Origin of the sequence: Anaerobacillus alkalilacustris (genome assembly GCF_001866005.1) — a bacterium.
Classification (GTDB): Bacteria; Bacillota; Bacilli; order Bacillales; family Anaerobacillaceae; genus Anaerobacillus; species Anaerobacillus alkalilacustris.
Window position 1 is genome coordinate 1 of sequence record NZ_MLQR01000027.1, and the last position, 57,671, is coordinate 57,671.

General features: G+C 36.6%; 63 protein-coding genes and 1 pseudogene (1 of these 64 running past the window's edge). 11 read left to right on the forward strand and 53 right to left on the reverse strand.

What is annotated here, in order from left to right:
* From BKP37_RS20320 to BKP37_RS20080, 23 genes are all read right to left on the reverse strand, one after another.
* The coding region (locus BKP37_RS20320) for a hypothetical protein (protein WP_211271438.1) at positions 1-255 on the reverse strand (255 nt) is incomplete at its 3' end.
* 283 nt (positions 256-538) lie between these two features.
* Complete coding sequence (locus tag BKP37_RS09530; RefSeq protein ID WP_071309383.1) at positions 539-775, reverse strand: hypothetical protein; 237 nt, start codon at positions 773-775, stop codon at positions 539-541.
* Complete coding sequence (locus BKP37_RS09535; protein WP_071309384.1) at positions 768-1,529, reverse strand: hypothetical protein; 762 nt, start codon at positions 1,527-1,529, stop codon at positions 768-770. Before BKP37_RS09535 ends, BKP37_RS09530 begins: the two co-directional genes overlap by 8 nt.
* A 126-nt stretch (positions 1,530-1,655) precedes the next feature.
* On the reverse strand, positions 1,656-1,970 hold the full coding sequence (locus tag BKP37_RS09540) for a hypothetical protein (RefSeq protein WP_071309385.1): 315 nt from the start codon (positions 1,968-1,970) through the stop codon (positions 1,656-1,658).
* A gap of 7 nt (positions 1,971-1,977) precedes the next feature.
* Positions 1,978-2,175 carry a hypothetical protein gene (locus BKP37_RS09545; RefSeq protein ID WP_071309386.1) on the reverse strand — a complete coding sequence of 66 codons (198 nt, stop codon included), beginning with the start codon at positions 2,173-2,175 and terminating at the stop codon, positions 1,978-1,980.
* A gap of 75 nt (positions 2,176-2,250) precedes the next feature.
* On the reverse strand, positions 2,251-3,507 hold the full coding sequence (locus BKP37_RS09550) for a site-specific DNA-methyltransferase (RefSeq protein WP_071309387.1): 1,257 nt from the start codon (positions 3,505-3,507) through the stop codon (positions 2,251-2,253).
* A complete protein-coding gene (locus tag BKP37_RS09555; RefSeq protein WP_071309388.1) occupies positions 3,497-3,934 on the reverse strand; it encodes a helix-turn-helix domain-containing protein in 438 nt (145 codons plus the stop codon). The genes BKP37_RS09550 and BKP37_RS09555 overlap by 11 nt, the downstream gene beginning before the upstream one ends.
* A gap of 349 nt (positions 3,935-4,283) precedes the next feature.
* On the reverse strand, positions 4,284-4,637 hold the full coding sequence (locus tag BKP37_RS09560) for an HNH endonuclease (protein ID WP_071309389.1): 354 nt from the start codon (positions 4,635-4,637) through the stop codon (positions 4,284-4,286).
* A gap of 199 nt (positions 4,638-4,836) precedes the next feature.
* Entirely contained in the window at positions 4,837-5,610 is a 774-nt protein-coding gene (locus BKP37_RS09565) for a hypothetical protein (RefSeq protein ID WP_071309390.1), read from the reverse strand.
* 223 nt (positions 5,611-5,833) lie between these two features.
* On the reverse strand, positions 5,834-6,304 hold the full coding sequence (locus tag BKP37_RS09570; protein ID WP_211271439.1) for a DUF1492 domain-containing protein: 471 nt from the start codon (positions 6,302-6,304) through the stop codon (positions 5,834-5,836).
* Positions 6,294-6,545 carry a hypothetical protein gene (locus BKP37_RS09575; RefSeq protein WP_139193101.1) on the reverse strand — a complete coding sequence of 84 codons (252 nt, stop codon included), beginning with the start codon at positions 6,543-6,545 and terminating at the stop codon, positions 6,294-6,296. The genes BKP37_RS09570 and BKP37_RS09575 overlap by 11 nt, the downstream gene beginning before the upstream one ends.
* Positions 6,538-7,809: a DEAD/DEAH box helicase gene (locus tag BKP37_RS09580; protein ID WP_071309392.1), complete on the reverse strand. Its 1,272-nt coding sequence runs from the start codon at positions 7,807-7,809 to the stop codon at positions 6,538-6,540. Before BKP37_RS09580 ends, BKP37_RS09575 begins: the two co-directional genes overlap by 8 nt.
* A gap of 101 nt (positions 7,810-7,910) precedes the next feature.
* A complete protein-coding gene (locus BKP37_RS09585; RefSeq protein ID WP_071309393.1) occupies positions 7,911-8,201 on the reverse strand; it encodes a VRR-NUC domain-containing protein in 291 nt (96 codons plus the stop codon).
* 146 nt (positions 8,202-8,347) lie between these two features.
* Positions 8,348-10,603, reverse strand: a complete 2,256-nt coding sequence (locus BKP37_RS09590) for a phage/plasmid primase, P4 family (RefSeq protein ID WP_071309394.1) — start codon at positions 10,601-10,603, stop codon at positions 8,348-8,350.
* Positions 10,604-10,605: 2 nt separating this feature from the next.
* Positions 10,606-11,442 carry a phage antirepressor gene (locus BKP37_RS09595; RefSeq protein ID WP_071309395.1) on the reverse strand — a complete coding sequence of 279 codons (837 nt, stop codon included), beginning with the start codon at positions 11,440-11,442 and terminating at the stop codon, positions 10,606-10,608.
* Between the two features lie 88 nt (positions 11,443-11,530).
* Complete coding sequence (locus BKP37_RS09600; protein WP_084034647.1) at positions 11,531-13,465, reverse strand: DNA polymerase; 1,935 nt, start codon at positions 13,463-13,465, stop codon at positions 11,531-11,533.
* A gap of 72 nt (positions 13,466-13,537) precedes the next feature.
* Positions 13,538-13,735, reverse strand: coding sequence for a hypothetical protein (locus tag BKP37_RS19660; protein WP_139193102.1), 198 nt, complete (start codon positions 13,733-13,735; stop codon positions 13,538-13,540).
* Positions 13,686-14,246 (reverse strand): DUF2815 family protein, encoded by a 561-nt coding sequence (locus tag BKP37_RS09605; protein ID WP_071309397.1) that lies wholly within the window; start codon positions 14,244-14,246, stop codon positions 13,686-13,688. The genes BKP37_RS19660 and BKP37_RS09605 overlap by 50 nt, the downstream gene beginning before the upstream one ends.
* A gap of 2 nt (positions 14,247-14,248) precedes the next feature.
* The gene (locus BKP37_RS09610) at positions 14,249-15,376 is read right to left on the reverse strand and encodes a DUF2800 domain-containing protein (RefSeq protein ID WP_071309398.1); all 1,128 of its coding nucleotides are present in this window, start codon (positions 15,374-15,376) and stop codon (positions 14,249-14,251) included.
* Positions 15,373-15,690 carry an rRNA biogenesis protein rrp5 gene (locus tag BKP37_RS09615; protein WP_071309399.1) on the reverse strand — a complete coding sequence of 106 codons (318 nt, stop codon included), beginning with the start codon at positions 15,688-15,690 and terminating at the stop codon, positions 15,373-15,375. Before BKP37_RS09615 ends, BKP37_RS09610 begins: the two co-directional genes overlap by 4 nt.
* The gene (locus BKP37_RS09620) at positions 15,665-15,892 is read right to left on the reverse strand and encodes a hypothetical protein (RefSeq protein ID WP_071309400.1); all 228 of its coding nucleotides are present in this window, start codon (positions 15,890-15,892) and stop codon (positions 15,665-15,667) included. The genes BKP37_RS09615 and BKP37_RS09620 overlap by 26 nt, the downstream gene beginning before the upstream one ends.
* A 75-nt stretch (positions 15,893-15,967) precedes the next feature.
* Entirely contained in the window at positions 15,968-16,462 is a 495-nt protein-coding gene (locus BKP37_RS09625) for an RNA polymerase sigma factor (RefSeq protein ID WP_071309401.1), read from the reverse strand.
* Positions 16,463-16,614: 152 nt separating this feature from the next.
* Positions 16,615-16,770, reverse strand: a complete 156-nt coding sequence (locus BKP37_RS20080; protein ID WP_169823121.1) for a hypothetical protein — start codon at positions 16,768-16,770, stop codon at positions 16,615-16,617.
* A gap of 264 nt (positions 16,771-17,034) precedes the next feature.
* On the opposite strand from BKP37_RS20080, the gene BKP37_RS09630 reads away from it, so the two are divergent.
* The 4 genes from BKP37_RS09630 to BKP37_RS09645 are packed head-to-tail and all read left to right on the forward strand — an operon-like array spanning position 17,035 to position 21,679.
* Positions 17,035-17,865 carry an NBR1-Ig-like domain-containing protein gene (locus BKP37_RS09630; protein WP_071309402.1) on the forward strand — a complete coding sequence of 277 codons (831 nt, stop codon included), beginning with the start codon at positions 17,035-17,037 and terminating at the stop codon, positions 17,863-17,865.
* A 2-nt stretch (positions 17,866-17,867) separates the two neighbouring features.
* Positions 17,868-18,089, forward strand: a complete 222-nt coding sequence (locus tag BKP37_RS09635) for an excisionase family DNA-binding protein (RefSeq protein ID WP_071309403.1) — start codon at positions 17,868-17,870, stop codon at positions 18,087-18,089.
* A gap of 34 nt (positions 18,090-18,123) precedes the next feature.
* A complete protein-coding gene (locus BKP37_RS09640) occupies positions 18,124-19,047 on the forward strand; it encodes a HamA C-terminal domain-containing protein (protein WP_169823122.1) in 924 nt (307 codons plus the stop codon).
* 1 nt (position 19,048) lies between these two features.
* Positions 19,049-21,679, forward strand: coding sequence for a DEAD/DEAH box helicase (locus BKP37_RS09645; RefSeq protein ID WP_071309405.1), 2,631 nt, complete (start codon positions 19,049-19,051; stop codon positions 21,677-21,679).
* Positions 21,680-21,965: 286 nt separating this feature from the next.
* Here BKP37_RS09645 and BKP37_RS09650 read toward each other — a convergent pair whose 3' ends face one another.
* The 6 genes from BKP37_RS09650 to BKP37_RS09675 all read right to left on the reverse strand — a co-directional run bounded on the left by BKP37_RS09650 (position 21,966) and on the right by BKP37_RS09675 (position 31,306).
* On the reverse strand, positions 21,966-22,181 hold the full coding sequence (locus BKP37_RS09650) for a YdbC family protein (protein ID WP_071309406.1): 216 nt from the start codon (positions 22,179-22,181) through the stop codon (positions 21,966-21,968).
* 26 nt (positions 22,182-22,207) lie between these two features.
* Positions 22,208-25,177, reverse strand: coding sequence for a type I restriction endonuclease subunit R (locus BKP37_RS09655; RefSeq protein WP_071309407.1), 2,970 nt, complete (start codon positions 25,175-25,177; stop codon positions 22,208-22,210).
* Positions 25,177-26,541: a restriction endonuclease subunit S gene (locus tag BKP37_RS09660; protein ID WP_071309408.1), complete on the reverse strand. Its 1,365-nt coding sequence runs from the start codon at positions 26,539-26,541 to the stop codon at positions 25,177-25,179. Before BKP37_RS09660 ends, BKP37_RS09655 begins: the two co-directional genes overlap by 1 nt.
* Position 26,542: 1 nt before the next feature.
* Entirely contained in the window at positions 26,543-28,672 is a 2,130-nt protein-coding gene (locus tag BKP37_RS09665; RefSeq protein WP_071309409.1) for a type I restriction-modification system subunit M, read from the reverse strand.
* Positions 28,673-29,043: 371 nt separating this feature from the next.
* Positions 29,044-30,432 (reverse strand): 23S rRNA (uracil(1939)-C(5))-methyltransferase RlmD, encoded by a 1,389-nt coding sequence (gene rlmD / locus BKP37_RS09670; RefSeq protein ID WP_139193103.1) that lies wholly within the window; start codon positions 30,430-30,432, stop codon positions 29,044-29,046.
* A 1-nt stretch (position 30,433) separates the two neighbouring features.
* On the reverse strand, positions 30,434-31,306 hold the full coding sequence (locus BKP37_RS09675; RefSeq protein ID WP_071309410.1) for a DNA-3-methyladenine glycosylase family protein: 873 nt from the start codon (positions 31,304-31,306) through the stop codon (positions 30,434-30,436).
* A 110-nt stretch (positions 31,307-31,416) separates the two neighbouring features.
* On the opposite strand from BKP37_RS09675, the gene BKP37_RS09680 reads away from it, so the two are divergent.
* Positions 31,417-31,803 carry a GAF domain-containing protein gene (locus tag BKP37_RS09680; protein WP_342707779.1) on the forward strand — a complete coding sequence of 129 codons (387 nt, stop codon included), beginning with the start codon at positions 31,417-31,419 and terminating at the stop codon, positions 31,801-31,803.
* Between the two features lie 76 nt (positions 31,804-31,879).
* Here BKP37_RS09680 and pdaA read toward each other — a convergent pair whose 3' ends face one another.
* The 6 genes from pdaA to BKP37_RS20085 all read right to left on the reverse strand — a co-directional run bounded on the left by pdaA (position 31,880) and on the right by BKP37_RS20085 (position 38,207).
* Positions 31,880-32,668: a delta-lactam-biosynthetic de-N-acetylase gene (gene pdaA / locus BKP37_RS09685; protein ID WP_071309411.1), complete on the reverse strand. Its 789-nt coding sequence runs from the start codon at positions 32,666-32,668 to the stop codon at positions 31,880-31,882.
* A gap of 394 nt (positions 32,669-33,062) precedes the next feature.
* A complete protein-coding gene (locus tag BKP37_RS09690; RefSeq protein ID WP_071309412.1) occupies positions 33,063-35,036 on the reverse strand; it encodes a methyl-accepting chemotaxis protein in 1,974 nt (657 codons plus the stop codon).
* Positions 35,037-35,175: 139 nt separating this feature from the next.
* On the reverse strand, positions 35,176-36,690 hold the full coding sequence (locus BKP37_RS09695) for a fumarate hydratase (RefSeq protein ID WP_425424984.1): 1,515 nt from the start codon (positions 36,688-36,690) through the stop codon (positions 35,176-35,178).
* 256 nt (positions 36,691-36,946) lie between these two features.
* A complete protein-coding gene (locus BKP37_RS09700; RefSeq protein ID WP_071309414.1) occupies positions 36,947-37,585 on the reverse strand; it encodes a histidine phosphatase family protein in 639 nt (212 codons plus the stop codon).
* 122 nt (positions 37,586-37,707) lie between these two features.
* Positions 37,708-37,899 (reverse strand): SE1561 family protein, encoded by a 192-nt coding sequence (locus tag BKP37_RS09705; protein WP_071309415.1) that lies wholly within the window; start codon positions 37,897-37,899, stop codon positions 37,708-37,710.
* A gap of 137 nt (positions 37,900-38,036) precedes the next feature.
* A complete protein-coding gene (locus tag BKP37_RS20085) occupies positions 38,037-38,207 on the reverse strand; it encodes a hypothetical protein (RefSeq protein ID WP_169823123.1) in 171 nt (56 codons plus the stop codon).
* A 202-nt stretch (positions 38,208-38,409) separates the two neighbouring features.
* Here BKP37_RS20085 and BKP37_RS09710 point away from each other — a divergent pair, with 202 nt between their 5' ends.
* Positions 38,410-38,892, forward strand: a complete 483-nt coding sequence (locus BKP37_RS09710; protein ID WP_071309416.1) for a Z-ring associated ZapG family protein — start codon at positions 38,410-38,412, stop codon at positions 38,890-38,892.
* A gap of 44 nt (positions 38,893-38,936) precedes the next feature.
* Here the strand turns inward: BKP37_RS09710 and BKP37_RS20090 are convergent, their stop codons facing one another.
* The 4 genes from BKP37_RS20090 to BKP37_RS09720 form a co-directional block, all read right to left on the reverse strand.
* Positions 38,937-39,083: a hypothetical protein gene (locus BKP37_RS20090; RefSeq protein WP_169823124.1), complete on the reverse strand. Its 147-nt coding sequence runs from the start codon at positions 39,081-39,083 to the stop codon at positions 38,937-38,939.
* Position 39,084: 1 nt separating this feature from the next.
* Positions 39,085-39,198 (reverse strand): helix-turn-helix domain-containing protein, encoded by a 114-nt coding sequence (locus BKP37_RS21015; protein ID WP_084034636.1) that lies wholly within the window; start codon positions 39,196-39,198, stop codon positions 39,085-39,087.
* An 81-nt stretch (positions 39,199-39,279) separates the two neighbouring features.
* Positions 39,280-39,600: a recombinase family protein gene (locus BKP37_RS20485; protein WP_281243040.1), complete on the reverse strand. Its 321-nt coding sequence runs from the start codon at positions 39,598-39,600 to the stop codon at positions 39,280-39,282.
* A gap of 109 nt (positions 39,601-39,709) precedes the next feature.
* Entirely contained in the window at positions 39,710-41,251 is a 1,542-nt protein-coding gene (locus BKP37_RS09720; RefSeq protein WP_071309535.1) for a recombinase family protein, read from the reverse strand.
* 182 nt (positions 41,252-41,433) lie between these two features.
* Between BKP37_RS09720 and yfkAB the strand changes: the two genes are divergently transcribed.
* Positions 41,434-42,630: a radical SAM/CxCxxxxC motif protein YfkAB gene (gene yfkAB, locus BKP37_RS09725; RefSeq protein WP_071309417.1), complete on the forward strand. Its 1,197-nt coding sequence runs from the start codon at positions 41,434-41,436 to the stop codon at positions 42,628-42,630.
* A gap of 56 nt (positions 42,631-42,686) precedes the next feature.
* On the opposite strand, the gene BKP37_RS09730 is transcribed toward yfkAB, so the two are convergent.
* Together BKP37_RS09730 and BKP37_RS09735 are read right to left on the reverse strand one after the other, a co-directional pair.
* Positions 42,687-43,490, reverse strand: coding sequence for a YfkD famly protein (locus BKP37_RS09730; RefSeq protein WP_071309418.1), 804 nt, complete (start codon positions 43,488-43,490; stop codon positions 42,687-42,689).
* A gap of 79 nt (positions 43,491-43,569) precedes the next feature.
* Complete coding sequence (locus BKP37_RS09735; protein WP_071309419.1) at positions 43,570-44,178, reverse strand: YczE/YyaS/YitT family protein; 609 nt, start codon at positions 44,176-44,178, stop codon at positions 43,570-43,572.
* Between the two features lie 131 nt (positions 44,179-44,309).
* On the opposite strand from BKP37_RS09735, the gene BKP37_RS09740 reads away from it, so the two are divergent.
* Together BKP37_RS09740 and BKP37_RS09745 are read left to right on the forward strand one after the other, a co-directional pair.
* Positions 44,310-44,927, forward strand: a complete 618-nt coding sequence (locus BKP37_RS09740) for a DUF421 domain-containing protein (RefSeq protein WP_071309420.1) — start codon at positions 44,310-44,312, stop codon at positions 44,925-44,927.
* Between the two features lie 109 nt (positions 44,928-45,036).
* Positions 45,037-45,444 carry a pyridoxamine 5'-phosphate oxidase family protein gene (locus BKP37_RS09745; protein WP_071309421.1) on the forward strand — a complete coding sequence of 136 codons (408 nt, stop codon included), beginning with the start codon at positions 45,037-45,039 and terminating at the stop codon, positions 45,442-45,444.
* A 175-nt stretch (positions 45,445-45,619) separates the two neighbouring features.
* Here the strand turns inward: BKP37_RS09745 and BKP37_RS09750 are convergent, their stop codons facing one another.
* From BKP37_RS09750 to BKP37_RS09765, 5 genes are all read right to left on the reverse strand, one after another.
* Positions 45,620-46,006: an OsmC family protein gene (locus BKP37_RS09750; protein ID WP_071309422.1), complete on the reverse strand. Its 387-nt coding sequence runs from the start codon at positions 46,004-46,006 to the stop codon at positions 45,620-45,622.
* Between the two features lie 401 nt (positions 46,007-46,407).
* Positions 46,408-46,608: a cold-shock protein CspD gene (gene cspD / locus BKP37_RS09755; protein WP_071309423.1), complete on the reverse strand. Its 201-nt coding sequence runs from the start codon at positions 46,606-46,608 to the stop codon at positions 46,408-46,410.
* 734 nt (positions 46,609-47,342) lie between these two features.
* Complete coding sequence (locus tag BKP37_RS09760) at positions 47,343-47,744, reverse strand: hypothetical protein (RefSeq protein ID WP_071309424.1); 402 nt, start codon at positions 47,742-47,744, stop codon at positions 47,343-47,345.
* 172 nt (positions 47,745-47,916) lie between these two features.
* Positions 47,917-48,066, reverse strand: coding sequence for a hypothetical protein (locus tag BKP37_RS20095; protein WP_169823125.1), 150 nt, complete (start codon positions 48,064-48,066; stop codon positions 47,917-47,919).
* 373 nt (positions 48,067-48,439) lie between these two features.
* On the reverse strand, positions 48,440-48,943 hold the full coding sequence (locus tag BKP37_RS09765) for a ferritin-like domain-containing protein (RefSeq protein WP_071309425.1): 504 nt from the start codon (positions 48,941-48,943) through the stop codon (positions 48,440-48,442).
* A gap of 458 nt (positions 48,944-49,401) precedes the next feature.
* Here BKP37_RS09765 and BKP37_RS09770 point away from each other — a divergent pair, with 458 nt between their 5' ends.
* Positions 49,402-49,548: an FbpB family small basic protein gene (locus tag BKP37_RS09770; RefSeq protein WP_071309426.1), complete on the forward strand. Its 147-nt coding sequence runs from the start codon at positions 49,402-49,404 to the stop codon at positions 49,546-49,548.
* 76 nt (positions 49,549-49,624) lie between these two features.
* On the opposite strand, the pseudogene ltrA reads toward BKP37_RS09770, so the two are convergent.
* Together ltrA and BKP37_RS09780 are read right to left on the reverse strand one after the other, a co-directional pair.
* Positions 49,625-51,047, reverse strand: a pseudogene (gene ltrA / locus BKP37_RS09775) (group II intron reverse transcriptase/maturase).
* An 852-nt stretch (positions 51,048-51,899) separates the two neighbouring features.
* Entirely contained in the window at positions 51,900-52,619 is a 720-nt protein-coding gene (locus BKP37_RS09780; protein ID WP_071309427.1) for a lysophospholipid acyltransferase family protein, read from the reverse strand.
* A 133-nt stretch (positions 52,620-52,752) separates the two neighbouring features.
* On the opposite strand from BKP37_RS09780, the gene BKP37_RS09785 reads away from it, so the two are divergent.
* On the forward strand, positions 52,753-53,025 hold the full coding sequence (locus BKP37_RS09785) for an acylphosphatase (protein WP_071309428.1): 273 nt from the start codon (positions 52,753-52,755) through the stop codon (positions 53,023-53,025).
* Between the two features lie 64 nt (positions 53,026-53,089).
* Here BKP37_RS09785 and BKP37_RS19665 read toward each other — a convergent pair whose 3' ends face one another.
* From BKP37_RS19665 to BKP37_RS09810, 5 genes are all read right to left on the reverse strand, one after another.
* Entirely contained in the window at positions 53,090-53,245 is a 156-nt protein-coding gene (locus BKP37_RS19665) for a small, acid-soluble spore protein L (protein WP_245712492.1), read from the reverse strand.
* A 411-nt stretch (positions 53,246-53,656) separates the two neighbouring features.
* Positions 53,657-56,260, reverse strand: a complete 2,604-nt coding sequence (gene adhE / locus BKP37_RS09795; protein ID WP_071309430.1) for a bifunctional acetaldehyde-CoA/alcohol dehydrogenase — start codon at positions 56,258-56,260, stop codon at positions 53,657-53,659.
* Positions 56,261-56,380: 120 nt separating this feature from the next.
* The gene (locus tag BKP37_RS09800) at positions 56,381-56,608 is read right to left on the reverse strand and encodes a hypothetical protein (protein WP_071309431.1); all 228 of its coding nucleotides are present in this window, start codon (positions 56,606-56,608) and stop codon (positions 56,381-56,383) included.
* Positions 56,609-57,124: 516 nt separating this feature from the next.
* Positions 57,125-57,547: a spore coat protein GerQ gene (gerQ, locus tag BKP37_RS19280; protein ID WP_084034638.1), complete on the reverse strand. Its 423-nt coding sequence runs from the start codon at positions 57,545-57,547 to the stop codon at positions 57,125-57,127.
* A 21-nt stretch (positions 57,548-57,568) separates the two neighbouring features.
* Positions 57,569-57,671, reverse strand: partial view of a cell wall hydrolase gene (locus BKP37_RS09810; RefSeq protein ID WP_071309432.1) — the 3' portion only. 329 nt of this gene lie beyond the right edge of the window; only the last 103 of its 432 coding nucleotides appear in the window; the start codon falls outside the window, past its right edge — the gene reads right to left on this strand; the stop codon is at positions 57,569-57,571.

A 57,671-nucleotide genomic window follows, 5' to 3' on the forward strand; every position in this document is an offset into this window, starting at 1 on the left:
GGGACTTTGATAGTAGCTCATTACAAAAAAAGAAAAGCAGAAAGTAACACGGACTGCTGAAAAAGTCCAAATTTTTTTATCTGAAAAATAATATTCAAAAAACGAGCCTCTAGAATCGCTTCTAAGGCTCGTTTGAGGGTTAGGGCGACATTTTTGCCCCCCTATAATCATTCGTTTTTCAAAAACATTCACTTTTTCAGTGGCCTCAAAGTAACATTCCAATATTTGTATCCTTAGCCTGATGACATTGGCCACAGGCTCCACCTCCTTTCTGTTAGAACAAAATAAAGAGCCTACCTTGTGATAGACTCCAAAAACCCGAACCATAATTTTAAGTTATTGACCCTTTATCCCTTTATAATTGTAATTACCTTTCTTTATTTCCTCATGGTCGGCTTTAACCGCCTCATCATAATCAGGCCTTTGCGACTCTTTGTCTTTGCAAGTCATGCATAGGCATTCCGTCGAATACATGGACGTGATTCGCCCACCCTTCAAGCTACTGCCACATCGGTCACAGTGTGATTGAGTAAAAAATTTATCCATCAGTACCTCCCAATGTGTACTTTTCTCTAGTCCTATCGATGAAATGCTGAAGGTGTTCGGCATTCTCTTCGAATTCCATGTCGCTGTTCCAGAAAAGGTCCAAGTCCTCAAGCAAATACAGAATGGTTAGTACACTTTCCTTTGCATCAGATTCACCAAGCACTACCTCTTTTTCAATGATGGTAGCAATCAACCCTCGTATCATTGCCCGATAGGTTTCTCTATTCATTTGGCTCACCTGCTTTTCTAAAGGCTCCGCTTCCTTCGAGGTTGGCAAGTAGCACCTTCCTTGTTGTTTTATACTCGCTCCCGTTCATCCCAAGGCGAATGAGCCAAGTTCGCAAGGCATATTTCGGATTGTCATCCTGTGCTTGCTTAAACGATGCTCGCTTTTGCTTTAGGGCACTTTTGTTGATGAATGCAATTAAATCTTGAAAGGCTGCAATCTGATCAGGGTTTAGGTTCGTTGCTTTTAGTTTGATCGTGAAAGTTTCTTCTTCAAAATCAAAGGCTATGCCTGAGATCCTTTCTGTTCCGAGTTCATCGAGCGCTTTCTGAAACTCTTCAAAGGTACTTATCTCTTTGAAGCTTAAGTCCTCTGCAAAAGTGCCATCCATCAGCGGTTCGGTTAGCTTGAAGGCTTTCATGATCAAGTGTTGCTTGCTAAAAAGCATGTTTACTAGATTGCGGAGGGTTGCTCCGGTGTGTTCTTCAAGCGGAAGCTTAACTTCTAAACTGTCTATGTTTAAAGGATCCTGCTCTTCTTCAGGCATCTGCTCCGGTTCATCATTTAGAACCGTTGGACTTATCAACTCTTCAAAAGTCTTTACTTCTCCAGCTGAAGTTGTGATTGTTCCTTGCCTGTCGATTGTGTAGGTTTCTTCAGGCATTTCAATTTCGTAGGCAAAGGTTGGAGCATTCAGATACTTCGGCTTTACTCCGAAAAACTCGCCTAGTTTCTTTACCATTTCTTTTCGGTTCATTTTACTTCCCTCCTGTGTTTTGGTGTAGTACATATATCACTCTAAACACAGGTAATAGCAAGTCATTCCGGACAGATATCCGCATTTATTTTTAACGTAAAAAGCAAGCCCCTCAAGGCCTGCCCTTTAATCATTTTCAATCCCAACATACCTTGCATAAGTATATCCCTCGTTATTAACAAGAATCTTTTCACCGGTATCTTGGTTAATCACTCGAATGCAACGAACCTCTCTGTTTTCATTCACTCCACCATCTTCCTCGGTGATCCAAGGCTGGTCGTTGAAAAAGTCATTTGCAAAGGAATGAAATTGGTCGTCCTCCAATAACACCTCTTTTATCACACAGTAACTTTGACCCTGCTGCCTACTCTTTATCGCTTGTTCAGTCAATACCTCCAACTCGGTCAGGTCGCCTATTTTTCTACCGAAGATTGCTCTCAAGTACTAATCACTCCACTTCAACGTATTCCATCATAATTTGCAGGGCCTCATCATAGGAACCGGATAGCATCACTTGCTCAATTACTTCCTTCGCTTCATCGGCTTTCCCGTTTTCTTTTAAGGCTCTACTTACCCGACCGAGGATTGAAAAGATATTTCCATCTTCACCCACTAGTTTGCAAGTTGGCTTGATTTGTTCTTCCATCGCTACACCTCCATTCTATTAAGGTAGTAGCATATTGCCATACACATTGAAGCATAGCAACTAGATTCATAGCTATTACTGTAATAATTCCACTTCTTCTACCGACTCTGGTTTTGGTACATCAGCAAAGGCAATCTCTTCGCCATTTCTCAGTAAAAATACACCTTTATCAGTCCCAACCTGCTCAATGTACCTTTTCACAATCACATCAGAATACTTTTCATCCAGTTCAACCGTGTAGCAAATGCGATTGGTCTGTTCACAGGCAATAAGTGTAGATCCACTCCCACCAAACGGATCGAGCACGATGCAATTGCTCATGCTGCTGTTCTGGATTGGGTAAGCACAAAGGCCAACAGGCTTCATGGTTGGATGAAGGGCATTCTTTGAAGGTCTATCAAAATTCCAGATGGTACTTTGTTTTCTATCTCCGTACCAGTTGTGCTTTCCATCCTTTAACCAACCAAATAAAATGGGTTCGTGCTTCCACTGGTAAGGGCTACGGCCAAGAACCAGGCTTTGCTTTGCCCAAATACAAACACCAGACAAGTAAAATCCTGCATCTTTAAATGCCTTTCTGAAGTTGTATCCTTCCGTATCTGCGTGGAAAACATAAATGGATGCATCCTTCTCCATGCTTGCAGCCATGTTGCTAAACGCTTTGAACAAAAAGCTATAAAACTCTTGGTCTTTCATATTATCGTTTTTGATACTACCTGCTTGAGAAGAGTAATTTACATTGTATGGCGGGTCCGTTATCACTAGATTCGCCTTTTGCCCATTCATGAGTTCCTGGTATACATCAGGGTCTGTACTATCACCGCAGATTAACCTATGCCTTCCAAGCAACCACACATCGCCCTTATGTGTAATTGTAGGTTCAGCCAGCTCCTTTTCTACATCAAAATCATCTTCGTTAATATCTTTGTCATGGACTTCGTTAAATAGCTGATCAATTTCAGGTGGATCGAAACCTGTAAATCCGATATCGTAGTCCATTGATTGCAAATCCTGAATCAAATCTGCTAATAACTCTTTGTTCCATTCACCACTGATTTTATTAAGAGCAATATTTAAAGCTTTTTCCTTTGTCTTATCAATATCGATAACTACACAATCAATCTCGGTATAGCCCAATGTCTTTAAAACAGAAGCTCGTTGATGCCCACCGATAACCGTCAAATCCTTATTCACGATAATTGGGTCTACATATCCGAACTCACTGATACTATTTTTTATTTTTTCAAATTCACTGTCTCCCGGTTTGAGCTTCTTCCTTGGGTTATAACTAGCTGGAACCAAGTCGTCTATTCTTAATTTTTTAAAGTTCATCTTCTTCACTCCAAAATCTTGATTTTATGTAACAGTCATGGCTACAAAACTTTCGTTTCTTGTTCCCGTAAGTGCTAAACTCTTTTCCACAATGTGGACATGTATAGTGGTAGATCGCAGTTTCACTTTTGTTTCTCGCTTGCGGGTTTTCTTTCCACCATTTCCGGCGACATTCTTCAGAACAAAACTTCCTAGCTCGGCCACGCCCTTTTTGTTTGATAGGTTTACCACAGCAAGTGCAGAGAAGATTATTCTTGATCTGTTCTTTCACATTTAAAGCAACCACACTCGAATCACCGGTTAGGCCATTCCTTCTACAAAAGCCACGTATGCTGTCTCGTGATTTTCCCAACACCGCTGCGATTGCTTTATAGCCAACCCCTTTTAACCGAAGGTCATAAATAAGCTGCTTTTCTGCTTCCGTCATCTCTCATGCTCCTTTCTGCGTAAACAGTATTAAAAAGAGCAATAAAAAAACGCCTGAATTAGCCATTTACTAAACTAATACGGACGTTTCATTGCCATTTCTTATTTAAGTGTTAAATGTTCCTCAAAACCAATAGCACCAAGGCTTTATTAGGATTTTTATAACTTTTCCATTTGTACTATTTCGCAAATTATAAAATAGCTAAAACCCTTATTTTAACTAATGATTTTCACTATTCGATATCCTCTATGGATACCCCCCTTATTTAATTACGCGAAAATTCACGTGAAGGGGGCACGCGGTCACCAGCCAATGGGTTGTAGGGATTTGACCTCCCCTAGGGGGGCTATCAAAAGGTGTACACTGGATGCTGGTCTTCTGTTCTCGTCTTTCTGTCATGGCACTTCTTACATAAAGGCTGCCAATTGGTTTCATCCCAGAACAAACGCTGATCTCCACGGTGAGGAGTAATATGGTCCACAACCGTTGCTGGTGTTACCTTCCCTTTCTTTTCACAATGTTTACATAGAGGATGGGCGTTTAAGAATTGTTTCCGTGCTTTTCGCCATCGACTATCATAACCACGCTCCCTTGCACCAGCTCGTTCGTCTGCATAAAGCTTCGCATGAAACTCACAATACGATTGGTCCGTTAACAATGGACACCCCGGATGCTTGCATGGTTTCTTTGGTTTCATAGGCATTTATCTCAACTCCGTAGTTCACTTTATAAATTAAAGAAAGCCCAAGAAGATATTCCTTCAAGGGCTGTTGTTATGCTATTTCTACATCTTATACTTTAGCACACTTACTACATGGCTTATAATGGCTTTTCATGGCCTGTTTACACAAAGTTATATAGGTTCGATGCAAAAAGCTGCCTTTGTTGAACATCATTTTCACTTATATATTAGAAAGTACTTCGTGTAAATCAGTCACCGAGGGATCAATAAAATTAGTGATGTTAGGATGGGCTTTATTTTTACTAACTATTTCAAAGGAAATAGGGTTTGGATGAACATCTTTTGCAAGAAAAAATACTTGTTGCTCTGGATTTGGAAGATGCGGAATGTTAGCAACATATTTTTTTAGAAAGTTTTCAAATAATATTTTATGTTTATTTGAAAGAAGCTCCGAATTATCAGGAATACCTTTCTGTTGTAGTACATCTTGAATATAAGCATTATCTAAACTATTAATCATACTACCAACCATAATAAACACTCGGTCAGAGTTTACCCCAATGGATGCTGCTTCATTAACAACATCCTGAATATGGTCATACCATACATCACCACGGGTGTAACCTAAGTCAGTTTGAAATCGAAGTAAAGCTACTGGTTGATTATCTTTTTGAAATAGGACATATTGATTATGACTAGATACTTGTAAATTCGGCAATATTTTAGCAAAGAAGTTAACAAGCACTTGTGTGAGATTTTTGGATACACGCTGACCAGACTTTCTCTTGAGACTTTTTGCTTGCTTCAGAATTTCCTCATCTACATAGACGTCCGTAATTTTCTCAAAAAGTTCTTGTTCTAAATTTTGACCAGAATGAGAGGCTACAGGGGGGTGTTGATTAATTGTATTCCCACCCTTCACCAGTGATACAAGTTCATCCAACAAACTAACTGCCTTCGCTAAGTTTTCACTATCCGTTTCGCTCCACGTCATAACTAAAACCTCCTATTTTGTTTGCTCGCTTGCTCACGTAAATAAGTATACATTTGAAACTAATTAATTGTCAATAGCGTATTTGCGTGAGCAATCGCGTAAACAAAATAAAAAAAGACATTACATTTTATTTATCTGTTGTTCAATTTAAAAAAGCCCGAATAAACAAGTTCTCTTAAAAATGCTTGTTTTCGAGCTTTCATTACTAATTATTCAAAATTGTTCATGTACATCTTTTTTCAGGAGATGATAAAATTCGGTTTGCATCTTTCAACGCTTTACTATGCAATCGATAAATCCAACGCAAATCGTATCCCAAAATTGCTGCTACTTCTTCCCATGTGCTGCCATTCAGATAGCGAAGTTCAAGAAGTAGTTTATAGAGTGGGTTATCAATTCCCGCAACAAAGTCTTTCAACTCCTGCTTTAAAGCTACCAACCTATCAATATCTGCATCAATTTCTTGTTCAAGATTCATCAACTTTACAAGTGTATTTTCCATCGGAGATCGCTGCTTTGATCCTTGAACGAGGTCTGAGTGAATAACCGACGTCACTTTAAGAGCTTGATTTCTTAACACAGCTACCTGTTCTAATTTACAGTTAATTAGCTGATCAAGGTTAAAGGCTTGAGATAAATACTCCTTTGCATTCACAACCATTCCCTCCTGCCTAATTTTCAATTTAGTTACCATAGCTCATCCCTTCTTTCAGATAGTTTGAGTTATCCAAATTGTACATATCAATAATTTCATTACGGATTTTGACATCCAGAGATTGTATATGTTCAAAAGCTTTTAGTCTATCCATCTGCAATTGAGTTGATGTTTTAAAAAAGCTACACCCAACCCCTTCACACTGTTTCACTCTTAGAACCTTACACTTTCCATTCATGTAAGCAAAACAGTTCTGTTCCTGTTTCATTACTTCATCCATGAGAATTGACCTCCTTGTGCTTATTCATTTTCGCCTTCACTGCTTCGATAAGCGCAGCTTGGCTCACATCTTTATCTTTCAAAGCTTTCATCACCCGTTCATCGATCGTGTCTTTGGCAATCAAATGGTGAATGATTACGGTCTCCTTCTGGCCTTGACGCCACAATCTCGCATTCGTTTGTTGGTAGAGTTCAAGACTCCACGTTAATCCAAACCAGACAAGGGTTGAACCCCCAGATTGTAAGTTCAAACCATGTCCTGCTGAAGCGGGGTGAATGGCCGCAACTGGAATTTTCCCATTGTTCCATCTCTTTATAGAACCCGTACTTGATAGTACTTCAACTTTAAATCGCTTTTGTATCCGGATCAGATCGTGCTTAAACCAGTAGGCAATTAAGACAGGTTTCCCATTGGCTCCTTCGATTACGTCTTCTAGCGCATCTAGCTTTCGGTCGTGTATAGGCGTTACCGCACCATGATCATCGTAGACTGCACCATTTGCCATCTGCAAAAGTTTGTTTGATAACGTTGCAGCATTGGCTGCAGTAATTTCCTCGTCGTTAACGGTCGTTATCAAATCTCGTTTCAGACGATCAAGGGTTTCCATTTCTTTGTCAGAAATCCTGACTGCTACTTCATTCATCACTAGCTTTGGTAGTTTCAGATAATCAGAACCTTTCATACTAATCGTGATATCTGAAATCTGTTGATGAATAGCTTCTTCTGCTCCTGGCTTAGGTTTGTAAGAGAATATGACTTGTTGATTGCGTTTATCAGGTACAAAGTAAGTTTCTCTGTATCTACCAATAAACCGTCCTAGTCTTTGTCCCATATCCAAAAGACGATACTCTGCCCATAAGTCCATGAGTCCGTTCGATGATGGTGTTCCGGTAAGGCCGACAAACCTTTTCACTTGAGGTCTGACTTTAAGTAGACTTTTGAACCGCTTTGTCTGATGAGATTTAAACGAGGAAAGCTCATCTATTACCACCATGTCAAAATCAAAGGGGATTCCACTTTTAGAAATCAGCCATTCCACATTTTCACGATTAATGATGTACACCTGAGCTTTTCTCATCAGTGCTGTTTTTCTTTCCGTTTCAGTACCAATTGCAACGGTGTATTGCAGCCCTATAAGATGATCCCATTTTTCAATCTCTGCTGGCCATGTATCTCTAGCTACTCGAAGTGGTGCAATGACCAGCACTTTTCGAACGAGAAAGCTATCTAAGGTTAGATCGAAAATGGAGGAAAGAGTAATCACTGTCTTGCCTTAACCTAAGCCCATATCGAGAATGAGGCTTGCAATCTGGTTGTCCTTAACAAACTCCATTGCAAATCGCTGATAATCATGCGGTATGAACTTCATTTGGCATCACCTCCCATAATTTCAGCGAGTAAAGGTTCTATCTGCTTTACGTTATCCAAGCAAAAAAACAAAAACCCTAGAGACTCTAACTGTCTTTTTCGCTTTTCCTGTAAAGGCCTTAATCTTTTTCCTGGTGCTTTGACTTCCACAAAGGCCATTTTTCCATGTGATAATAAAACCAATCGGTCTGGCACTCCATCAAATCCGGGGGATATCAATTTTAGTGCCAACCCTCCCATCTTTTTTACTTCTGTTACTAGTTTTCGTTCGAGATGTTTTTCAAGCATGTCTGCCTCCTTAACATCAGTGATAGGGGGAGTGTGCAGGTCCGTGCATGGTATATATATAACTTTATATATATACTATTTTTTTTAACCCTATAGAAAAGTCTATAATATGACCTTCATAGACCTGCACACTTTAGGAAAACCATCTATTCTAAGAACTCTGACTTCAGTCGTAAACCATTGATGATGATGCCAGCTCTCGTCTTTTTTCTTGTAAATTCCGCCGATTCTAAGGCAGTATAAAAGTCAGCAGTACTTCGGGTATACTCTCCTGTGCGAATACAAAAAGCACGATACTCGTTATACACCTCACCAGACTTTGCTGTGAAAGTATCATCAAGCTCACAACACTCTGTGAGAAAATGTGAGAGCCAGTCATTATTTTCCTTATAAGCCTGCATCGCATCCTTCACTTTCTGTGGGAGTTCGATTCTGTATTCATCTTTGATTACTTTTTTTGCCCCTTCAATAATCCAAGCAAGTATCGCACCCCCAGCATGCTCAAAAAGATAATCTGTATAATTCTTAATGTCTTGGCTCCCTTCAATCTTTGCTGCAAAAGGAATAACAATCAACCTTCGCCATGTGCCTTTATCGATCGCCCCGACCTTTGGAAGGTGATTGGTATACAGGACAAGTGTGTGACTGGGAATATAGCTAAATGGATCTTTATACTTCTTTTCCGCATAAATCTCATCCGTAGAACAGAGCTGTTTCACATTAGAGGTATTAAGGCGCATCCCTTCTTCCATTTCTGCTGCAATCAATAGCCTTTTTCCCTTTGCCTCAGCAAGTTCCGGTTTAACATTTCTGCGGCAACCGACTGTCAGCATATCTGCAGAAATATTTCCACTATAAGAGCCGAGAACCCTTGACACCACATTCCAAAAGGTTGATTTTCCGTTACGCCCTTCACCATAGGCAATAATTAAAGCTTCCACATAAACTTTCCCAATCGCAGAAAGCCCTACGATTTTTTGCACATAATCAATAAGCTCTGTGTCATTTAAGAAAAATGTATTTAGAGCCTCCTCCCATTTCCTTGCACCCACATCATTTGGATCTACTGCTGTCTGCTTTGTAATAAAATGTGAATAATCATGTGCTATATGAGTGTTCGTACCTTCACGTAAATCATAGGTAGCTGAAGGAGTATTCAGCAGAAATTCATCTGCATCCAGCGTCTTTTGTTCAATTTCTAGCATGGGTCGAGCCTCTCTTAATGCGGATGCAATATATTTTGAATCCCTGCGTTTGATGGCATACTTCTTGTATTCATGAGCAGCTTCATATTTTTCATAAGCATGAGATTGCTGTTTATTAAAATGGTTGACGGCTTTCTTTGGACCCAATGATGCCAATATTTCTACAGCACCGTTTTTAACCATTTCAGACATCGCCTTTTTCATTTCCGTCTCAGCTTCTTCCAGTTGTCTAGTGGTAAGCTCCTGAGCGACTGCCTGTGACCTTGACTTTGATTCCTCCCAAAAGCTACCGTTGTAAACGATATAATCAGTGGCCGGAGAATATCTAAGTTGTCCTGTATATTCTCTTGCAAGCACAATGGCTTGTCCAACGTCTGAGAAATCATCAGGTTTCAATAAAGTGTCTGAGTTGTACTCTTCCGGAGAGATATATCCTTCTTGTGATGCCACGCGTTTCCCAAAATGAACTGCGCTCTTCCATATCAGTTGTAATTCGCTTTCTTCAAGAGGTGGATTGCACTTTTCTGCCTGTTTTATAAACAAAGCATAGGCCTCATCCGAATTCCCATAGCGCTTAATGATCTTCCCAGCAAAATGAGACATGGTGCTGTTACGCTTTCCCTCTGGCACCTCTTCCTGTCCGTTATCCCAATCCATAAATGCCGCATCATCTAAAAATTCCGCAAGATCTTTATTACCGTCATAGACTTCTACATCCGTATTCTCGGTTCCAAAAATCAGTCTTGCACTGTCAAGCGCATTGGTATCAAAGTAAGGAAACACTGAGACAATCTGTTGTTTTAACATGACATATTCATTCTGGTCTGTGGTTGTTGGAATCATGAAATATACATGAAATCTTGGTCGAGCTGACTTGTTCCCTTTTTGTTTCATATGATTTCTGCTGTAAGAAACCACAAAAGGAACACCTGAAAAAACATGTGCAACATCAGCTGAAGTAACCCAGTCTTTCGGATCATCCGAGTGGTCGTTATCACAGTCAAGTACAACATTATCTGCCTGAATATAATTAGAACTACTGCGGTAGTTGTCTTTATATTCCGCTGAAACATGATCGTATTTGATCGCTTTAAGGAAAGATGTTTTATCCGTAATGACCGCCTTTTGAGGATAAATACAGTTTGATAGATTTCCTGTGCAGTCAGCCGTATATAAAGTAAAAGAAACCTTGTCCATAACTACTCCACCTCATTGTCAGGCCCTTGTTCAATAAGTGGCAGCATTCCATCATCTTTCAGTAGCTCGTAAATGAACAGTCGCCCCTTCTGCGTCCAATAGGTGTGAACTTTGGAGTGCATGGATCCATCTTTTCCTGGATACGTATGAGTTTTGGTTGTCGTGTATCCATGATGAGCATATTTTTGATATAAAAGCCAAATCTTCCCTTGACGAAACTGAACCCCGAGATCACGAAGGTATTCATTGAGCCAGCGACCGGACTTTCCATAATCTTTAGCAATAGTCGTAATAGCCACCGCATCCTTGCAATTAAGCACCACATCGTAGTAACTGGCTTTGGGTTGCATTTCTGCAATCTGTTGTTCTTGAATACCGATCGTCGTAGTAAGCTCAATATTTTTTTCGCGTTCTGCTTTGAGTTCTTGTAACGCCTTAATCCAAAGATCAGGATTTGCTAACAATTCATCTACTGCATATAACCCATGCTTGCGAATAGAAGGGAGAACCTCGTGAGTTACCCAACGTTTAAATTTCTTCAACTTTCGCTTTCTTTTGGAAATGTAATCTTCACTAATACCTCTAGCTTTTGATGGATGCATAGAGAATAATAAAGAATAAAGTCCCGGCTCATTCACAACCGCTACCTGTTGCACGCCGCCAGGAGTAGTCATTTGCGTATACCCCTTTTCATCTTCATCAAGGGACTGCATAGCGCGATTTCGATTTGTTTCACCAAACACATCGCACACGTCTTTTGCCACCCACCAAGTTTCACCGTTTTTCTGAACGGTACGCACTTCACTGCCTTCAAAATTAAAAATCGTTAGTCCTTTCATATTGAACCTCCCGCATATAGTAGTGATAGGACGATAAAAGTTGTCCTCAGCTATAAGCGAAAAAAGAGGAGGTCTCGAACCCCCCAAACTAATCTTTTTTATAAAAATTACATTCGAATCCGTCGGCAGGTAAGACGAGACCCTGCGCCCAAGTCGGTGTTTGGCTCATAAGAGCACAAACGTCCTGAACAGAAACTTGGTGAGGAACCTCCAAAACCACCTCGTCGTGGACATGCATCACAATCTTATAACCTGCTTCATCTAGATTTCTCATGGCATAACAAAGAAGGTCTCTTGAGATGGCTTGGACGATGTTTTCGACAAATTTGGGACCATAGCTATCAATACGCTCCCACTTTTTTGTGGCTCCTACACCTTCATAAGTCACCGATTCGTTGCCAAAACTATTAAGGTCCATTCTTGGTTTTACATAGGTAAGCTGTCTACCAGATGGAAGTTCAATCAAAAGCATTCCACTACGGTACCCAAACTGGATCTGATGTGTTTCTGTCCTGCTTCTCTCTTTTACCGTTGCTTTTACTGACCGATCGACTTCCCACCACAGTCTGACAATATTAGGATTGGCATTACGCCAGGTGTAGACTAGTGGTTTCAGTTCTGCTTCGGTAAGTCCCATCTCCAAAGCTCCCATTGCTTTTAAAGCACCCACTGACCCTCCATAGCCAAGGGCCAGTTCAGCAATCTTACCTTTTTGTCTTAACGGGCTTCCTTTTGTTACTTCTTCCAAGGGAACTTTAAACATTTGGGAAGCAGATGCTTCATATATTTTTCCATGGGTGGAAAACACTTCATTTCTCCATGTTTCGCCTGAAAGCCAAGCAATGACTCTCGCTTCAATGGCACTGAAATCCGCAACGATGAACTTGTGACCTTCTTTTGGAACAAAAGCAGTACGGATTAATTCTGAGAGGACACCAGGAACAGATTCGTACAATACTTCCAGTGCATCAAAGTGACCGCCTACTACCAATTTTCGTGCCTGTTCCAAATCTAGCAGATGATTTTGTGGAAGATTTTGAACTTGAATAAGCCTTCCTGCAAATCTACCAGTTCGATTGGCACCATAAAATTGCAACAGCCCACGAGCCCTTCTATCAGCACAAACTGCATTTTCCATGGCATTGTATTTTTTCACACTGGACTTGGCTAATAATTGACGAAGTTCTAATACTTCTCTTAAATGTGCAGGTGCTGTCTCTAGCAGTACTTTGACGGATGCTTTATCAAGGCTCTCTGTTTCCAAGCCATTCTTAGAAAGCCAGCTTCTCATCTGTGCGACGGAGTTAGGGTTATCAAGTTTCGTGAGTTCTTTCAATCGACTTGTAAGTTCTTCTTTGGATTGTTCATCACATCGGATAGCGTTACGCACTAATTCTAAATCTAGCTGAATACCTCGATCGTTGATTTGCTGATCTAGAATATAGTTTTGCCACTCCTGATCTGGCATAGGGAAATTCTGGAGTTTTGATTGAATTGAAAGCTCCGCTTCAACATCGCGAATGTTATATGCTTTATATCGATTCCACCTATCCCGATCATGTTCTGGTAAATTACGTGTACGACCACCATTGGATTGTGTCGGCTTACAAGGAACCGAAAAATACCGGATAAGCTCTTTACCTTCCGTCAGCTTTTTCTTATCCGCCCCTGTTACAATTGCAGCTCCCTCTAAGGAAAGAGGAAGACCAAGATAAGCGGACCACACCATCGTACAGCGCCACGAATCAGGCTCTAACCATACTCCAAAGTAACGGGATAAACAGATACGTTCAAACTGTGCATTAAAGGCCCATTTGATCACCCGGTCATCTAAAATGGCATCCAGCACTTCTTGTGGAATATCTTCACCATTTACTAAATCAACAACTTTCACTGGTCCACCATCTACACTGTAGCCAAAAAGTAAGATTTCAAAATCCGGTGCTTCTGCATATTTATAAACTCCTGATTTCCCAAGTTCTACGGATGAAAAGGTTTCAATGTCACATGATAATTGCTTTATTTTAGTCATTTGAATGTCCTCCCGCTCTTTATGCTGCTGCTAGTTTTTCGGGAAACCACATAGGGTGTTATGCTAAACTTTCGGTTTAAGTCTTCTAATCCTACCGAAACTAATAGATTGATATTGACCTTCATATCCAAAAATCCCCTTCCAAACTTTCTTTTCAGTAATAGCAGAAGAGGGAGCAGCTATAGCTCCCCCCTCAGTTTTAATTTGGTTTCTACGATAGAAAGTCATCATCCACATCAGTGGCAAAATCTTCAGCTGCATTTGTTCGTCCACCTAGAGGCTCTCCATCTCGGATCTTTTGAATATTACCAAGGCCACACGCCACACCTTTGTTTCCATTGGAGTTGAAGGCATACAGGTTAATACTTACTCTTGCGTAGACACCTGAGTAGATTTCCGAACGCTCAAGAATTGGATTGATATCTTTATCTACGACTTGCGGAGGTGTATTGCTATTTGCATTGACGAAGTAGCTGTTCGCATAGGCTTCATCATCAGGCCGATCAATATCTCCATCGCGCAGAGGAATCTTTAAGACTGCTTTATTTGGGATCTTACCGCCAAATTTTCCTTTACCTTCTTCAATTGCGGCATTAATTGCTTCATTAATAGCGGTGAGCGTCTTCGTATCACTTTTAGGAATAATTAAACTCACACTGTATTTTTCAGCTCCACCATTGATAGATTTCGGTTCCCACACATTGGCATAAGAGAGTCTTACAACTCCAGTGATTACTTTCGTAGGGTTTGCACTTTTTACTTTATTTGACATAATTATTCCTCCATAAAATCATTTTTTGCTGTCCCAGTTGTTATTTCAGAACGCTTATCTGAGACAGGTACGAGCACAGGTTTTCCGGGTGGCTTCTTGACCAGCCCCCCTAAGATTTCATTAAAACGTTTCTTTCCTAGCAATTTTTCCATTTGGGTAATGGTTATGAGGCTTTGCCTGTATATGTCTTGATAGCCTGCCTTTTTCACAGCTTCAGCTACTGCTTTTTCATTTGTGTATTTGCGGTTCGATCGTCCTGTAACGACCTTAAATCCAGGCCACTCTTTTCCATGATTAATGGCAGCATTAGCTGCATAAGCCATGATGTCATTTGCCCAGTTAGTAAGGTCGCCTAGGGATGATAGAATCTCTGCGATTTCTTCATCTGACAGTAGTGGTGGTAAAGCAAATTCAAATACTGCCAGTTTCATTTTTTCTTCCGCTCTTGCTCTACATTTCACTGCTGCCCGACAAAATTGGCACCATTCTCCCGGACAATAGTTACCGTCACCAGTAAAAGCTAATTCTGCTTTAGGCTTCAAAATTTCATCAGCCCATTGGTACAAACTTTCTTTTGAAGCTGTAGATGTGCTAACATTTTCTCGCCTAGGTTGATAGATTGTCATTGAAACCTCACCGATGTCATAAATACCATCAAATAACTCTAGTGCACCAAGGGAATAGAGCTTCATTTGTGGGTTTTCCTCTGCACTGACCAATACACCTTGTCCATACTTAAAATCGATAATGTGAAGAGTTCCGTCAGCGATGATTAAACAGTCACCGGTCCCAAAACCATCTGGAACATAGGTTGAAAAATCGAGACGCTGTTCAATTAAAACGAGCGGATCATTACAGTCTTGTTTGACTTGCTCAATAATCTCAAGTACGAACTCCACGTATTCATCGGTATACTTGTCCATCTCATTAGAATCGTACTGCGAGACTGGTTTTTTTGATTGCATCTTCAGTGCCTTTCGAAGTTTGTGTTCACTTAATGCATGGGCAGCAGTTCCAATGGCTGCAGCTTCTCCACTTTTGTCATCAAACTCTAGCTCAAGCCTGGCCGATGGTGTACAGTTCATCCAGCGATGAGCCCCTGATGCAGAGAGAATGGCATGATTGCTCATTTTAATCCCTCCGCATCAGAGAGCAGGAAAGAGTACTTGGTTGGTTCAATCTCGCTGAGTTTAGATGCACCATACTTTTGTAGTAGAGCTCTCACTTCAGCTGTAAATCCGTCATGACTCTTTTCAGCCAGTACGGCCCTTACTTCTTCCAAAGTAACCTGCTTTTTCTCTGGCTGATCTTCAGGCTGAGATTGTTCCGACTTTGGCCTTTCGGCAGGCTCGTTATTTGCGAAAGCTTCCGCAACAGCTTTAAGGCTATCCGCTAATGAATTGAGATCAGTGACTACATCAAGAAGAAGCTTGGTTTTGCTCATGGCCCACACCCCCTTCCTTAAGTTCCCTGATTTCTACCGTCTCGACTGAGTCACCGGGAGTAATGACAAGCAAGCTTACTTTCTTTCCGAATAAGAAATCTAGCATTCTACTTCGGATCGTTTTTCTGCTGCTTTGAATTACAGGACTTCTATCTCCCCCGTTTTTTGCCACATTGATTGTGACCTTGTGTTTCAGGCTCATATTCAGTCTCCTTTCCAGAGGCGATTTATCTCCCCTCATCGATAAGCGAAAAAGAGGGCTCTTTCGAACCCCTTTTTAGGAAAGAATTTTTCTTAATCTTTCGTGCATCTTTTTCAGACGTTTGCGGATAGCTGCTTCGGACACGTCTTCTTCAGCAGCGATATCAGTATTGGAACGCTTGTCCAAATATACTTTTTTAAATAATACTTTTTGTTGAGGTAATAGGTACTCCATAGCCTTGGTAAGCTTGTCCAACAAATAAAGGTGTTCTGCTTCATTTTCAACATTTACATAGAGCTTTTCTGGATTAGTACGATTATCAGTAAGATATTCATTTCGATCATTAGCCGCTGTGCTTTCTCCATCTTGATTAGCATCGAGATAAGTTATTACTCGGTAATTGTAGCGTCGCTGCTCGTCCACTTCGTAATCATCCATAGAATGTAAAATTTCAATGTCAGCCTCAGTGACCCCATTTTCATTTGGAGTAATAACGATCTTTCTTCCTTCTGCAGTGTAGTAAATGTAGTTGGTTCTGTTCTTTTTGCTAGTTTTGTATTCTCTTTTCATAACTTGACTCCTTTGGTTTTCAAAATTTGGCTTTGAAATCCGCGGGAGCCGCTAATTATCCGAAAGACAAAAAAGACGACAGTGGAATACCTTTTTCAGGTATTTCGCACTGCCGTCTAACGGTCTCGCGGATTATCTTATTAAGTTTTTATCTAAGCTGTTTGCTTCTTACGATTGATGACCTTTGTTGTACCATCCGGATTGATTTTAATTAGGGTGATACAATCTTTTACTTTGATTTCAACGATGCCTGATGCATCATCAATTCGGCATACCAACTTTCCGTCTAGGTTTCTGATCTCGCTCATACCAAGCTCCTCCCTGCTTTTAAATTTTGTTAGTCTGTTAATAACCACCTATAAGTACCTTTGTGTTTTAATATCCTATTTTTGTTAGTTAATGTGATATAATTAATTGGAAAATCTTTAACAATCATCAATAACTAATTAAATATCTTACAAGCTAATTATCACAGGACAGACTTTTTCAAAATAGAGACAGGCATGGGACATGTGATACAAACATGGTACAAACCAAAATCTCTTAAAATATGAAAGGAGGCAACCTACAAAATGAATTTTTCGGAATTTTCAAAGAGACTATATAAAAATCTGAGTGGTCTCAATAGCCAAGGACATTTTATAGGTGCTCTCTTTAATGCTGCTGGAAGTAGTTTCTTTGTTTTAAAACCTCCCTATGGTACTGATGGGTACCAAAGAAAAGTATTTAGTGGTACAAGGGACTTCACTCAGGATATGAAAGATAGTTTTCCAAAACCCTTAGATACTGATGGACTTATGCTATTTTTTCAGTCACGAATCGGCGAGAAGACCATGACTACTATAATGAAAAACTTTGGTATACCTGAAAGTGAGCATCAAAACAAAGACTTATTTATAAAAGCGCTATGTAAACAGTTTCAAACCATCGTATCGGAAGTATCTGATGAGGTAGATGATATTGTTGCCTCAGAATACTCTCGACTGTTGCGAAAGTCCGGAGCAGAAATAACGAACAACGCACCTTATTATCCGGGCGACAATATTCTTATAGTTAGCCGAGTTCCAGAACATGACCATAACGTGAGCTTTTATAAAAATTTTGAACACCAATGGACGATTAGAAATACGGGTACCGTTACCTGGGAAGGTAGATACCTTGAATGTACCAACCAATCTGACCTGAGAATTAGGGCCAAAAACAAGATCATTAACATACCGAAAGTTAAACCTGGGGATGATGTATGTTTGACAGCAGCGTTTAACGCTAGAGGATTTGAGGGCAGATATGAAGCTTTATGGGAAATGAAAGATACTGAAGGTCGCACATGTTTCAACGATCAGAAAGCGATTAAAGTCGTAGTTAAAGTTGTAAACACTCGAAGCGAAACAATGGAGGCTTGAAAATGAAAAAGAAAAACAACATTGAAAAATGGTCGACATTGAAGGAGATACAGGAACACTTGGGGGCCGGAAGAGAAACAATTTTACAGTGGATAGCAAAGAGAAACATGCCAGCATATAAGGTCGGCAGACTTTGGAAATTCAAAATTTCTGAAGTTGATGAATGGATACGTTCCGGTGGAGCGGATGATCGCAATGCCAAGAAAGAAAAAACCGAATCATAAGATCAGTCATTAAATGGGGGTGGGGGTAGTGCAGGTGCAACAATTTACGAAAACACTAAAAAAGGGATTTGACGGCGTCTTTACTGAGGTAACTCATACAGAATCACTAGGGCTTAGGAACCCCAATCAGCTACGCATGTTCCATTTGGATGTAGCAAACAATACATTTTCTTTTGATGCCTTGCATGAATTTCTTTTAAGAAACATAGGTCGATATGTATTTTCCAGAGCTAAAATGGAGCAGTTTCGGATAGACGATGATTTAGAGGTGGTTGGAGCTAAAGCTATTGGCCTTCTACGAGATGCATATAAAATGGATGAAGAATGGATCGGTGAAGAACTCGGCGATGTCATGCTTTATGTTTTTTTAGAACAAATACTTGGCGCTCCGAAATTGTTTAGTAAAATAGAGCTGGCTCCATTTGGTGATCAGAGTGTTCTTCATAGTGGAGGTGTTCATTTACTCTCTCTTGGGAATACAGGTACAATGCCTTCCTATCAGATGATTTTTGGAAAATCTAATATTATCGGTGATTTGCAAGATGCTATCGATAATGCATTTGAATCTCTTGTAGAAATAAGGGACAACACCGGCAGTGAATTAAAGGTTGTTGAGAGCACCGTATTTTCTCAAGCTTATGACCCTCAAACCACCAACTATCTAAAAAGCATCATTCTTCCGAGCAAGAAAAAGAACGCCTCTGTAGATAAGGCGTTTGGGGTATTCCTTGGCTATTCACTTGGTTTAGATCCGGATAATTATTCAAATACAGAGTTCCGTGAAGAACTTATGCTGAAAATGGATACAGATATAAAAGCTCATGTAGCCTACATTATTGAAAAAATCAAAGAAACAAATTTAGGTACGCATTCATTTTACTTTTACATATTGCCATTCAACGATGCAGATGGAGAGAAGCAGAATATTATGAATACATTGTTGAAGGGAGCGGTTTGATTTGAACCATAATAATAATGATTCGAACCACGATAATAATAAGGTTAATCTAGGTAGCGCTATTTTTACAGACCTTCATAAGGATCCCTACTTGAACGAGTTGTATGACAATATTCTATATAACTATTCAATTAAGTTGTTTGGAGTCAGGAATGATAAAAAGAGATCCGTGGATATAGAGGACGCTCTGAGATTTGCCGATATCCTATCAAAGTCATCAGATCCTCAAAACGCAGATAAACATAAAATAATAGCTCAAGAGATCGTTGCACTCTTAAACACCATAGAACCGGAAAATCCAGCGGTTAAATTTTATTTAGGATCAGTGCTTTTAAGCGCAGGAAATTTTCGTGGTATGGCAATGGTAACTCCTGAACATCAAAGTAAAACCCTGCTTGATAGGTTTTATGCAGAGTTTAGTAAAGACATTATGCGCATTCCAGCAGCTCCTGAGAACCAATTTTTCCGTTCTCAAAAACTTGTATATGACAGACTAGATGAACCATATTTCAGTTATTCAGGACCTACCTCAATGGGAAAGTCCTTTGTAATGCGTATGTTTATTAAGAAACAGATTATGGACGGGACTAGAGTTAATTTTGCGCTGCTTGTTCCTACTAAAGCACTGATTAACGAGGTCACAAGCAATGTGATAAATGATTTAAAAGAGCTTCTTGCTGAATATAATTATAGACTTGTCACTTCTGCTAGTGCACTGTCTCTAAAACAAAAACATAACTTCATAATGATTCTTACACCTGAGAGATTATTGTATCTACTTATAAGCAATCCAAACATAGATATTGACTATCTATTCATTGATGAAGCTCATAAAATCTCAACCAAGGGCAGTCGTAGTGCATTTTATTATAAAGTGGTGGATATGCTTAACCAACGTCAAAAAAAGACACGTATGATCTTTGCTTCGCCCAACATACCAAACCCGGAAATTTATCTTAAACTGATATCCGATACAACTAATGAAGTTAAACAAAAATTAACTACTACCTTTACACCGGTAACTCAATTAAAATACTTTATCGATTTTCCAAATAGACAAATTCAGCTATATAACACATATAGCGAAACCTTCACTAATGTCGCTAACATGAAAGAATCCGCTACGTTTTACCGGTTATTATCACGAATTGGATCAGAAGCACAAAATATTATATATTGTAATTCAACTTTTAAGGCCGTTGAGTTAGCACGAGAATTTGCTGTAGATAAAGAAACAAAAGATAACAAAGAACTTCTCACTTTATCAAGAGATATCAAAAATGAAGTTCACGGTGATTACTACCTAGCAGACTTGATTACTAAAGGCATTGCTTATCACATAGGTTACTTGCCTTCATCAATTCGTATGCGCATCGAAGAACTTTTCAAGGAAGGCCTTATAAAGACAATGTTCTGTACTAGTACTTTGGTTGAGGGTGTTAACCTTCCAGCTGATAACTTATTTATCACCCACTATAAAAATGGTAGAGCAAAAATGTCCCCGGTTGATTTCAAAAATCTAATCGGCCGTGTTGGAAGAATAGAGTACAACCTCTATGGCAATGTATTTCTTGTTCGGCTTGAAGATAATGTTAAAACAGAAGATTTTATTAAGTTATTAAAGGAAGATGTACCTGAGCAAAAATTGTCTCTTGTGACAGAGTTATCAAAGAATCAAAAAAAGCTGATTGTAAACTGTCTTTTGAAAGGTAATATAGAATTACTTAAACATCCCAAAAATCAGTCAGATGATAACTTTGCACTGATGCGTAAATTTGCAATTATTCTTTTAAGGGATATCACCAAAGGAAATAAGAGCCCTGTCTGGCAAGAGTTTTCTAAGCTATTAGATAGGGTTACTGAGACAAAAATTATTGAAGCATTTAGAAGTAAAGATGAAATACCAGACGATGACATCAATGTTTCAGTAGATCAGATAGCAAACTTAACTGTTGCCATTGCCAACGGATTAAATTACCCTGAACTTGATGAAAAAGGAAATATCGACTATAACGATTTACTAATTTTCCTTGAAAAACTTAGTAAAATCTTTAAATGGGAAGTCTATGAATCCTCAACACTTGGATTTGTCAGTAAAGATGGTACTCATGGCAAACTAAGATGGTATGCTGTCATCCTCTCCCAATGGATAAAAGGAACTGGTTTAAGTTTTATTATGGAACAGTCTCTTGATTTCAAACGAAAAAACCGTAAGTCAGGTGTTATGATAGATTTCAAGCCGGTTACTTATAATGATTCACTTGAGCATCGTAATATCGTGATTTCCGATACCCTACAAGTAATCGAGAATATTGTTCTTTTCAGTATTTCCAATTATTTCTTGAGATTTTCATCAGAATATAAACGTCATCATGGTTTGGAATCATTCCCTAACGATTGGTATGAGTATGTTGAGTACGGCACAACTAATCCGCTCTCGATCATACTTCAAAGGAATGGATTTTCTAGAGAAACATCAACCTATATTAGGCAGCATAAAGAAGAGTATGTCGTTGTAAATTCAGATGGTGAAATAAAGCTTCGCCGTTCACTCGTCGAGTGTGGCAGTGTTAGCGTTCGTAAAGAAGTGGCAAATGTTCAATACAACATACCTGAATTGTTTATTGATTAAAAAGTACCCTGGTCAGCAGCTTTGAACTGTTGACCAAGGTACTCTATAATAAGTAATTATCCCTCTATTTAATCCTCTCCAAAGAAATTCCATTTGAATTTCTTCTTTTCATCTTTATCTTGCTCCATATACTCTTCGCAGATTTACGATACCGGTAGCGACTTATTAATAAATTAATTGTTAGCATATGTAAAATGAGGGAGATTATCCTTTTAGAATCATAATGCTGTTAAAGAAAAAACTGAAGGTAATCACTCCTTCAGTTCTATAGTGGCATCTATAGTTTTTATAAACTTGCTAGTACCTCTTTTAATTTCTCCAACTCTTCTTTTGAAATCGTTACACCCTTACCCATTTTCTCATGGTTCGGAGCCCAATCACGAATATCATACTTTGGTTCACGGCCATTCCAACTAATAAGGTTCAGTTCTTTTGTCCATCCTTTTGGTGATTCTGATAGGATTGCAATGTGTTCAGTGATCTCAAACTTTAGTTCTGCCAATAAGCTCACTCCTATTTCGATAATAATTAAATTTCTGGTGGTTTATCAGTAAAAGGTATCCCATCAGTATTATAAGTTAGAGTAAATACCATATCTGATAACCATTTTTTAAATGAATCATTATCGTTATATTGCTTAAATATTTCCATATTATCTGTCATCATATTGATAACTGCACGGTTTAATGCTTTTTCACTCTCAATTCTAGCATTTTGTTTATCCGAGTTTTTCATAGCATTTAAATAGTCTTTATCCTTTGAAACAGCCTCTGGAATTACAGCAATTTGTTTTTTTACTTGTTCTTCATCATTCCAATTTATATTTCCGAATAAGTCATGAAAACTTGATAAAATATTACTAAGTAAATCCAACTCTACATCAGATCTACCACCACCAGCCGATGTTGGTACTGGGGCAATCTCATAATCTTCTGTATCTTCAAGTACAATGGACATTTTTGCTTGAGCTTCTGCCCGGTAACTATCTAAGTCAATTGCTTCTAATATGCCCTTTGATAAATCTTCTTCTTTCGGTGCTGGAAGTTTCGGTATTAATAAATTTAAAAAGATAGAAAGTTTCTCCCAATCAGCATTTCCGTAAGGTAAAATCGCTGCTAAAAACCCATATGTCCTAGTAAAAGCCTTAGCTTTACTCTTGAAGTCTATTTGCTCATCTTCATCTAAATTATCTATATAGTATTGCGAACAAACATCTAATATTGGATCAAGTTTATCTCTTTCAGCTCCGTTTAAAAATAACTCCACGATTGAGTCGACATTTTGCTCTGTAAAAACTTGATATCTCCAGATATCGCTTTCTAAATCATTTAATTTATCAGGATCTGTTTCATCTGAGAGAATAGTTGTCCGATAATACTTTGAAAAAGCATCTTTAATAGTATCCGTGTCATTAGCAAAATCTAGAACAAACACGTCAGTTTTGTCCGGATGAGCCCTATTTAACCTTGATAATGTCTGAACTGCCTTAATATCAGTTAATACTTTATCAACATACATTGTGTGTAAGAGCGGTTCATCATATCCTGTTTGGAATTTATTTGCAACGACCAGGATTCTATAAGGGTCTTTCTTTAATTTTTTCTCTATCTCATTACTCGGAAAATCATTGATTATACTTTCCGTCAACTTCTTACCGCCAAACTCTTTTTCACCAGAGAATGCTACAATTGCTTTATATGGACTTTTTCTCTTTTGTAAGTATTCAGTGATTGAGTAATAATATTGAATGGCCCTTTCGATGCTACTAGTCACGACCATAGCACGTGCCTTGCCACCAACTTTACGTTTTGCAATAACGTGGTCATGAAAATGGTCCACCATAATTTCAGCCTTTAAACTTATCGCTTTCTCATTCGATTCTACATACTTACGTAGCTTCTTTTGCGCCTTCTTTTTATCAAACATCGGATCATCTTCAACTATTTTAGCAATCTTATAATAGCTATTAATTGGAGTGTATTCTTTTAATACATCCATGATGAAACCTTCTTGAGTAGCTTGTTTCATGGTGTATACATGAAATGGTCTATGTTTTACTTGACCATCTACTTCATGTGGTACACCAAACATTTCTAGCGTTTTATTTTTCGGTGTAGCTGTAAAGGCAAAGTAACTCGCATTGGTTAACATTTTTCTGCCTTCTAAAATCTTTATAATCTTATCCTCTATTGTTTCCTCTTCGTTATCCTCATAGTTTTCTGATAAAGCCATATTCATCTTAGCTGACATATTTCCACTTTGACTTGAATGTGCTTCATCTATGATAATTGCGAAGTTATTTTTTCTATGCTGATTACCAATATCATCTAATATATATGGGAACTTGTGAACGATTGTAATAATGATTTTTTTTCCATCCTGAATTAATTTCTTCAAATCCCCTGAACTAGCAGCATGACCAACTGTGTTCGATACTTGCATAAAACCTTTAATCGTATTTTTTATTTGTTTATCAAGGTTAATACGGTCAGTTACTACAATAACCGTATCAAAAATATCTTTACCGTCTTTTTGAAGTGAAACTAACTGATGTGCCAACCAAGCAATGGAATTTGATTTCCCACTACCCGCACTATGTTGAATAAGATACTTTTGCCCAGGGCCTTTTATCTGTATATCCGCTAAAAGAGACTTTACTCCAGATAACTGGTGGTAACGAGGAAAAACCTGTTTTCTCGTTACCTTCTTTGTTTCCTCATCTTTTTCTTCTACTATTTGTGCATAGTTTTCAATAATGTTAGATAGCTCTTCTTTAACTAGAATCTGCTTCCACAGAAAATCAGTTTTAATACCATTTGGGTTTGGCGGATTACCTGCACCATCGTTGTACCCCTTATTAAAAGGTAGGAACCACGAGGATTTTTCCTTTAATTCGGTGCACATTTTGACCTCATTATCATCTACCGCGAAATGTACCATGCATCTACCAAAATTGAACAAAAGTTCTCGTGGACTTCGATCATTTTTATATTGTTGAACAGCGTCTTCAACATTTTGCTTAGTTAATCTATTCTTTAATTCACAAGTAATTATAGGAAGCCCATTAATAAAAACAGCAAAATCAAGAGCTAATCTTGTATTGTCATTTGAATACATTAACTGTCTCGTTACACTAAATATATTTTTATTGTATAAGTCTACTGCTGTCGCATTCTCAAGTGAAGGTGTTAGGTAATATAAATCTAAAGTGACAGGATAGATTTTTACTCCATTTCTTAAAACCTCAATAACTCCATTTTTAGTGATTTCTCCTTGTAAGCGATTAAGGAATTTAACCTTACCCATATCACTTTTGAAAACTCCTAATTTTTCTAACTTGTCTGGTTGAGTGTCTTGTAAGAAGCGAAATAAACGAGTTTCATCAATTGCATAATCTTTGTTGTAATCTTGGTTGTTTCCAAGTTCATACCCATTATAATTAACGAGATGTTCAACAATTAGCGTTTCTAATCCTGACTCTTTAGTGTTACTTTGCATTACACTTCACACTCCTCACTTTCTAGGATTTCCTCTTCTAACTCTTCTTCATTATCCTGCATTTCTATCTCATTAAGTTGAGCTTCATTAATTTCAATGTTGCGGACGTCGACTTGGCCTGTAACTATGTCTGAGATTAGACGTGTACGGTATTCAGTGATTAGTTCTATTTCTTTTTCAATTCTTGCTATTGTTGAATTAATAGACTGTGACATCTGATTTATATAGTCAACAATTAATAGCTGTTCTTCATATTTAGGTAAAGGTAGTATAATGTTATAAAAATCGTCAGTGTACAAACGCCAAAATCCCTCTACAATACCTCTAACACGAATTCTTAATTCTCTACGGCATTTTAAACTTTTAAGAACTATTTCTGCGTAAATTGGGTAAATTCTTTCATTTGGCCTTAGAACTGTGTAATCCGGGCTTATAACCCCAGTTTGTGGTGCTAAAGCAAAAACACCTAAATGTGCTTTTAGTCTATTTAAAACTAAATCATCTTTCTTACATACTTTTCCACCTATATAATTTTCAGATAATAATCTCCGTTCATTTAACTGCTCATTTGGAATTAAACCATGTTTTTGACTCATTGATAAGTGTGTCTCTAACCCAGTGGTGGAACGTGTATCAATTTCACGAAATAAATATTTACATCTTACCGTTTCCCAATTATCTGGAATCTCCCCTAGCCATTCTACACCCGAAGGTTTCATCTGTACCTTCGGATTTAACCCTTTTGTTACCGCTTCGTTAGTTACTGCTTGTTTTTGCTCTTTTAGAACAGATATTAGCTTCTTCTTCGTTTTGATAAACCTATCTATTTTGGTAAGTTGAAAGTCAAGGTATTTAACTATTTGGTCCTGCTCCATTCTTGTCGGTAAAGCTATTTTTGTTCTCAGAAAAGTGTCTGTAGATATTACTTTCCTGAGACCAGTATATAACGGCTTAAGCAATTTATTATTATCCAAAAAAAGGTAGTAATAATATAAGTACTTTTTGTTTACATTTTTAATTTTAAAAACGGTATAAGCACTTGTTATCATTCCATTTAAGGGAGATAATCCAACCGTACGAGGTGTTTCGTCTATGTCAAACAAACAAAAAACCATATCACCCTTTTCAACTGCCTGATAGGTTGAAAAATCTTTTGGGAACTTCCCTTTAAAATTTTCCATGTCTCTTGCAATTATGCCTCTTAATGTTAAAGATAATAAAGTATAATTATTATGTTGGTCCCCCACAATATCCTTCTTTAAGGTCATAACATTCTTATTTCTTACTAAATCCCAATGTACAGGGACTTTATCCAACCATGGCAAATTAACTTCTTTGTATTGTTCATAAGGTTTAAGTGTCATGTTACTTCCCACCTATGATTTCGTAAAGTAAGCCTTCAGTTTCAGCTTCTAATGCCTTAATATCAGCTGCAATTTCATCTAGTGTTCTAAGTTGAATTGGTTTGTAGAAATACTTTGTGAAACTGAGTTCGTAACCAATCTGTGTCTTTGCTTGGTCTATCCATGCATCCGGTGCGAAAGATAATACTTCGTCTTGGAAGAATTTTTCGATACCCCCAACATGAAGCAATGGAATCTGTTCTGTATCACGTAGGTTCGTATCAGGTTCATACTCTACAAGGTGTTGTTTACCATTAATTTCAGTTTCAAATATTCCATTTAATGCGTTCGGTTCTATTTTGGCTGGTTTGTGTAGTTTTTTTATTACTTTTTCTGCTGATTCATCTACTTGTGTTAGGTTGGATTTGATAAAATTCATTTTCTTTGCAGGTAATTTGATTCCTAACTCTTTTGCAACTGTAGTAACTTGAGCTACAAAGTCATTGTAATTTTTTAAGATTGCGTAATTAAAATGCTCAGCTACTTTTTCAATGATTGTAAGAACTTGTGGTTCCTTTTGCTGCTCGCATTGTGTAGAAAAGCTTTGAAGATTTTCTTTCGTTAAATTAACTCGCAAACGAAGTGGTCTCTCTACTGTAATTTTGTGATAACCAAACTCTTCATTTGGGAATACTTTCGACTGCTCTGTCTCATCAAAGTTAACTAACAAATCCGAAATCTCTTTTCTTAATTCAGGGGTAAGCTCGCAGTTTTTATTCCCTAAATTCTTTCTTAATGGACTCTTGATACTTGTTGCATCGATAAGCTGCACTTTACCTTTACGACGTGGTTCTTTTCTATTTGTTACAATCCAAATAAAAGTTGCTATCCCTGTGTTGTAAAACATATTTTCTGGTAGAGCAATAATTGCCTCAAGCCAATCATTTTCAATGATATAACGTCTAAGATTACTTTCTCCTTGACCAGCGTCACCGGTAAATAGTGAAGACCCGTTATGAACCTCAACAATACGGCTACCCATTTCTGTATCATGTTTCATCTTACTTATTTTGTTTGCTAAAAATAGTAACTGTCCATCACTGGAGCGTGGAATCATTTGAAAATCGGGTTCACCTGCATGGTTTACAATAAAGCGAGGGTCTTTGATGTCACCCTTACCTCCAAGACGTTCCATATCAGTCTTCCAGCTCTTACCATACGGTGGATTCGATAACATGAAATCAAAATTTGTTGTCGGGAATCCATCATTGGATAAAGTAGAACCGTAAGCTACACTATCATTTTGTACAGCCTCACCTTTAATAAGTAAGTCAGCCTTGGTTATTGCATACGTTTCTGGGTTAATCTCTTGTCCATATAAATAAGTTGTAATACTTTTTTCGTGTTCCTTGGCCAATTGATGTAACCTTTCATCAGCTATTGTTAACATACCACCTGTTCCACATGCTCCATCATATACTAGATACGGTGCATCTTTAATTTTGTCAGCTATTGGTAAGAAAGTAATATCAGCCATTAGTTCAACTACATCACGCGGTGTAAAGTGCTCTCCAGCTTCCTCGTTATTTTCTTCATTGAATTTACGGATTAGCTCTTCAAAAATTACGCCCATCGTGTGATTATCAAGACCCGGTAAATTAACATCTCCATTCCCATCTAATACAGGTTTCGGACCTAAATTAATCTTTGGACTTACAAACTTCTCAATGACAGCTCCTAAAATGTCGGACTCAACCATTGTTTCTATTTGATTTCTAAATTTAAATTTTTCTAGTATTTCTTGTACATTTGGTGAAAATCCATCTAAATATGCGATAAAATCAGCTTTTAATTGTTGTTGTTTTGCCCTAGATTTAAGGTCTTTTAATGTAAATGGTGATGAATTACAAAATGCTTGACCAGCTACGTTACATAATGCATCAGTTTGATTAACAATTTCGGCTTCATCTAATTTTTTCTTCATATCTAATACTGCTTCTTTAGTAGGTTCTAAAACTGCATCAAGTCTGCGAATAACTGTCATCGGTAAAATGACATCTCTATACTTTCCCCTTACATAAACATCACGAAGGCAATCGTCTGCTATACCCCAGATGAAACTTACAAATTGATTATATATTTGATTAGTCATATATCTTCCTCCAAAAAAAATTCTACTTTCCATATATCATATCATATGACTTACAATAAAAGGGAGGGGATATCCTACCAAGGTCTCTAAAACTTAAACGCAAAACTATTAATATTGACTTTGACCCCGGAGGTCTTACTTTTACGCGTAAGAGCACTTTCAAGCTTATTCATCTATCCTATCAACTCAACCCCTCTAAAAACAGGTGTTATCTAATCTGTCAACTCAACTCTGTCACCTTCGCGTCGATTGATAGGTTACCACAAACAATAAAAAGAAAGGGTTCCCCTATTATGAGTACCCCCAGCAAAACAGCCGAGGGAAAAGCTCATTGTAAGGAAACCCTTATTTTATAGGCTTATTCAGTTATTCTATTTATCCACTCTTGACATCAAGACGACACACTCAACATGCGCTGTATGCGGAAACATATCAACTGGCTGCAGGTATTCTAACTTAAACCCTGCCTTTAGTAATTGATCGACATCTTTAGCTAACGTAGATGGATTACAAGAAACGTAAACAATTCGTTTTGGTTTTACTTTGATCATTGCTTCAAGGAGCTTGCGATCGCATCCTGTTCGTGGTGGGTCGACAACAAACACATCAGGACGCCAACCTTGTTTTAACCACTTTGGAAGAATTTCTTCTGCTTTTCCAACTTCATAATGCGCGTGTGTAAAGCCTTGTTTTTCCGCATTACGTCTTGCATCCTCAATGGATTCTGGGATTACATCCATTCCTCGTAATTCTTTTGCATGAGGGGCGAGCCATAGTCCGATTGTTCCTACACCGCAATAGGCATCGACGATTTTTTCTTTTCCAGTTAACTCTGCTGCTTTCTTTACCTCATCATATAACTTTACTGTTTGGATCGGATTTAGTTGGAAGAAAGCCCTCGCTGATAGTTCAAAGTTTAAATCACCTAATGCTTCTTGGATAACTTCTTCACCATGTAGATGAACAGTTTCTTCACCAAAAATAAGTGACGTTTTTCTCCCATTAATGTTTTGTAAGACAGATTTCACTTCTGGTAATCGACGTTTAATTTCTTCGATCACAAGTTGTTTACGTGGTAAATCTTTCGTTGCAGTTATTAAAACAAGTTGAACATCCCCTGTACTAAATCCAACTCTCGTAACAATTGTACGAACAATACCTTTTCGTTTTCGCTCTTCATAAATCGGAATATTTAAGGCTTGCAGAATACCTTTTACTGTTTGCGTTACTTTGTTCGTCGCAGGATGTTGTACCATACATTCGGAAATATCGATTAACTGATGGGAATTTATTCCGTATAATCCTGCAATGACTTCTTCTTTCTTTTTTCCTACTTGAAGCTGGCTTTTATTTCGATAATTCCAAGGATCTTCCATTCCAATCGTTTCTCTCAATGGAAGATGATCACCTTGTAGCTTCGCATGACGTTCAAAGGCTTGTCTAACAATATCTTGTTTTTCTCTTAGTTGCGCCTTGTAATCTAGATGTTGGAGTTGGCACCCCCCACATTTTTCATAAATCGGGCAAGGTGGTTTAATTCGCTCCTTAGATGGTTTGCGAATTTTTTTAATTTTTGCTTCTGAAAATTTCTCCTTCACGTCTGTCACGGTCACGACGACTTCCTCGTTTGGCAATGCTCCTGGCACAAAGACCACTTGCCGTTTAAAGTAGCCGACACCTTCCCCGTTAATACCGAGCCTTTTTATTGTTAATGGAAATTCTTGACCTTTTTTTATTTGTACTTTCTGATTTTTCATCATTTCAACTCCGTGCTTTTTGATTTCCTAAGCTTTCCCACAAATAAAGGGATGCATAGCTTTTGTACGGGGACCATTGTTCACTCATCGTTAATAACTCTTCAACCGTCGGCTTCTTCTCTAATTCGAATAAATTTTTCGCCGCATTTTGAATACCAATATCTTTAACAGGAAATAGATTTTTACGAGCCATCCCAAAAAGCAATATATTTTCTGCGGTCCAATAACCGATCCCTCTTATTCTTACCAGTTGTTCAATGGCTTCTTCATCCTTTAATAACTTTAACTCATCTAAATTTAGTTCGCCACTTGCAATAAGCTTCGATGTATCAATGACGTATTCTGCTTTACGTTGGCTAAATTGCAATTTCCTTAAATCTTCATAATCTAGATTACTAACTGTTTCTGGAGTTGGCGGAAACCATACACCGTCCTGTTCTTTCCCAAAGCTTTTCACAAAACGTTCAGTTAATGTATGAGCAAAACTCAAATTTAATTGTTGATGAATAATCGTTTTCATCACACAATAATAGAGATCAAATTCACATAGTAAAGGTAGACCTCGATTGTCTTGAAAAAGTACTGCTAAATCGGTATGTAAAAAATGATTGGCTATTTCTTGTAGTGACTCTTCTAATTGGAAAATAGTTATGATTTTACGAATCCCTTCCTCTTCATATCCTGATGGTAACTGAATATGACAGTTAGGGTTTTCAATAGGTCCTGAAAATGCAACACTAGCAACAACATCTTTTCCATAAACATTAATAGGCACCTTAACACCGTTCTTTTCTTTATCAATAACACGAATAGTATCATAGCTTAAACGTTCGATTACATGTAGGTAGTTGTATGGTCCTGTAATTTTCACATCCATATTTTCACACCTCTTCAAAATGATAAGGATGAATCCTTATTATAACAATAAACTTCCTAAACTTACTATCTCACAGTTTGAATAATCTTTGTTACAATGAGGGAAGTAAAATGATTAAGGGAGAGATTATTTTGTCGATTTCAACTGACGTAGCATCAATACAAATTATGGCAGAAGTATATAAAAAGAATAGCACACAATCTGTTTTTGAAAAAACAGTAAATAGCCTTGTTCAAGAAGTTCCATATATAGATTGGGTAGGTATTTATCTTATTACAGAAGATCAAAACCTACAATTAGTTGAGTCATCTGATGACGCTGATGATTTAGGTTGGGAGTATAATGGAGAATTAAAATTCCCGATTACAAATTCAATGGAACAGCAAATCGGCTTAATTGTTGTTCGTAGTAAACAAGCAATTGCGTTTGATGTAACAGATGTTACTACTTTAGAAACAATTGCTGAAGCCATTGGTCAAATTTGCTATTCTAATTAATACGAAAGAGGCTCTTACTAAGGTTTGTTTCCCTTACGAAAAGAGCCTCTTTTAGGTTTAAGAAACCATAAATATCTTATATTTCTCGTAATTTCTTGTTAAGCATGTAATCATCTAAGCTTTTAAATTCATACCCTTGCCTACATAATTCATCAATGACTTCATCTAGTGCTTCGGCGTTATCACTAGATATGGAGTGAATAAGCATGACAGCCCCCGGGTGAACACGCTTCATAATTTGATCATAAGCATGTTTCCAACCTTTTTGATCTTCTACCACCCAATCTCTATAAGCCAGTGACCAAAATACATTAATATAACCTTGTTTTTCAGATAAGGCTAACGTTCTTTCGCTGAAAACACCACGTGGCGGACGTAAATAAATCATATCATTACGACCAGTAATCTCTTTGTATTCGGCTTTTACTTTTTCTAATTCCCTTGTTAACCTTGCATCATCAACCGCCACTAGACTTGGGTGATGCCAAGAGTGATTACCAACAATATGCCCCTCATCAACCATTCGCTTAATTAGCCCTGGCTGATCTAATAAATAATGACCTGTTACAAAAAAAGCTGCCGGTACATCTTTTTCCTTTAAAACATCTAGAATTTGTGGGGTATAGCCATTTTCATAACCATTATCAAACGTTATGTATACTTCCTTTTTATCGGTATCTCCAATATAAAAACCACCGTATTTATTTAGCAATTCTTCATAAATGGCCTCAGTTGTCACCGGCTGGTTATCTGGCTTGGGATTATAACTCCAGTTGTATTCTTTGTTACTATATGCTTCAGCGTTACTTTGGGGGAAAATCAAAGAAACGAAACAAATCACTAAGAAAAAGACAATTTTCCTCATGATATTCACCTCTCCTCTTTATTTTCCTTTAGTTTTTTCATTCTGAAAAAAAATATCCAATTTTTAAAATCGAATTATTACTAGCGCCTTACGTTACTTTATAATTTTTTTTAGCAAAAAGAACCTTAGTTTAACCTAACAGATTCAGTTTTGAGAGGGGAAAAGTGAATTCACAAAATAACGGAGAATTTCGCATTCAAATTCCATACATGTTAACTTTGTAATTAGCACACAAAACGCACAGATAACATCTGTGCGTTTATATCCTGTTTTCTTTTGTCCGATAGAGTTAATATAAAGCAATATTGCTATTTGTTATTTTCTCTCCCAAAGCTGAACCCATTAAACTTAACCAAGGTTCTCTAAATACATTTTATTAGTTATAATTTTTGATCTAAAGCTTAAAAGTAGAAATAGACTCATTTAATTCTTGGGAAAGCTTCGTTAATTCTTCAATCGATTTGTTGATTTGTTCAATAGCATGAGTTTGCTCTTGTGTCGAGGCAGCAACCTCTTCGGTACCTGCCGCTGTTTCCTCAGAAATTGCCGAAATGCTTTCAATTTCTTGAGCACTATTTTCACTTTCACCCTTCACACTTTGCATTGATTTTGCGATTTCCATAAACTCTTCAGTAATCGCACGAATCATTTTAGAGATATCAGTAAAGGCTGCTGTTGTTTTCGTTACACTTTCAGCTTGCTCTGTGATAATATTTCTCGTTTCTTCAGCTTCTTTAACAGTATTATTCGTAGCACTTAAAATATCATGAACAAGTACTTGAATTTTTTCCGCAGAACGAGATGATTCTTCGGCTAATTTACGGACTTCATCAGCTACAACAGCAAAACCCTTACCATGTTCGCCTGCTCTTGCAGCCTCAATTGCTGCATTTAAAGCGAGTAAATTTGTTTGTTCACTTATTCCACCGATAACTTTGACAATATCGCCAATTTCAGTGGATTTTTGATTTAACGAAAAGATAGAATCTACCATATTAGCAAACGCTAAACTACTATCATTCGTAATTTGTTCTTGATGACCAACAACCTTCATTCCTTCATTTGATGCTTGTTCTGTATTCATGGCGATCTCAAGAGACTTTTGATAATTTTCTTCAATTTGCTTTATGGATTGAACAATCTTATTAAATGACGTTGAACAATTTTGAATACTAGCAGCCTGCTCGTCACTTCCCTGTGCTACCTCATTCATAGCGGTAGCAATTTGACTTGTAACTGTATTAGCCTGCTTTGAAGACTCTAGAACTTGATCAGATGTTTTAGAAAGTTGGTCAGAGGCTGTCGCTACTTGTCCAATTAATTTACTTAGTTTATCTTTCATTTCATCAAATGATTTAGCCAGGTTACCAATTTCATCTTGCCTATCTAACTTTATTTCATAAGTTAAATTTCCATTAGCCAGCTCTTTGGATGCTTCTGTTAACTTTAATAACGGTTTTGTTAATATATTTGAAAACACGAGTGCGACAATTGATGAAATGACTACTATCCCACCCATAAGTAGAGCAAAAGTCGTCATCATACTAGACACTGGACGAAATGCTTCTTCATATGTCTGTCTTATAATAACACCCCAACCAACAGTTGGAACGGATGTATAAGCAGAAAACATCGATTGTCCTTCAAACTCATAACTTGCAATACCCGTTTCTCCATTAACAGCCTTTTGCACAGGATCTAAATATGATAGATCCATTTGTTCTTCTACGTATACAGTATTAGGGTGGGCAAGCAAATTACCGGAGCGATCAGTGACAAAGGCAAAGCCTGTTTCACCTAGTACGATGTTATTGCGCATTTCTTCAACAGATTGTAGATCAACGGTAGCCCCCATAATACCTACAAAGCTATTTCTGTCATCAAATATAGGTGTAGCAATCATAAATGCAGGTTTTCCAGTTGTTCTAGATATTGTTACATCACTGATTACAGTTTCTTTTGATTGAAAAACCGCTTGAATATAATCTCGATCAGATATATCTAACAGGTTATCAAAACCATCTGAGCGAGCAATTTGCTGTCCATTCGTATTAGTTATAAATAAAAGAGCAAATTGTTCATTCTTTTGGAAAATCGCTTCTAAAACACTTACTTGATTTTCAGGATTTAAGTTTTTCACATCATCTAGGAGTGCAAGAGATTCTAGTAAAGTCACATTGTTCAAAATATAATCATCAATACGTCCTGCAAGTGTTGAAGCCATTTCCCTCGTACTGTCTGTTAAATTTTTCTCAATTGTACTGCCCTGAATAGTTATAGCTACAATACCTATAGCTCCAACTGAAAAAATTAATAAACCTAAAATTAAAAACAGAATTTTACCTTTTATCTTCAGCTTTTTAAACATTGTCTATCTCCTATTCTCTTGAAAGTAAATTTATCTTGTTGTTATAGGAATTCTCTTAATGCTTTTTAAAACAACTATATTTTCTAAACGGAAAAGGACTCAAAATTAGCAACTCACTAATTTTGAGTCAACATAACTTTTACTTAAATACTTTTTCCTTAAATTGCGAAAGTTTTTCTAAAGACGTTTTATCTACATCTGCATGTAGACTATTTCCATGCGAATCCATTGTTACAATGGCTGCAAAGCCTTCTACTCGTAAATGCCACATTGCCTCTGGTATGCCGAACTCGAGAAGATCAACACCTTCAACTTTTTTAATACAGTCAGCGTAATATTGAGCTGCACCACCAATTGCATTTAAGTATACTCCCCCATGTTCTTGTAATGCCTTTAATGTCTTCGGACCCATGCCACCTTTACCAATTACAGCACGAATGCCGAATTTTTTCATAACATCCCCTTGATAAGGCTCTTCACGTATACTCGTTGTCGGCCCAGCCGCTTTTACGTGCCACTCGCCATTTTCATCCTTTAACATAACAGGACCACAGTGGTAGATCACTTGCCCGTTTAAGTCAATCGGAGCATCATGTTCTACTAAATGATGATGGATTGCATCGCGCCCTGTATGAATCGTTCCATTCAGAATGACCACGTCCCCAACCTTAAGGTCTCGAATTTGTTCTTCTGTTATCGGAGCTTGTAACACAACTTCGCGACCTTTGTTTTCTTGATTAGTCACCTCACTCTTATCTTGTGAGAAGTCTATTTTATCTCCATCCTGATAAAGCCACTCTTTAATTTCACCAGTTGTAGAATCTAGCGTTACACCTAAACGGCGAAATGCCCAACAATTATAAGCGACAGATACAAAGAAACTTGCAGGCAATCGATTAAGAGCTCCAATTTTACAGCCAAGTAATGTTGCTTCACCACCAAAGCCCATAGTTCCTATTCCTAATTGATTTGCATGCTCCATCACGTACTCCTCTAGCTTCCGTAGATTTTCGTTTACATTTACGTCATCAACCGAACGAAAAAGCTGCTCTTTAGCTAAAGAATAACTTGAAATTCGATCACCCCCAATTCCTACACCAATAAAGCCTGCACTACAGCCTTGCCCTTGAGCTTGATAAACAGAGTGAAGAATACATTTTCTAATTCCATCTAGGTCTCGCCCAGCTCTACCTAGTCCTTCAATTTCAGTCGGTAAACTATATTGAATATTTTTATTTTCACAGCCTCCACCTTTTAAAATAAGGCGAACGTCGATTTCATCTTTTTCCCACTGTTCAAAATGAATGATTGGTGTACCAGGACCTAAGTTATTGCCACTATTTTCTCCCGTAAGCGAATCTACTGAATTAGGACGAAGATTCCCATTCTTTGTTGCTTTTTCAATGGCATCAAGGATTGCTTTCTTCATCTCAATCTGATTGGCTCCAACAGGAACCTTAATTTCAAAAGTTGGCATGCCTGTATCTTGACATATTGGAGATACATTATAATCGGCCATACTGATGTTTTTTGAAATTGTCCCGAGAGCTAATGCAGCTGTTGTCCCTGCATTTTCTTGCTCTTTTGCCTTTACAATTGCTCGTCTTACATCATTTGGTAGATTGGTAGATGTTTCAACAATAAGCGTGTACATGCTTTCTCTAAATTTTTTCAATTCCTTTTCCCCTTTCAGTAGAAAACTAACTACCTTCATGTTTTAGGTGAGCCTTATTACACTATTTTTCACTAATGAACGGTTCCTTAAAGCTTTTTATCTAACCACTAAATATTATATAACGCAACAGATATGATTTGTAAAAAATTTTCAAAACGATACGTAAGCGGTACCTTTTTTGTAAAACCAAAAAAATAAGTGGACATACCTCAAACTTTTGTCCACTTATTTTCTATTAATATAAAATACTTTCATTTGGCACGTTCCCACTTACTAAGTGAGAATCATTATTAATATAATGAAAGATTGGTTTGTTACTATCAGTAAATTCTATTTTTGAAACACCAGTATTGCCAATTATAAACGGACGATGTATATCATTCCAATTCTCGCCAAACATTAAATACATTAAGAAAATGCTAATAAAGCCACCATGGGATACAAGGACAACTTTATCACGTCTATGCCCTACTAATAGTTGTTCGACAACATACTTACACCGAGTTGTAATTTCCTCAACTGTTTCTGTACCTTCTATACCTGTTGTTAATATAGATGGAATATCCTTTAATTCAGGAAATTGTAAATGTAGTTCTTTCCTCGTTTTTCCTTCAAGTGGACCTAAACCTACTTCTCTTATTTTATCCCACTTGTTAACTTCAATAGGATGATGATGACTAATTGATTGAGCTGTATCAAAAGCACGTATTAAATCACTAGAATATATAAAGTCTATAGCTTTTGATGCAAAAAAATCCCCCAATAATTCCGCTTGTTTTTGTCCAAGTCCTGATAGTGGAAATTCCTTACAACCTTGTAAGACTCCACTCTCATTCGCAACAGACTGACCATGCCTAATTAAATATAAGATCAAAAGTTACCTCTCCCTTTTATATTTTCTAAAAAGTAATTACGTAATAATTAAATTAAAAAACTGTGTACCCAATGGCACATCAGCTTTTCATTTTTAGCGTTAAGATTAATCCAATCATAACATTATTCTGGTTTTAATTCATTTCTAAATTTTTTACATTTATTCTCTATCTCATCTAACATTTCAATAATTCGATCGATTTCCTCTACTCCAGTTTCTTCTGGATCCATAGAATCGAACATTGTCATTAAGAGCTCCATTTTTCCATATAAAAAATTAAGTTGTTCCTTTTGATCGTAAATTGATTTGCTCAAATTATAACTACCCCTTTCATTTCTTTACATATGTAGTATATATTTTTTTAAATTGAAAACAAAGGTTTCTAATTGTATTATTTTATACTTTAAAATTGTTATACTATTACACAAATAATAAAAAATCCTCCAAACCTTTACAGGCTCAGGGCTTTCCTCACTAACTTATTTATATTAGGTCTACCTACTTCTATTATAATAACTCCTTTATCATTTACATGAATATCCTCAGGATTTGGCTGAGGTCTCCCTAATAATTCAGCTATCTTACTATATGGCTTTTCTATATCTGTTATCTCCTTATTCATATTGTACCTCTCCCTGTTGTTTGTTATTTCCTACCTCACTACTACCATTCGAGCAGATTTAATACTGTGACAATCAGCGCCTTATACTGTTACATCTGCCCTCTACTTTTTATTAAGATGGGGAGTTGATACTGTGACTTATATAATTTTCCAATTGCATTTATAATTGAGCTGATAATATTTTTAGGTGGGAGAGGATTAAATGGACTACTATGCTTTATTGTCAGGACTTATAGGTACAATTATAGGGGGGTTAATTACATGGCTCAATACAAGGTACAGCCTGAATAAGCAGTTTAAGCTACAAGCACAGAGAGAGGAACTAAAGGAATTAAAGGATGAGAGAATTGCTTTAAATTCTGTTAAGAAAGAAATTAACCATAACCTAATACAGTTAGGTGCTACAAAGAAAATAATGGATGTAGAAAAAATGGAGTATATTAATTACAAAGCAAGCAATCAAAATAATAATTTAAAGATGGATAAATGGAATAAACACAGTGATATTATTGAAAGCATGGATGATTTCCCCTTAACTACTTTACAAGCTCTTTATGTTAATTTAAGTTTCGAGATAAGCAATCAAATGACTGACAAAAAAAGAACAATAAAAGGAATTGACCAGTGTTTAAAGGCAAGTAAGGACATTGAGGAATACTTAAAAGTGTATCACCCCAGACAATAAAAAAAAGAGTAGGTAAGGAGCTGTTACTCCCTGCCTACCTGTCCTTATTTCATATTCACTTTAGACAATCCCTTAGAGATTGCTTTTAATGACCTGCTCTTAGCATTGTCTCTCTTAGTGATAGCTGACTTAGACTCTTTCTTAAATGAGTTGCTTTTGCCCTCACCCTTTAAGTCTGCCTGTTTACTCATCTTATACAGCCTCCTTATTCTTTTTCTTGTACTTTCTTACATAGTTGCTTACAGTCCTACTGTGTACATCAAACATATTAGCAATCTCTTTATAAGAATGTCCTGCATCATTCAACTCTACCTACTTTAGAGCATTGTTCTGATTAGCTAACTTACCTTTTCCTCTAGCTACATATCCAGTAGTGTATATGGTAACTTAAAAGTGACCCACCTTGACTCCCTCTTTAACTCTCTGAGTAATCATAGCTCTCTCCATCTGAGCTAAGCCTCCCATGACTGTTAGTAGAAAGTCGCTCATAGGATTATCCTCAGTAGTATCTAACCATGTATCATTGATTGACTTTAAGGATGCTCCTTTATTCTTGATAATCTCCACTATCTCTAGTAAGTCCTTTGTAGACCTGCTCAGTCTGTCTAGGCTGACTATGAGGACTGTATCTCCCTCCTGTAGCTCCTCTAGCATCCTGTTTAGCTCAGGTCTTTCCCTCTTTGCTCCTGATAGCCTTTCCTGATAAATAAGCTCTGCTCCTTATTCCAGTAGCTGAGCCTCCTGTCTAGAGAAAGTCTGTGCCTCATTAGTTGTACTAATTCTCATATATCCTACAGTCCTGCCCATGATGCTCCCCTTATTTGTAGTCTATTGTAATTTCAAAAGGCTTGTCTCCACCTACATCATTCTTAGGTTTCCAGTACCATACTTTATCAATAACATCATGCAGTAGTTTATTAGCTCTCATAGAGGTCTCATTAGACTCATTTACTGTATGCTCCATAGACAATAAAAGCTCTATCTTAGCTTTAAGCTTTTTCTGTTTCTCTACCTCACTTTTTGCATCTGCACCCTCTAGGTTTTTAAGCTCCTGCTCAATACTTAGCTGAGCCTCTTTAATTGTTCTAATTTCAGCCTGAGCCTCCTCAGCCTCATAGATGCCCATTTTAAATCCATCTTGTACATTCTTTTTCTGTTTATCTAATTGATTATACTGCAATGTAAGTTCCTGCTGTTTCTGAGCTACCTTACTAATGATGTCATTACTGCCTGAAAGAACAGCCTCTATCTCTGCATCTATCTCTGTTAGATGCTCCCTGAGCTTGTTTAGTATCGCCTCCTGTAATCTGCTTATCTTAATGCCATTGTTTGAGCATCTTTCTATACCTTTCATCTCAGCCTTAGCCCTAGCTCCTTTAGAGGCATAGCAGTTAAGTAAGTATAGATGTCTACTGGACATGTCTAACTTAGCTCTGCCCTCTCTGTTACCATATTTCATACAAAAGGATAATGTTTGCTTACATTTAGGACATACAACCAGCTTAGATAATGTATAAAGCCCTTTCTGCTGACTCTGAGGGACTTTCCTTCTCTCAGCCCTCAATACCTGAGCCTTTTTGAATGTATCAGAATCTACTAATGCAGGATGAGCCTCCTCTACAGTTATTACATCCTCACCAGTCAACTCATAATGAACGGTACCTCTGTATGCTACATTGTCTAGAATAATTGAAAGAGCCCTGACATTAATAAGCTTTCCTTTCCTGTTTTTAATTCCTCTCAGCTCTAACTGCTCTTGTATCTCTGTCATGTTCATTCCCTCATATACATACATATTGAAAATATCCTGTACTACCTTAGACTCCTCAGGATGAGGCGAGAGATGCTTTTGGTCATCTTTTGTGTATCCAAATGGAGCTATACCAAAGTAAACTCCCTTTTTAATAGCCTGTATCCTTCCCCTCCTGAGTTTTCGCTTAGTCATCCTCATAAAGTGATTATCCATCTCAGACTGTATCCCTGATGTAAAGATGTCATCATCATTCATAAAGTTATAAGTTTTGTTTAAAGTAAAAAGCATTAAGCCCTCATTTTTCATAAACCTTACAAATAATCCAAAGTCTGTCCTGTCCCTTGTTAACCTGTCTTGGTCTGTAACTAGGACTCCATCATAGATGTTTCTCCTGAGCTCCATCATCATCCTCTGTAATTCAGGTCTGCCATCCCAATCCTCTGAGCTACCTTCCTCAGAAAATATCTCATACTCCATATTGTTCTTATCTGCATAATCAGTTAGTAACTCAAGTTGTCTACTTATCTCTAAAGCATCTGCATCCTTTAACCTTGATTTTCTAACATAGATTGCTACTAGTTTTTTACCTGCATTGACTGTTACCATTTCTGCTGTAATCTCCCCTTTACTTGCTTTATGTAGACCAGCCTCTCTCACAGCCCTTATTATATCAGGTCTCGATATAGATGCAAGATGTTTCACATTCAATGATAAATTGTATCTTGCATTGACATAAGCTACTTATATTACTCATAATGATAAGGGATTAATAAGATAGGAGAATGTAAATGAAACAATATAACACTATTACCAAAGGGAAACAGACCCCTGATACTGATGCTTGGGAGGCTTATCTAGATGTAGAGCAACATGGTCAGCCTACTCTCTCTAGTATAGAATTTACTACTACTAATCTATGTAATATGAGATGTAGACATTGTGCTGTAGGTCATACACTTTCTCACAAAGACCCTAAGGCACTCCCTTTAGAGCTGTTGCTACAAAGATTAGAGGAAGTTCCTACCCTGAGAACAATGAGTATCACAGGTGGAGAACCTATGATGTCCTTAAAGTCAGTAGAAAATTATGTATTACCTTTATTGAAATATGCTCATGAGAGAGGTATGTACACTCAGATAAACTCTAACTTAACCTTAGACCTAGATAGATACAGGCTAATAGCACCCTACTTAGATGTATTACATATATCTCATAACTGGGGTACAGAGGATGAGTTTATAGACACTGGCTTTGCTATGATGGAAAGAAAGCCCACTAGAGAGCAAAGAAAAGCATTATTTGACAAGATGATAACTAACTCTAAGGCTTTATCTGAAATGGGAGTATTAGTATCTGCTGAGACAATGATTAATAAAAATACATTACCTCATCTAGAAAAAATCCATAAGCAAGTAGTAGAGGAAATGGGATGCAAAAGGCATGAAATTCACCCTATGTATGATAGTGGATTTGTTGGTATGACTGAGCCTGTAATGGCGCAAGATATCAAACATATCATGTACCCAAGTGATTTTACCAACACTTTAGAGGTAGCAACTACCGAAGAACTTAAAAACGGTATACGTCGCCTTTTAGCGCACCGTAATAAAGATGTTTGGATGTTATTTGGCACTTTACCGTTTTACGCATGTAGTTCAAATAAAGATGATTTAGCGTTATTGAAACAGTTATACAACGAGAAAAATGTCTCCGTTCGAAACGATCCTGATGGTCGATCTCGTCTAAATATTAATATTTTCAATGGTGATATTATTGTTACTGACTTTGGTGACATCCCTTCCTTAGGTAATATAAAAGATACTTCCTTGCAAGATGCATATGAATGTTGGAGAAAAACTGATTTAGCAAAAAGCCTCTCTTGTCACTGTAAAGAAGTTCAATGTTTAGGTCCTAATCCACTTGTTAAAGATACGTATTATAAAAATGTTGACTTTACCAAACTAAAGTCAAATATTACCCTATAGTAATATTTCTCGAAAATATAATGACCTGGCTCATAAAAAGAGTCAGGTCATTTTAATTATCTTGGTTGATTAGCTGAATAAAACTTTAATGCAATGTGATCTTGAACAGGTATCCATGCTCCAATTCCTTGTTGCGTCACATTTTTAACTTCAATTCGTTTTTTTCCACCTTTTATAATTAAATAAACTTCACCATAAGTTACTTTTCCTTTTTCACTAGCTGCTGGCACATAGGCTGATAAATAACCCACTTGTTTTACAGGAATGTTATAAATTTGTTCCTTCTTTGTCCCGTGTCCGATAACCGTCGATAACGCTAAAGGTAGTCCTGTATTTTCCGCAGCTTTGATCATCATCATTTTTTGTACTGCATCACCGTTAGGTATTTGTGCTGTTAAGCCACCTGTTACCTTTTTTTGTTGCTCTTGACTATAATGAATTTTTTTTGCAGCATTTGAACCACGGTTATCATGATAGTTTGTATTCACTTTTTGATATTCCCAATTAACACTAGTTTCATTTGACTCATACGCGAGTGGCCATTGCCCTAAGTAAATGGATGCATTAAGCGAAAGAGCCAGCTTATTACCTTTTATAGAAGATTCATTTAAAATTTTAATCAACTCTGGATTTTCAATTAATACGGTTGATGTATCCAGTAATTCTTGAGCCATTTCACTTGGATGCAATTGAGGTAGGTCTTGAGTTGGATTTGGATACGTATTTTCTTTGGAAATATTTAATACGTAGTTAGGGATACTAACTCCTTCTTGGGCTTCATTTTCCCCCTCTGCCAAAGCTGAAAATGGCTGAGCTAATAATATACTAAAAGCAGTAATAATCATTAATAATTTTCTCATTAATTATCCTCCTAAAATAAATCAGTAAATTCATTTACCGTTATTTTCTTCGAAGGTATAAAATTTTATCCATTCTTTTTTAATGGTATCCGTATACGATTCGTTCTACATAAGGAAAAAATAACTGTACCATCGGACCGATAGATAGAGTAACTACGATTGTCCCTACTCCAATGGGCCCACCAGCAATAAAAGCAAAAATTAATGCCGTGACTTCTCCAATTGTTTTACCTGTCATAAGGTTCACATTAAAACGTTTTTGTATTGCTACCATGAAGCCATCAATTGGAACAATTGTAAACTTTGCTTGTAGATAAGTGGCAATCCCAAAGCCCATCAATGTAACACCTAAACCTAATACGACAACTTGAATCAATACAGTTGCAGGCATAAAATTTGGAAAAATAAATAATAACCACAAATCTATAAAATAACCTAAAATAAGCGCTGTGACTATTGATAAAAGATCAGGCCTTTTCTTCAATATCAAGGCGTTCACAAAAATCAAAATAACACCAATTAATATTACCCATGTTCCTACTGTAAAACCTGTTAATTGAGCTAACCCTACAGACAAAGCATCCCATGCCCCAGCTCCAAGCCTTGATAAAATTGTAAAACTGACACCAAGTGATAAGATAAATAATCCAAACAAAAAACTTATAAACCTTTTTATCGTCAAACTCATTTACATTCTCCTTAATTGCTCCTTAATAAAAGCACGAGATCAATTCACGAACAAGAATAATAATGAAATAATTACAAAAACTGACTAAATAACAATCATTAAGTATAAATTTACATAAAGTAGGTGATTATATGGACTTTCAATGGGTTTGGAAAGGGATCCTTATTGTAATTGCAGGTACATTAATTTTACGCGTAGCTGGAAGGAAATCAATATCTCAGTTAACAGTATCTCAAACCGTAATAATGATTTCAATTGGAACACTAATGATCCAACCCGTCAGTAATCGAAACATTTGGATTACATTTTTAATCGCCCTTTTACTTGTCTTAGTGTTAATAACACTAGAGTATATCCAAACAAAAAATGATACGTTTGAGAGTATCATAACAGGAAAAGCTCTCATAGTTATCGATAACGGCATAATGTTAGAACATAACTTAAAAAAATTAAGATTAACCGTCGATCAACTTGAAATACGTCTTCGTCAAGAAAATGTGAAAAGAATTTCCGATGTTCAAATGGCTACAATTGAGCCAAGTGGACAGTTAGGCTTCGTTCTAAAAGAACATGCACAACCAGCAACAAAACAAGATATGCAAGTATTGATTAATTACCTTCACAGTAAATTACCTGGTGGTCAAATCGCACCACCTACAATTACCCAATCCCAACAAGAAATAAACGACTTATTCACAGAAGTTAAAGCAAAAGGGACTAATCAACCAAATAATAAAGAATTAAGGTAGTTACATTTTTAGTATACTCATTCAATAGCAAAAAAATTTTGTGCTAAAGGATGAATGAAAACAAATTTTGAACAAAAATTAAAATGAAAACGAGAAGGGGGTTATTAAAATGAATCAAAATACATTAACACAAGAAGTTACCAATATTATAGATCAAAACCATGTAGGAGTTCTTTCAACTATGCAAGCAAACAAGCCCTACGCTAGATATATGATGTTTTTTCATGATCAACAACAACTTTATTCAGTGACAAACAAAGAAACCCACAAAGTTGAGGAAATTGAAAAAAATCCAAATGTAAATGTTCTATTAGGATTCGATGAAAAGAATACACAGTATATTGAACTTCAAGGCAAGGCATCGATTATCGAAGACAAAGAAATAAAAAAGAAATGTTGGGATGAACAATTAACACCTTGGTTAGAGGGTCCAGACGATCCTGAATACTGTTTACTAAAAATCACACCAGAACATATCGAACTTATACAAGGTAATCACGAAAAAACAATTATGTAAGAAAAGTAAGCAACTAATATATTAGAAAGTAGAAAAAGCTGCCCTCCGAGGAGCTTTTTCTACTTACCACAAACATTTACCCCACTCTTAAGGGGTAGTAAGTTAAGTTAACAATCAGTGGGGGATGAAATAACCCCTGAAGTTAAACTTTATATTACATTCTCCATCCCCATTTTTAATTAGGAACAATTTCAAATGTTTCTGTAATTTCGATGCAATCAATTACTGATTGAACCATTGAACAGTTTTTTCTAGTAACCGTTAAACATTTTTCAATAACTTCTTTGGATAAATCCGAACCAGTTATAACAAAGTGCATATGGATTTTTTCAATTCTATCTGCTTTTTTTTCGTTTCTTTCGACCTCTGTTGTAACTGTAATATCAGAAAAAGAAACCCGTTTTTTTTCTAGAATTTTTCTTAGCACTCCACCACTACACACGGCAATCGCTGAAACTAATAGTTGATAAGGTCGAAAACCGTATTTTTCATCGCCACACACTTGTAACTTCCCATATTCTACCTCAGTTTCAAATCCATGTTCTTTCATAAGAAATTTCATACTTTTTCACTTCCTTCATTATGTAAATCATTCTTTTTCATTGTATACATTCTAAGGTCTTTCGTCATCTTTTTTCCCTGTTAGAGGCTACCTATAAAGCTGAACTTCAATCAGTGGGGGTTTTCCTTCATCACCCACTGATTGTTAGTTTAACTTATACCAGAGGCATAAGAATAAAGTAGGCTTCCTCGAAGCAGTGTTTTGTGCGACGAGTAATCGTAGGAGAAAAGTAGCATGGAGCATCTTCAAGAAGTAATCCAGGAAGTCGTAGCTTGACTGAAGTGACCGACTCGAAGGCTGCTTGCGCTAGACAGTTTCCAAGTTAGAAATTTATAAATTCTGATTTTATAAAAACAGCCTTCACAATGAAATTTGTGAAGGCTGAAATAAATTATTTTTAATTATCGTTTAGTTACGTTAGCAGCTTGAGGGCCACGGTTACCTTCAACGATTTCAAAAGAAACTTCTTGACCTTCTTCTAAAGTTTTGAAGCCTTCATCTTGAATAGCAGAGAAGTGAACGAATACATCGTTTCCACCTTCAAATTCGATGAAACCGAAACCTTTTTCAGCGTTAAACCATTTTACTTTACCGTTTTGCATATTAAATTGCCTCCTAAAATACCATGTCTTGCACATGTATGTTTAAATTACTAAAGCGCTTGCTTTAGATCAATATAATATTAGCATAGCAATAATTAAATTGCAAAATAATTGTTGTAAAAAGATACAAACACAACTTTCTACCGTACAATTTTTACAACAACAAGAAAAGCGCAAGGCGCCCGCCTATCGGCGACAAACACTGGAAGACCTGCTCGTAGCGGTCGATTTTTGACCGAAATCTATGTGCTTCTGCGTCTTCTAGCATAGCTTCGTAGCAAGCTTCCTCGAAGCAAAACTGCATGAGGCTAATCGACGAAGGATCTCAAGCAGTAATTGAAGTCCGTTGCTTGTCTGAAGTGACCGAGCTCGTAAGCTGCTTGCGCTAAACAGTTTCCAAGTTAGAAACATTATACTTTCTTACCTTGTAAAAAAAGAAGGCAACCACGTAATGTGATTACCTTCTTAAACCATCATACACCTTACTAACTACTCAAAATTGATGCTTTTAGGGTCGTAGCGGTTTTTATCTGCCGGTAACACCTCTTTCTAGTAGGTATAATTACTTTTGAACTTCAACTACTCTGTTCAACGCTTATCACACCTCTCTTGAGATGAAGCTTCAAAAAACACTTCACTTTCCTACATCTTTATTGAATGTTTAGTTGTGTATTTGGTTTTATTGAAAAGGGCTGTTGCCCTCTTCGATATTATATTGTGCAAAATAAAAAAAATCATACATCTTTTTTTTCTTCTAAATTTTCAGTTGTAAATTTGGTCTGGGGTTTTTGATTACAATCCTCGTACAAACTTATTAACTCTTCTTTTGTTTCTTTAACGGCAGTTACAACTTGTAGCGAACTTTTTCTTAAATGTTTAATATTTTCAGTTATAGCCTTAAGATCATGGTTAGTATCATCAATTGCTTTAGTAAATTTATTGCTCGTATTTTTTATATGGACTAGGATTTCATTTCGGTTTTCATTAAGGAAATTGATAAATGTTGATGTTTTTTTGGTACATGTTTTTAAACAACTACATACATCCTTTTTAGATTTAGTTGCCATTACTATCGAGCCAACAATACCACCTATAACCATAGTACGAACTAATTGTTTCTTCTTTTCTTCATCCACTACCTTCCCCTCCAATCCTTTTTAATTAATAGTTATATTTTAACAATAATTAGAGATTAGAGTAAAAGGTTTTCCAAAAAAAATTATTAAAGCACTTCAATCCCGCAGTGAATTACATTTTCTGATACTGTAAAAAAAGCTTAACAAATGTTAAGCTTTGCATTATCTATTTTTAATTATATGCTTCTGTAAGAAATTCATCTGTATCTAATTTCTCGAAGCCACTTTTTTTAGGATTTTTTAGTTCGTTTAACTCTTTACTTAATCGCTGAATTTGTTTTTCCATTTCTTCAAGCACTTTTACATCAACTGTCACTGTCATAAGATGTCCCCCTACTTTCGCTGTGATTATTCAACATATTATTTTTCTAATAAAATTTTATTTATGAGAATATTCTAATAAATTAAATCGATTTTGTAAATAATCGACTGTCGATTAAACGTTTACATTTCTGAACATTATGTGAAATAATGTAACCAAAAGATCTGAGGATAAGTGTTAGTTTTGGGGATAACCCTGTGGATATGTATGTGTATAGTGTGAATAACTTATTACTTATCCACCTATACTGTAAATTTTACTGTGGGTAATTAAATATTGCATTTGTTGATAACTAGCTAATTTTCGACAAGAACTTCCAAAATTAAATAAACCACTATCAAGGCATATAGTTAAAAATGAGTTTTTATCGTTATTATGAAAACAAATCATGCTGATATATCGGTGATGGATAGTAAGCAAAAGTTCTATCCTTTAAGGAATTATTTATTAATATATGGTTTAGCATGGTTAAATGCCTTAATTCATCATGAATGAAGTCTGCAACTAGTTCACGAATATATAGGTACGGAGATAGGTTCCTCATTCTCTTATAAATTGACAAAATCTCTAATTTCTGAAAATATAAGCCCTCAATTCCGGCAATATAAGACTCTGGTATCTCAAATTGTGGAGAATCACCTTCAGCCTGTTTCCCTGTTAATGTAAAGTAGATCTTTTTTAACTCATTAAAATGTTCCCGTTCATCTTCTAACATTGATTGTAATAATTTCTCTTCTCTTTTATCTGAAGCAATAACTTTCAGGTAATCAAATGTTAGTTCAGTAATCGCTTCATGTCTTACAACTTCAATAATTAGTGTAAATAATATTGAAATATCCTGAGAAGTACTCCTAAGAAAATAATTTTGATAATACATATTTCACACTCCATTTGTTTCTTTGCTTGTTCCTAATTAAATTTTTTTAAAACTTAGATGGCTAAATTCACTTTTATATACATTATGTAACTTTAAAAATTAGGTGAATAAAATATTTTTCGTTAATGAATGCATTCCATTATTACCAAAAAAAGAACCCCATAAAGCTGACCTTCAACCAGTAAGGCTTTCTTCATCTCCACTGATGTTAGTTTTACTTAATAACACTGGCATAACTAATCATCCGTTTTCACTGATGAAAGTTATTCTATCTCTGGGTTTAATTCATTTTATATTAACTAAGAAAATCACCATCTTTACTATAACAAGCTTAAAATTTATCTGTACTAGAGAAGGTGCAGACAATTCGAAAAATTGTAACAAATTAAAGCGTTTTCATAGTTAGAAAACGTTATAATCAAATTAATAAATAAACTACTTAAAAAAGGAAGATGTTGATGAGGAAAACCTTCAGTAAAACATTTGAAGAACTTGTAGAAGAAAATAAAAAGCAGTTACTAAGTGACCCAGAAGCTTTAAAAAAAATTGAGACAAAACTTGAAAAAAAACATTTGGAATATTCCCAAAGCAATAGAGTAGGGTAACCACTTACGTGGCTACCCCCTCATCAAACCGTACGTGCCCTACTAAGGCATAAGGCTTACCAATGTGTTACTTGAATTATTTATAAGTCGCTATACGTTGGGCATAGTTCATTTTACGTGTTCGTTCAGGAGAGAAATAGTTCTCTCCTTTTTCTTTTGCTCTTTCTACGGCTCTTTTGTACTTTTTCTTTTGTTTATCTTTCATATATTGTAAGTAGTCGTATAATTGATAACCGTACTGCTTGCCGTAATATTGAAGGAAAGACGGGACTAGTCCTATCATTGCGAAATACTCAATATTCCATTTGGTAGTCATTGCCCAGCCTTTTCGTTGGTCGGGGTGTTTGTGAAGCATAGCTACTCTTAACCTTTTTCTTATATAAGCGTCAATGGCGAGTAGCTCCTTACCAAATGTATTGAAGTAACAGCTACTTTTGAGACCATATCTCTTATTTTCTTCTAAGGCTTCCCAAAGTGTGAGAAAGTAATTTACTTTCCCTCTAATAATAGGATTTACACGCTTCATCCATTCCTCTTTGCTGAAAGTAAGTGTTTTTCTCGTTTTCATTTTGATTTTCTGACGAAAATCTTTCCAAGTGCTATCTTTTGGTTTGGCTATGTAATAAGGTTTTCCATCCTTCTTTCGCTTTCTCCAATGTTCGAAAGTAAAACCGAGAAAATCAAAATCTTCATCATTAAAGTTGACGATCTTTGTCTTCTCTATGGATATCTCTAAACCTAACTCTTTTAGCTTTGCTTTCGTGATTTGTTCCGCTTTCTTAATGTCCTCTTCTGTTTTCGCAAACAAAAGAAAATCATCTGCGTAGCGCACAAATCGTATATTGTTCAAGTCTAATTCCCAATCCAGTTCGTTTAGATAGATGTTCGCAAGTAATGGACTGATCACGCCGCCCTGTGGAGTGCCGGAGTTAACTTGATTGTATTTTCCTTCTTCCATGTAACCAGCTTTTAACCAACTCCATACTATATCGAGCGTTGTCCCATCGGCGATATACTTGTTTAACACCTTCATCAGTTTCTTATGTGGAATGTTATCGAAAAAAACCTTTGATATCGCAATCATAGATATAGTTGTACCCCTTTTCGATATTCCACATAATGATTTGTAGAACTCGTTTCGCTCCTCGATTAGGGCGATAGCCACAAGCCCAATTATGAAAGATGAATTCTTCAAACTTTGGTTCTAATACATGAACGATCGCCTGTTGGACGATCCGATCTTCTACATTTGGAATGCCAAGAGGGCGTCTATCACCGTTCTTTTTGGGAATGTAAACTCTTCGAACAGGAGATGGTTGATATTCTTTCTTTCGTAGCTTTTCTAAAAGAGAGTCGAGATTTTCTTTCTCTTTACTTTCATAACTTTCAATGGTTACCCTATCAATTCCGCCAGCGCCATCATTTGCTTTCACTTTCAGCCATGCTTCCTTCAGTTTACGGTCAAACATAATTTGTCCGTAAATACTATGCCATTTCATTTTCAACTCTTCATTCAAGCCTATTCTACACCTTTCATTGTGTACTTCCAGTTCGTTTTTACCGAAGTAACGTTTTCTGTTTTCATTACACACCTTTACAGATGTTGAACCACAAGGTCGTTCCCCTTCCGTTCAGATTTTGTTTTGGTCAAATCCCTACTACCGTACTATGGGAACGTCTGACTTCTCTATCAATGATGATCATTTCAGATTACCCTTATAGATCATCATCCTTTTCAGGGAAGATAGAGATCTCACGGGGTTACCGCATTTTCCTTCTAAGCATACCCACTACCTTTCACAGAACAAGCTCCTATTTGTCGACTGGTTCTTTGGCAAATAGATACCATTAGGAAGGCTTCCCATTATTATCGGATGGTCGCCAACTTGTCCCGCCGCGTCTGTAGTTCACTATTCGTTTGGGTCTGCATATCCGCCTACAGTCCTCTCGGTTTCCTGCATCTCCTTCAGACAACACTTCACAGCGATGCCCTAGATTAGGCTTCTTGGGTTGTACCAGCACTCCCAAGGAAGGACTTTCACCTTCGTGACATGAATCTTCTGGGATTCGGGAGCCGTTTTTACCAAAGTATCGTACTCCAACCTTTAACAATTCATTTGTGTATTTAAGCTACACAAGATGCGACTGCCCGTCGCACAATAAAAGGAGCTGACAATTGTCAGCTCCTTTCTTTCAATTACTATTAGGCAGACTTAATGAATTTCATAATTGTATTTTTCTCTTCTATTATACTAAGTGTTGTTGGATGAAGAGCATTTCCAACAACATTTAGTTTTATGTAGCTCCATTTAGGTAATTATGAAATTCACTCGACTAAAAAAAATTATTTATTACTTTTCTAACTCCTTAAAAATTAATTGTTCAACTTCTGATGCGAACTCCTTTAAATCTTTATTCATGTAATCTTTTGGATGAATTTCCGGTAATATAGTTACTGTTACATCAGCTGGTTTAATAATAAACCCATTTTTCTCCATGATTTTGAAAGAACCGTTAATTGCTACAGGAACAATCGAAGCTTCTGCTTTTTGTGCTAATTTAAAACTACCAGATTTAAATGGATTTTTCTTTATCCCTTTACTTCTTGTCCCTTCAGGAAAAATTACAATATTCGATCCATTTTTAATATTTTCGGCACCTTGATTTATAGCTCTAATTCCTTGACGTCGATCTTTCCGATCAATGAAAACACAATTCATGTAAAACATCCAATCCCTAATGAGTGGCATCTTTTTCACTTCAACTTTTGAAATAAAACCTAATGGGCGCTCAAGAAATCCTAATAAAATAGGAATATCAAAATTCCCTTGATGGTTACTTACAATGACAAATGAATTTTTCCCAGGTAAATTCTCTTTTCCATTGACACGAATAGTCGATCCACTTAATCTCACAAGTTTCTTCGCCCAATTACTTGAGATTTTAAACACAAGCTCGTTCATTTGTTCAGTTTGTCCAGCTTTATGTAATTTTTTTACCTTTAATAGGGATGGGTACGTAATAATTAAATAATACCAAAAATAAATAAACCATATAATTGTTCGAAACATAATAACAATCCTCCAAATTTCTAGTAATCTCCACTTTATTATACTAGGTTAGTTATTTTTTTACATATTAAATTTTGTTTAGAAGTGATGATTTTATTACAATAATCAAAAGAGGTAAAGGAGGATGAGAATATTGAAAAGTTTATCAATAATAGTCCATGGCAAAGTACAAGGCGTTGGATTTCGTTACTTTGCGTTGCAATTAGCCTTAGAAAATGAAATTACGGGATGGGTAAAGAATATGGATGATGGTAGTGTTGAAATTGAAGCAGTTGGTGATGAACACCAACTTGAAAAATTTATTTTCAATTTAGAAAAAGGAAACCGTTTTACCAAAGTTGAAAATTTGCAAATTAATGATATAACTGTAAAAAAGCGACATAAATCCTTTAAAGTTAAATATTAATACCATTTAAAGTCTGGCTCAAACCTTCCGTAAAGTTGATTGAGCCAGACTTTCATACTTCTTGTTACTTCGTATTTTTCTTTTTCGCTACCAATGCTCCTTTACTTAAAGGTTCAGTAGAAAATTCATGGTCTGGTGAAACTCCCATTGGATTAACACTTCTCTCCCCCATTACTTGTGGGTCTTTGCTTCCTTTTGTTGGTCTTGGTGTTTTCGCCACTTTTTCTTCACCTCCTAAACATTCATAACATTCCCTATCTATTTTGACATTATAATCACACGTATTTTTTGAAATGTAGATAAGAAAGAATGCACCAGCAACATGGTCAGCACTGACAGCTAACCATGCATAAGAAAAGCGCAAGCGCCTTGGGCATGAGCCGCTGCTCCTGTGCCACTCCGTTTGCTCAAGAGCAATTGTTTTTCGTGCGACGAGTAATCGCAGGAGCAATTGTTTTTCGTGCGACGAGTAATCGCAGGAGCAAAGTAGCATGAAGCAAGCAAGGAAGTCAGTGAAGTCAGAAATCGAGCCGATGGCGCCTGGAGCTAGACAGTTTCCAAGTTAGAAATTTACAAATTCTGATTAAATAAAAAAGGACTGTCACTGAAGACAGTCCTTTTCAATAATATATTAAACTCCTTTATATGCTTGCTTGTAAATCTCTGCTAATTCAGTTACAAGAGGAAGTTTCGGATTAGCCGTTGTACATTGATCTTCAAAAGCACGGTCAGCTAATACATCTACCTTAGCATCAAAGTCTTTCTTATTAATTCCGCAAGCTTCTACACTCATTGGAATTTCTAACTCTTTTGCTAATTTAATGATTGCTTGAACTAGGCTCTCTACACCTTCTTCAGTTGTCTTAGCAGGTAATCCTAGAACTCTTGCAATCTCTGCATAACGTAAATCAGCTTTAAAGTGCTCATACTTAGGGAATGCAGTAAATTTCTTAGGTTTTGTTGCATTGTAACGAATTACATGCGGCATTAAGATTGTATTAGCACGTCCATGTGGAATGTGGAACTCAGCACCTAGTTTATGCGCTAAACTATGGTTAATTCCTAAGAATGCATTTGCAAACGCCATACCTGCAATTGTTGATGCATTATGAACTTTTTCACGTGCAAGTTCATCGTTACCATTACGGTAAGCTCTTGGTAGGTATTCAAATACTAATTGAATTGCTTTAATAGCTAAACCATCTGTAAAATCATTAGCTAAAGCAGATACGTAAGCTTCAATCGCATGCGTTAGTACGTCCATACCAGTGTCAGCCGTAACACCTTTTGGTACTGTCATAACAAATTGTGGATCAATAATAGCTACGTCTGGAGTTAATTCATAATCAGCTAATGGGTACTTTTCATTATTTGACTTATCTGTGATAACTGAGAATGAAGTTACTTCTGAACCTGTTCCAGATGTTGTTGGAATAGCTACAAATTGAGCTTTTTGACCTAATTTAGGATATTTCACAACACGTTTACGAATATCTAAGAATTTTTGCTTTAAGCCATGGAAGTCTGCATCTGGATGCTCATAGAATACCCACATACCTTTAGCTGCGTCCATTGCTGAACCACCACCTAAGGCAATGATACAATCCGGTTGGAAATTAGCCATCATTTCTGCTCCAGCCATTACTGTATCAAAAGATGGATCAGGCTCAACATTTGAGAAAACTTCAACTTGAACGTAGTCAGGGCGTTGTCTTAAATAGTAAGTTAATTTTTCAACATATCCTAATTTAACCATCATTGGATCTGTTACAATTAATGCTTTTGAAATATTAGGCATTTTTGCTAAATATTGAGTCGAATGCTTATAAAAGAAAATTTTTGGTGGAACTTTAAACCATTGCATATTAACATTCCTTTTCGCGAGACGTTTAATATTTAATAGATGAACAGTACTTACATTTTGTGAAACTGAGTTTTTACCGTATGAACCACAACCTAATGTTAATGATGGTAAAAACGCGTTATAAATGTCACCAATTGCACCTTGAGATGACGGAGCATTTGCTATAATACGACAAGCTTTCATTCTAAGTCCATATTTATTAAGAACTTCATCATCATTAGAGTGGATAACTGCAGAGTGCCCTAAACCACCGAACTCTAGCATTTCTTCTGCACGTTTGAAACCTTCTTCTGTAGAGTTAACTTTATAACAAGCTAATACTGGGCTTAATTTTTCTCTTGAAAGTGGGTGATCTGGTCCTACTCCTGTTAATTCCGCAACAAGGATTTTTGTATACTCAGGAACATTTACACCTGCTTTTTTAGCAATTTCAAATGCTGGTTTACCTACGATTTCAGCGTTAACTGCGCAAGCTTTTTCATTGATTACTAGCTTTTCTACTTTAGCCTTTTCTTCTGCATTTAAGAAGTAGCAGTTATTAGCAATCATTTCGTTTTTAACTTCTTCATAAATTTCTTTGTCAATGATAACCGCTTGTTCAGAAGCACAAATCATACCATTATCAAATGATTTAGAAAGGATTAAATCATTAACTGCACGTTTCACAGTAGCTGTTTTCTCAATATAGCAAGGAACGTTACCAGGTCCTACACCTAATGCAGGTTTCCCTGTGCTATAAGCAGACTTAACCATTCCAGCTCCACCTGTAGCAAGTACTAATGCAGTACCAGCATGGTTCATTAATTGTTGTGTTGCATCAATTGACGGTGCATCGATCCATTGAACGCAATCCTTTGGTGCACCAGCTTTTACCGCTGCATCACGAACAATGCGAGCTGCTTCACTACTACACTTTTGTGCAGATGGGTGGAAAGCAAAGATAATTGGGTTTCTTGTTTTAACTGCAATCATTGCTTTGAACATTGTTGTAGACGTTGGGTTTGTTACAGGTGTTACCCCTGCCACTACCCCTACAGGCTCTGCAATTTGAATTAAACCATTATTTGGGTTATCGTCAATGACCCCAACAGTTTTATCATACTTAATGTTGTTGTACACATACTCAGTAGCAAAAATATTTTTAATAATTTTATCTTCGTAAATACCACGGCCTGTTTCCTCAACAGCAAGTTTTGCTAGTGGCATATGTTGATCAAGTCCAGCTAAAGCCATTTCTTTAACAATCTTATCGATTGCTTCTTGGTCTAAGTTTAGAAATTCTTCTAATGCCTTCTGACCATTTTCCACAAGCTCGTTAATCATTTTTGTAACATCATTCTGTTTTTCCACTTCTTTTTCTACAACTCCCATGAATAAATCCTCCTTAAAATAAATCCTTAATTAATTGTGAAGTGATGAGCATCTTTTATTAAAAAAATATTACTTAAAAATAAATTTATGTGAAACAATGAGCAAGTTATTTTTAAAAAATTACTCACACACTGGATTTCTTTGAATTTTTGTTATAGAAATATCATTGTACATTCTTGAATTCTTTTTTATCATACAAACATAGTTAGATGTCCATATATATGAAGGAAAATCCTTACCATCTTCAAAGAGCATTGCATCAAATTCGTCTTCAACAAGTTCTTCAAACATCTCTTGTGTGTATGTCTCAGTATCAGTTGAAAACTCTTTCCATTCGCATAAAATCATTTGTAATCAGCTCCTTTTGTTTTCTTGAGTTTATTGTAGCACATAAAAGTATGTGAAACAGTGAACAAAGTTTGTCTGTTTTTGAAACGCTTACAATGTTGATATTAAAAGGTTTTATTTTCTCACTAAAAATTTTTTGGTAGTTTTCACAAAATTCGCTTTTTTTCACTTGATTTTTCATCTGATTCTAGCAAGCTACCACATGGTTAATATTGTTTCTAAATACATAAGCACACAAACCAGCTTGAAATTATTTATCCTTCACAGAAAAACCTACATAATTACCTTGCTTATTGATGTAAAAGAACCAATCTGTCCGTGAGTAAGGTTGTGAAGTAGTTGTGCGAAGAGTAACCGTAGAAGCACAGCACAATGATCCATTTAGGTATTTATTTTATGTAGTAATTGAAGTCCGTAGCTTGTCTAATATAAATTTAACCGTAGGTAATGGAACTATCTAGTAAAATTAAAAACGCTAGATTAAATCCAGCGTTTTTTATGTGTTATCTAAATATACTATCTAAACGGATAGTCGTATTCAATTTCTTCATCGAACTCTACATAATTCAAGTAAACCATGAGTAATAAATAACGTTGACCTGTTTGAGGGTCGCTTAAAATAATATGGTCTCTTCCTGCTGCCTCAATAACTCCTTCAAACATTTGCTGTCTGTTTTCAGGTGCTCTTCCATCAAAGGTCATATAAACTCTAGCAATTTTCCCCCGATTTAAACGAAGAATATTTTCAATATAAGACATTTCTAGAGGTAACATTCCCTCTACCGGAACTTGAGGCAATGTATGCATAGGAATTCGTCTAGTACTTTGGCTTGTGCAACTTCCTGTAGGAGGATATTGATTTTGAGTTACGTAGGGGGAAACAATTTGATTATTTGTTGGCAATTGATAACTATTATTTTGGTTTGGTTGATAATACATAAGAACATCTCCAATCTTAATTTAGAATACGGAATAAACTTCTGGACATTCACTAGATAGAGGTGTATAAAAACAATGTTCTTTATACCTTCCAGAGTTCCATTGTCCCCACCATTGCGCAGGA

Excerpts from the sequence above, each read along its gene's own strand:
- BKP37_RS09635 (WP_071309403.1), top strand. The coding sequence starts at position 17,868 with ATGAAAAAGAAAAACAACATTGAAAAATGGTCGACATTGAAGGAGATA.
- BKP37_RS09740 (WP_071309420.1), top strand. The coding sequence starts at position 44,310 with ATGGACTTTCAATGGGTTTGGAAAGGGATCCTTATTGTAATTGCAGGT.
- BKP37_RS09660 (WP_071309408.1), bottom strand. The coding sequence starts at position 26,541 with ATGACACTTAAACCTTATGAACAATACAAAGAAGTTAATTTGCCATGG.
- BKP37_RS09665 (WP_071309409.1), bottom strand. The coding sequence starts at position 28,672 with ATGACTAATCAAATATATAATCAATTTGTAAGTTTCATCTGGGGTATA.
- BKP37_RS09560 (WP_071309389.1), bottom strand. The coding sequence starts at position 4,637 with ATGCCTATGAAACCAAAGAAACCATGCAAGCATCCGGGGTGTCCATTG.
- cspD (WP_071309423.1), bottom strand. The coding sequence starts at position 46,608 with ATGCAAAACGGTAAAGTAAAATGGTTTAACGCTGAAAAAGGTTTCGGT.
- BKP37_RS09530 (WP_071309383.1), bottom strand. The coding sequence starts at position 775 with ATGAATAGAGAAACCTATCGGGCAATGATACGAGGGTTGATTGCTACC.
- BKP37_RS09750 (WP_071309422.1), bottom strand. The coding sequence starts at position 46,006 with ATGAAATTTCTTATGAAAGAACATGGATTTGAAACTGAGGTAGAATAT.
- BKP37_RS09730 (WP_071309418.1), bottom strand. The coding sequence starts at position 43,490 with ATGAGAAAATTATTAATGATTATTACTGCTTTTAGTATATTATTAGCT.
- yfkAB (WP_071309417.1), top strand. The coding sequence starts at position 41,434 with ATGAAACAATATAACACTATTACCAAAGGGAAACAGACCCCTGATACT.
- BKP37_RS09575 (WP_139193101.1), bottom strand. The coding sequence starts at position 6,545 with ATGGATGAAGTAATGAAACAGGAACAGAACTGTTTTGCTTACATGAAT.
- BKP37_RS09720 (WP_071309535.1), bottom strand. The coding sequence starts at position 41,251 with ATGGTAACAGTCAATGCAGGTAAAAAACTAGTAGCAATCTATGTTAGA.
- BKP37_RS09735 (WP_071309419.1), bottom strand. The coding sequence starts at position 44,178 with ATGAGTTTGACGATAAAAAGGTTTATAAGTTTTTTGTTTGGATTATTT.
- BKP37_RS20095 (WP_169823125.1), bottom strand. The coding sequence starts at position 48,066 with ATGACAGTGACAGTTGATGTAAAAGTGCTTGAAGAAATGGAAAAACAA.
- BKP37_RS09615 (WP_071309399.1), bottom strand. The coding sequence starts at position 15,690 with ATGAGCAAAACCAAGCTTCTTCTTGATGTAGTCACTGATCTCAATTCA.
- BKP37_RS09710 (WP_071309416.1), top strand. The coding sequence starts at position 38,410 with ATGGACTACTATGCTTTATTGTCAGGACTTATAGGTACAATTATAGGG.
- pdaA (WP_071309411.1), bottom strand. The coding sequence starts at position 32,668 with ATGAGGAAAATTGTCTTTTTCTTAGTGATTTGTTTCGTTTCTTTGATT.
- BKP37_RS09555 (WP_071309388.1), bottom strand. The coding sequence starts at position 3,934 with ATGACGGAAGCAGAAAAGCAGCTTATTTATGACCTTCGGTTAAAAGGG.
- gerQ (WP_084034638.1), bottom strand. The coding sequence starts at position 57,547 with ATGTATTATCAACCAAACCAAAATAATAGTTATCAATTGCCAACAAAT.
- BKP37_RS20090 (WP_169823124.1), bottom strand. The coding sequence starts at position 39,083 with ATGAGTAAACAGGCAGACTTAAAGGGTGAGGGCAAAAGCAACTCATTT.
- BKP37_RS09770 (WP_071309426.1), top strand. The coding sequence starts at position 49,402 with ATGAGGAAAACCTTCAGTAAAACATTTGAAGAACTTGTAGAAGAAAAT.
- adhE (WP_071309430.1), bottom strand. The coding sequence starts at position 56,260 with ATGGGAGTTGTAGAAAAAGAAGTGGAAAAACAGAATGATGTTACAAAA.
- BKP37_RS09655 (WP_071309407.1), bottom strand. The coding sequence starts at position 25,177 with ATGCAAAGTAACACTAAAGAGTCAGGATTAGAAACGCTAATTGTTGAA.
- BKP37_RS09800 (WP_071309431.1), bottom strand. The coding sequence starts at position 56,608 with ATGATTTTATGCGAATGGAAAGAGTTTTCAACTGATACTGAGACATAC.
- BKP37_RS09695 (WP_425424984.1), bottom strand. The coding sequence starts at position 36,690 with ATGTACACGCTTATTGTTGAAACATCTACCAATCTACCAAATGATGTA.
- BKP37_RS20085 (WP_169823123.1), bottom strand. The coding sequence starts at position 38,207 with ATGAATAAGGAGATAACAGATATAGAAAAGCCATATAGTAAGATAGCT.
- BKP37_RS09610 (WP_071309398.1), bottom strand. The coding sequence starts at position 15,376 with ATGAGCAATCATGCCATTCTCTCTGCATCAGGGGCTCATCGCTGGATG.
- BKP37_RS09745 (WP_071309421.1), top strand. The coding sequence starts at position 45,037 with ATGAATCAAAATACATTAACACAAGAAGTTACCAATATTATAGATCAA.
- BKP37_RS09590 (WP_071309394.1), bottom strand. The coding sequence starts at position 10,603 with ATGGACAAGGTTTCTTTTACTTTATATACGGCTGACTGCACAGGAAAT.
- BKP37_RS19660 (WP_139193102.1), bottom strand. The coding sequence starts at position 13,735 with ATGCAGCTGAAGATTTTGCCACTGATGTGGATGATGACTTTCTATCGT.
- BKP37_RS09675 (WP_071309410.1), bottom strand. The coding sequence starts at position 31,306 with ATGGATGTGAAAATTACAGGACCATACAACTACCTACATGTAATCGAA.
- BKP37_RS09765 (WP_071309425.1), bottom strand. The coding sequence starts at position 48,943 with ATGTATTATCAAAATTATTTTCTTAGGAGTACTTCTCAGGATATTTCA.
- BKP37_RS09565 (WP_071309390.1), bottom strand. The coding sequence starts at position 5,610 with ATGACGTGGAGCGAAACGGATAGTGAAAACTTAGCGAAGGCAGTTAGT.
- rlmD (WP_139193103.1), bottom strand. The coding sequence starts at position 30,432 with ATGATGAAAAATCAGAAAGTACAAATAAAAAAAGGTCAAGAATTTCCA.
- BKP37_RS09620 (WP_071309400.1), bottom strand. The coding sequence starts at position 15,892 with ATGAGCCTGAAACACAAGGTCACAATCAATGTGGCAAAAAACGGGGGA.
- BKP37_RS09585 (WP_071309393.1), bottom strand. The coding sequence starts at position 8,201 with ATGCTTGAAAAACATCTCGAACGAAAACTAGTAACAGAAGTAAAAAAG.
- BKP37_RS09570 (WP_211271439.1), bottom strand. The coding sequence starts at position 6,304 with ATGGTAACTAAATTGAAAATTAGGCAGGAGGGAATGGTTGTGAATGCA.
- BKP37_RS09535 (WP_071309384.1), bottom strand. The coding sequence starts at position 1,529 with ATGAACCGAAAAGAAATGGTAAAGAAACTAGGCGAGTTTTTCGGAGTA.
- BKP37_RS09780 (WP_071309427.1), bottom strand. The coding sequence starts at position 52,619 with ATGTTTCGAACAATTATATGGTTTATTTATTTTTGGTATTATTTAATT.
- BKP37_RS09690 (WP_071309412.1), bottom strand. The coding sequence starts at position 35,036 with ATGTTTAAAAAGCTGAAGATAAAAGGTAAAATTCTGTTTTTAATTTTA.
- BKP37_RS09550 (WP_071309387.1), bottom strand. The coding sequence starts at position 3,507 with ATGAACTTTAAAAAATTAAGAATAGACGACTTGGTTCCAGCTAGTTAT.
- BKP37_RS09545 (WP_071309386.1), bottom strand. The coding sequence starts at position 2,175 with ATGGAAGAACAAATCAAGCCAACTTGCAAACTAGTGGGTGAAGATGGA.
- BKP37_RS09595 (WP_071309395.1), bottom strand. The coding sequence starts at position 11,442 with ATGAAAGGACTAACGATTTTTAATTTTGAAGGCAGTGAAGTGCGTACC.
- BKP37_RS09680 (WP_342707779.1), top strand. The coding sequence starts at position 31,417 with ATGATTAAGGGAGAGATTATTTTGTCGATTTCAACTGACGTAGCATCA.
- BKP37_RS09630 (WP_071309402.1), top strand. The coding sequence starts at position 17,035 with ATGAATTTTTCGGAATTTTCAAAGAGACTATATAAAAATCTGAGTGGT.
- BKP37_RS09625 (WP_071309401.1), bottom strand. The coding sequence starts at position 16,462 with ATGAAAAGAGAATACAAAACTAGCAAAAAGAACAGAACCAACTACATT.
- BKP37_RS09605 (WP_071309397.1), bottom strand. The coding sequence starts at position 14,246 with ATGTCAAATAAAGTAAAAAGTGCAAACCCTACGAAAGTAATCACTGGA.
- BKP37_RS20080 (WP_169823121.1), bottom strand. The coding sequence starts at position 16,770 with ATGAGCGAGATCAGAAACCTAGACGGAAAGTTGGTATGCCGAATTGAT.